The sequence below is a fragment of the Jiella sp. M17.18 genome (assembly GCF_041027365.1).
Classification (GTDB): domain Bacteria; phylum Pseudomonadota; class Alphaproteobacteria; order Rhizobiales; family Rhizobiaceae; genus VKMB-3413.
The window spans coordinates 56,132-100,093 of sequence record NZ_JBFTEH010000014.1; the positions used below are offsets into that span (position 1 = coordinate 56,132).

General features: G+C 67.6%; 44 protein-coding genes, 1 tRNA gene and 3 pseudogenes (1 of these 48 running past the window's edge). 17 read left to right on the top strand and 31 right to left on the bottom strand.

Annotated features, from left to right (window positions below; translation table 11 throughout):
- From AB5S17_RS20770 to AB5S17_RS20815, 10 genes are all read left to right on the top strand, one after another.
- Positions 1-1,030, top strand: partial view of an ABC transporter ATP-binding protein gene (locus AB5S17_RS20770; RefSeq protein WP_369243007.1) — the 3' portion only. The gene continues 635 nt to the left of window position 1, outside the view; 1,030 of the gene's 1,665 nt are visible here — the last part of the coding sequence; its start codon lies beyond the left edge, outside the window; the stop codon is at positions 1,028-1,030.
- Positions 1,027-1,692 (top strand): NUDIX domain-containing protein, encoded by a 666-nt coding sequence (locus tag AB5S17_RS20775; protein ID WP_369243009.1) that lies wholly within the window; start codon positions 1,027-1,029, stop codon positions 1,690-1,692. Before AB5S17_RS20770 ends, AB5S17_RS20775 begins: the two co-directional genes overlap by 4 nt.
- Positions 1,689-2,630, top strand: coding sequence for a 2-hydroxyacid dehydrogenase (locus AB5S17_RS20780; protein ID WP_369243011.1), 942 nt, complete (start codon positions 1,689-1,691; stop codon positions 2,628-2,630). Before AB5S17_RS20775 ends, AB5S17_RS20780 begins: the two co-directional genes overlap by 4 nt.
- Positions 2,631-2,687: 57 nt before the next feature.
- The gene (locus AB5S17_RS20785) at positions 2,688-3,080 is read left to right on the top strand and encodes a DUF4345 domain-containing protein (RefSeq protein WP_369243013.1); all 393 of its coding nucleotides are present in this window, start codon (positions 2,688-2,690) and stop codon (positions 3,078-3,080) included.
- A 247-nt stretch (positions 3,081-3,327) separates the two neighbouring features.
- Positions 3,328-3,888: a F0F1 ATP synthase subunit delta gene (locus AB5S17_RS20790; RefSeq protein ID WP_369243015.1), complete on the top strand. Its 561-nt coding sequence runs from the start codon at positions 3,328-3,330 to the stop codon at positions 3,886-3,888.
- Entirely contained in the window at positions 3,888-5,417 is a 1,530-nt protein-coding gene (gene atpA, locus AB5S17_RS20795) for a F0F1 ATP synthase subunit alpha (protein ID WP_369243017.1), read from the top strand. Before AB5S17_RS20790 ends, atpA begins: the two co-directional genes overlap by 1 nt.
- Positions 5,418-5,488: 71 nt before the next feature.
- The gene (locus tag AB5S17_RS20800; RefSeq protein ID WP_369243019.1) at positions 5,489-6,370 is read left to right on the top strand and encodes a F0F1 ATP synthase subunit gamma; all 882 of its coding nucleotides are present in this window, start codon (positions 5,489-5,491) and stop codon (positions 6,368-6,370) included.
- A 25-nt stretch (positions 6,371-6,395) separates the two neighbouring features.
- Complete coding sequence (gene atpD, locus AB5S17_RS20805; RefSeq protein ID WP_369243021.1) at positions 6,396-7,850, top strand: F0F1 ATP synthase subunit beta; 1,455 nt, start codon at positions 6,396-6,398, stop codon at positions 7,848-7,850.
- Between the two features lie 90 nt (positions 7,851-7,940).
- Positions 7,941-8,345, top strand: coding sequence for a F0F1 ATP synthase subunit epsilon (locus AB5S17_RS20810; protein ID WP_369243023.1), 405 nt, complete (start codon positions 7,941-7,943; stop codon positions 8,343-8,345).
- 164 nt (positions 8,346-8,509) lie between these two features.
- The gene (locus tag AB5S17_RS20815) at positions 8,510-9,190 is read left to right on the top strand and encodes a haloacid dehalogenase type II (RefSeq protein WP_369243025.1); all 681 of its coding nucleotides are present in this window, start codon (positions 8,510-8,512) and stop codon (positions 9,188-9,190) included.
- A 115-nt stretch (positions 9,191-9,305) separates the two neighbouring features.
- On the opposite strand, the gene AB5S17_RS20820 is transcribed toward AB5S17_RS20815, so the two are convergent.
- From AB5S17_RS20820 to AB5S17_RS20895, 16 genes are all read right to left on the bottom strand, one after another.
- Positions 9,306-9,818 (bottom strand): RNA pyrophosphohydrolase, encoded by a 513-nt coding sequence (locus AB5S17_RS20820; protein ID WP_369243027.1) that lies wholly within the window; start codon positions 9,816-9,818, stop codon positions 9,306-9,308.
- 84 nt (positions 9,819-9,902) lie between these two features.
- Positions 9,903-11,051, bottom strand: a complete 1,149-nt coding sequence (locus AB5S17_RS20825) for a divergent polysaccharide deacetylase family protein (protein ID WP_369243029.1) — start codon at positions 11,049-11,051, stop codon at positions 9,903-9,905.
- 134 nt (positions 11,052-11,185) lie between these two features.
- Positions 11,186-12,580, bottom strand: coding sequence for a S41 family peptidase (locus AB5S17_RS20830; protein WP_369243031.1), 1,395 nt, complete (start codon positions 12,578-12,580; stop codon positions 11,186-11,188).
- The gene (locus AB5S17_RS20835; protein ID WP_369243033.1) at positions 12,570-14,324 is read right to left on the bottom strand and encodes a murein hydrolase activator EnvC; all 1,755 of its coding nucleotides are present in this window, start codon (positions 14,322-14,324) and stop codon (positions 12,570-12,572) included. Before AB5S17_RS20835 ends, AB5S17_RS20830 begins: the two co-directional genes overlap by 11 nt.
- A gap of 349 nt (positions 14,325-14,673) precedes the next feature.
- Entirely contained in the window at positions 14,674-15,156 is a 483-nt protein-coding gene (gene rlmH / locus AB5S17_RS20840) for a 23S rRNA (pseudouridine(1915)-N(3))-methyltransferase RlmH (protein ID WP_369243035.1), read from the bottom strand.
- Between the two features lie 51 nt (positions 15,157-15,207).
- The gene (gene rsfS, locus AB5S17_RS20845; protein ID WP_369243037.1) at positions 15,208-15,558 is read right to left on the bottom strand and encodes a ribosome silencing factor; all 351 of its coding nucleotides are present in this window, start codon (positions 15,556-15,558) and stop codon (positions 15,208-15,210) included.
- A 150-nt stretch (positions 15,559-15,708) separates the two neighbouring features.
- Complete coding sequence (locus tag AB5S17_RS20850) at positions 15,709-16,359, bottom strand: nicotinate-nucleotide adenylyltransferase (RefSeq protein ID WP_369243039.1); 651 nt, start codon at positions 16,357-16,359, stop codon at positions 15,709-15,711.
- Positions 16,356-17,642 (bottom strand): glutamate-5-semialdehyde dehydrogenase, encoded by a 1,287-nt coding sequence (locus AB5S17_RS20855; RefSeq protein WP_369243041.1) that lies wholly within the window; start codon positions 17,640-17,642, stop codon positions 16,356-16,358. The genes AB5S17_RS20850 and AB5S17_RS20855 overlap by 4 nt, the downstream gene beginning before the upstream one ends.
- 16 nt (positions 17,643-17,658) lie before the next feature.
- Positions 17,659-18,813, bottom strand: coding sequence for a glutamate 5-kinase (gene proB, locus AB5S17_RS20860; protein WP_369243044.1), 1,155 nt, complete (start codon positions 18,811-18,813; stop codon positions 17,659-17,661).
- Positions 18,810-19,865 (bottom strand): GTPase ObgE, encoded by a 1,056-nt coding sequence (obgE, locus tag AB5S17_RS20865; RefSeq protein ID WP_369243046.1) that lies wholly within the window; start codon positions 19,863-19,865, stop codon positions 18,810-18,812. The genes proB and obgE overlap by 4 nt, the downstream gene beginning before the upstream one ends.
- Positions 19,866-19,943: 78 nt before the next feature.
- A complete protein-coding gene (locus AB5S17_RS20870) occupies positions 19,944-20,540 on the bottom strand; it encodes a DUF3833 family protein (protein ID WP_369243048.1) in 597 nt (198 codons plus the stop codon).
- A complete protein-coding gene (locus AB5S17_RS20875) occupies positions 20,537-21,103 on the bottom strand; it encodes a GNAT family N-acetyltransferase (RefSeq protein ID WP_369243050.1) in 567 nt (188 codons plus the stop codon). Before AB5S17_RS20875 ends, AB5S17_RS20870 begins: the two co-directional genes overlap by 4 nt.
- A gap of 131 nt (positions 21,104-21,234) precedes the next feature.
- Positions 21,235-21,504 carry a 50S ribosomal protein L27 gene (gene rpmA, locus AB5S17_RS20880; protein ID WP_229151435.1) on the bottom strand — a complete coding sequence of 90 codons (270 nt, stop codon included), beginning with the start codon at positions 21,502-21,504 and terminating at the stop codon, positions 21,235-21,237.
- 78 nt (positions 21,505-21,582) lie between these two features.
- Positions 21,583-21,993 (bottom strand): 50S ribosomal protein L21, encoded by a 411-nt coding sequence (gene rplU / locus AB5S17_RS20885; protein ID WP_369243053.1) that lies wholly within the window; start codon positions 21,991-21,993, stop codon positions 21,583-21,585.
- A gap of 261 nt (positions 21,994-22,254) precedes the next feature.
- Positions 22,255-22,974, bottom strand: a complete 720-nt coding sequence (locus AB5S17_RS20890) for a DUF1013 domain-containing protein (RefSeq protein WP_369243055.1) — start codon at positions 22,972-22,974, stop codon at positions 22,255-22,257.
- A gap of 239 nt (positions 22,975-23,213) precedes the next feature.
- Complete coding sequence (locus AB5S17_RS20895) at positions 23,214-24,221, bottom strand: NAD(P)H-quinone oxidoreductase (RefSeq protein WP_369243057.1); 1,008 nt, start codon at positions 24,219-24,221, stop codon at positions 23,214-23,216.
- Between the two features lie 351 nt (positions 24,222-24,572).
- Here AB5S17_RS20895 and AB5S17_RS20900 point away from each other — a divergent pair, with 351 nt between their 5' ends.
- Positions 24,573-25,103, top strand: coding sequence for a DUF1465 family protein (locus AB5S17_RS20900; protein WP_369243059.1), 531 nt, complete (start codon positions 24,573-24,575; stop codon positions 25,101-25,103).
- Between the two features lie 71 nt (positions 25,104-25,174).
- Here AB5S17_RS20900 and AB5S17_RS20905 read toward each other — a convergent pair whose 3' ends face one another.
- From AB5S17_RS20905 to rpmE, 3 genes are all read right to left on the bottom strand, one after another.
- Positions 25,175-25,792 carry a hypothetical protein gene (locus AB5S17_RS20905; protein WP_369243061.1) on the bottom strand — a complete coding sequence of 206 codons (618 nt, stop codon included), beginning with the start codon at positions 25,790-25,792 and terminating at the stop codon, positions 25,175-25,177.
- Positions 25,789-26,280, bottom strand: a complete 492-nt coding sequence (locus AB5S17_RS20910; protein WP_369243063.1) for a hypothetical protein — start codon at positions 26,278-26,280, stop codon at positions 25,789-25,791. The genes AB5S17_RS20905 and AB5S17_RS20910 overlap by 4 nt, the downstream gene beginning before the upstream one ends.
- Positions 26,281-26,487: 207 nt before the next feature.
- On the bottom strand, positions 26,488-26,709 hold the full coding sequence (gene rpmE / locus AB5S17_RS20915; RefSeq protein ID WP_369243065.1) for a 50S ribosomal protein L31: 222 nt from the start codon (positions 26,707-26,709) through the stop codon (positions 26,488-26,490).
- 188 nt (positions 26,710-26,897) lie between these two features.
- On the opposite strand from rpmE, the gene AB5S17_RS20920 reads away from it, so the two are divergent.
- Positions 26,898-28,715: an ABC transporter transmembrane domain-containing protein gene (locus AB5S17_RS20920; protein ID WP_369243067.1), complete on the top strand. Its 1,818-nt coding sequence runs from the start codon at positions 26,898-26,900 to the stop codon at positions 28,713-28,715.
- Positions 28,716-28,749: 34 nt separating this feature from the next.
- On the opposite strand, the gene AB5S17_RS20925 is transcribed toward AB5S17_RS20920, so the two are convergent.
- The 9 genes and pseudogenes from AB5S17_RS20925 to efp all read right to left on the bottom strand — a co-directional run bounded on the left by AB5S17_RS20925 (position 28,750) and on the right by efp (position 36,572).
- On the bottom strand, positions 28,750-29,094 hold the full coding sequence (locus AB5S17_RS20925) for a cytochrome c (RefSeq protein WP_369243069.1): 345 nt from the start codon (positions 29,092-29,094) through the stop codon (positions 28,750-28,752).
- A gap of 148 nt (positions 29,095-29,242) precedes the next feature.
- The gene (locus AB5S17_RS20930; RefSeq protein WP_369243071.1) at positions 29,243-30,496 is read right to left on the bottom strand and encodes a sorbosone dehydrogenase family protein; all 1,254 of its coding nucleotides are present in this window, start codon (positions 30,494-30,496) and stop codon (positions 29,243-29,245) included.
- Positions 30,497-30,700: 204 nt separating this feature from the next.
- Positions 30,701-31,120 (bottom strand): VOC family protein, encoded by a 420-nt coding sequence (locus AB5S17_RS20935; RefSeq protein ID WP_369243097.1) that lies wholly within the window; start codon positions 31,118-31,120, stop codon positions 30,701-30,703.
- A 16-nt stretch (positions 31,121-31,136) separates the two neighbouring features.
- Positions 31,137-31,841: a helix-turn-helix transcriptional regulator gene (locus AB5S17_RS20940; protein WP_369243073.1), complete on the bottom strand. Its 705-nt coding sequence runs from the start codon at positions 31,839-31,841 to the stop codon at positions 31,137-31,139.
- Positions 31,842-31,975: 134 nt separating this feature from the next.
- Complete coding sequence (locus AB5S17_RS20945; protein WP_369243099.1) at positions 31,976-32,743, bottom strand: DUF805 domain-containing protein; 768 nt, start codon at positions 32,741-32,743, stop codon at positions 31,976-31,978.
- Positions 32,744-32,831: 88 nt separating this feature from the next.
- Complete coding sequence (locus AB5S17_RS20950) at positions 32,832-33,860, bottom strand: peptidoglycan -binding protein (protein WP_369243075.1); 1,029 nt, start codon at positions 33,858-33,860, stop codon at positions 32,832-32,834.
- A 4-nt stretch (positions 33,861-33,864) separates the two neighbouring features.
- Positions 33,865-34,874, bottom strand: a pseudogene (locus AB5S17_RS20955) (flagellar motor protein MotA); the annotation flags it as partial.
- 244 nt (positions 34,875-35,118) lie between these two features.
- Positions 35,119-35,961 carry an inositol monophosphatase family protein gene (locus tag AB5S17_RS20960; RefSeq protein WP_369243077.1) on the bottom strand — a complete coding sequence of 281 codons (843 nt, stop codon included), beginning with the start codon at positions 35,959-35,961 and terminating at the stop codon, positions 35,119-35,121.
- A 47-nt stretch (positions 35,962-36,008) separates the two neighbouring features.
- Complete coding sequence (gene efp, locus AB5S17_RS20965) at positions 36,009-36,572, bottom strand: elongation factor P (protein WP_369243079.1); 564 nt, start codon at positions 36,570-36,572, stop codon at positions 36,009-36,011.
- Between the two features lie 400 nt (positions 36,573-36,972).
- On the opposite strand from efp, the gene gshB reads away from it, so the two are divergent.
- From gshB to AB5S17_RS20985, 4 genes and pseudogenes are all read left to right on the top strand, one after another.
- Complete coding sequence (gshB, locus tag AB5S17_RS20970) at positions 36,973-37,911, top strand: glutathione synthase (protein ID WP_369243081.1); 939 nt, start codon at positions 36,973-36,975, stop codon at positions 37,909-37,911.
- A gap of 245 nt (positions 37,912-38,156) precedes the next feature.
- Positions 38,157-38,393 (top strand): annotated as a pseudogene (locus AB5S17_RS20975) (SH3 domain-containing protein); the annotation flags it as partial.
- A gap of 655 nt (positions 38,394-39,048) precedes the next feature.
- Positions 39,049-39,138 (top strand) — tRNA-Ser (locus AB5S17_RS20980).
- Positions 39,139-39,288: 150 nt separating this feature from the next.
- Positions 39,289-40,938, top strand: coding sequence for a hypothetical protein (locus AB5S17_RS20985; RefSeq protein WP_369243083.1), 1,650 nt, complete (start codon positions 39,289-39,291; stop codon positions 40,936-40,938).
- A 269-nt stretch (positions 40,939-41,207) separates the two neighbouring features.
- Here the strand turns inward: AB5S17_RS20985 and AB5S17_RS20990 are convergent, their stop codons facing one another.
- The 3 genes from AB5S17_RS20990 to AB5S17_RS21000 are packed head-to-tail and all read right to left on the bottom strand — an operon-like array spanning position 41,208 to position 43,343.
- Complete coding sequence (locus AB5S17_RS20990; protein WP_369243085.1) at positions 41,208-42,044, bottom strand: DUF2182 domain-containing protein; 837 nt, start codon at positions 42,042-42,044, stop codon at positions 41,208-41,210.
- Position 42,045: 1 nt separating this feature from the next.
- Positions 42,046-42,678, bottom strand: a complete 633-nt coding sequence (locus AB5S17_RS20995) for a DUF1326 domain-containing protein (RefSeq protein ID WP_369243087.1) — start codon at positions 42,676-42,678, stop codon at positions 42,046-42,048.
- Complete coding sequence (locus AB5S17_RS21000) at positions 42,675-43,343, bottom strand: DUF1326 domain-containing protein (RefSeq protein ID WP_369243089.1); 669 nt, start codon at positions 43,341-43,343, stop codon at positions 42,675-42,677. The genes AB5S17_RS20995 and AB5S17_RS21000 overlap by 4 nt, the downstream gene beginning before the upstream one ends.
- A gap of 286 nt (positions 43,344-43,629) precedes the next feature.
- On the opposite strand from AB5S17_RS21000, the pseudogene AB5S17_RS21005 reads away from it, so the two are divergent.
- A pseudogene (locus tag AB5S17_RS21005) lies at positions 43,630-43,962 on the top strand (sorbosone dehydrogenase family protein); the annotation flags it as partial.

The window sequence follows — 43,962 nt, forward strand, 5'->3', positions numbered from 1 at the left end:
GACGCTCCAGGCCGCCCACGGCATGGCGATGCTGTTCATTACCCATGATCTCGGCATCGTGCGGCGGATCGCCGACCGCGTCTGCGTGATGTATCGCGGCAAGATCGTCGAGGAGGGCGCGACCGCCCGCATCTTCGCCGATCCCCAGCACGCCTATACCAGGCACCTGCTCGCGGCCGAGCCCAAGGGGCGGCCGCCCGCCGCCAACACCAATGCCCCGGTCGTGGTGGAGGCGAAGGACCTGAAGGTCTGGTTCCCGATCAAGACCGGCTTCTTCCGCAAGACCACCGGCTACGTCAAAGCCGTTGACGGCATCGACCTCACCGTGCGCGCCGGCCAGACCGTCGGCGTCGTCGGCGAATCGGGCTCCGGCAAGACGACGCTCGGCCTCGCGCTCTGCCGGATGATCTCGTCCAAGGGGGAGATCGCCTTCGACGGCGCCCGCATCGACGACCGTTCGTTCAAGAAGATGCGGCCCCTGCGCGACCGGATGCAGATCGTCTTCCAGGACCCCTACGGCTCGCTCTCGCCGCGCATGCCGATCGCCGACATCGTTGCCGAGGGGCTGACGATCCACGAGCGCGGGCTGTCCGCCGCAGAGCGCGACGCGCGGGTCGTCGCGGCGCTGAACGAGGTGGGGCTCGACCCCGCGGCGCGGTTCCGGTTTCCGCACGAGTTCTCCGGCGGCCAGCGCCAGCGCATCGCGATCGCGCGCGCGATGGTGCTGAACCCGCGATTCGTCATGCTGGACGAGCCGACCTCGGCGCTCGACATGAGCGTCCAGGCGCAGGTCGTCGACCTCCTGCGCGACCTGCAGAAGCGGCATGATCTCGCCTATCTCTTCATATCTCACGACCTGAAGGTCGTCCGGGCGCTGGCCAACGAGGTCATCGTCATGCGAAACGGCGTCGTCATGGAGCGCGGTCCGGCGGAGGAGATCTTCGAGCGGCCGCAGACCGACTACACCAAGGCGCTGATGGCGGCGGCCTTCGACATCGAAGCCGCACCGACGGGGATCGTTTCGCAATGAGCACCGGCCACTACCGGGACCAGCTTTCCGACCAGCCGATGGACTTCACCATCGACAACGAAGAGCTTCTTCACGACGGCTTTCGCAACCTGCGCGGCGTGACCGTCCGCCACGACGCGATGGACGACGGCGGCTCGATCGGGCCGCTCCACCGCGAGTTTCTCGACACCGGCCCCGTCGCGGTGATCGTGCCCTACGACCCGGAGCGCGACGCGATCGTCGTCATCCGCCAGTTCCGGGTCACGGCGGCGCTGAAGACGCCCAACGGAGCGATTCTGGAACTCCCCGCCGGCATGGTCGACCCGGGCGAATCGGTCCAAGACGCCGCGGCGCGTGAACTGACGGAGGAGACCGGCCTTTCCTGCAGGGCGATCGAGACCTGCTTCAAGATGATGCCGACGCCGGGACTGACCAGCGAGCAGGCGACGATCTTCCTCGCCATCGTCGACGCCTCCGGACTGGCGGAAGCCGCCGGCAAGCCGGACGAGCATGAGGATATCCGCCCGATCCTCGCCAAGGTGGACGATCTCGTCGCCGCCGTCGACGACGGTCGCATCGAGAACGGCTATCTCCTCGCCTGCACCCACTGGTTCGCGCGCAAGGGGCGCCCCATGGCGCAGGCGCTGGTCGGATCGATCGACGACGCGGAAAGCGCGCAATGAGCATCCTCCTCTCCGTCACAGGCTTCGACCCGCAGCGCTGGTACGAGGCGCTGAAGGCGGCCGATCCGAGCCACACCATCGTGCTTCAGCCCGGCCGCGCCGACGACCCGTCGATCGACTACGCCGTCGTCTGGAAACAGCCGCCCGGCATCCTTTCGGCGCTGCCGAACCTCAAGGCGATCTTCTCACTCGGTGCCGGCGTCGATCACATCCTCGCCGACCGCTCGCTTCCGGACGTGCCGATCGCCCGCATCGTCGCCGACGACCTCACTGCGCGGATGAGCGAATACGTCGTCTGGCGCGTGCTCGACCATTTCCGCCGCGGGCGCGCCTACCGCCAGCAGCAGGCGCAGAGGATCTGGCACGAGCGCATGCAGCCGGCGGCGCGCGAGGTGACGGTCGGCATCATGGGCTTCGGCGCCCTCGGCCAGGATGCCGCCGAAAAGCTGCGGACGCTCGGCTTCCAGGTCGCCGGCTGGAGCCGCAGCGGGCGAACCGCGCCGGGCGTCGCGACCTATTCCGGCTCGGACGGCCTTTCGCCCTTCCTCGCCGCAAGCGACATCCTCGTCGTGCTCCTGCCGCTGACGGCGGAGACGCGCGGCATCATCGACGCCGACCTCCTGTCGAAGCTGAAGCGCCAGACGCCGCTCGGCGGCCCGGTGCTGATCAATGCCGGGCGCGGAGCCCTGCAGGACGAAGTGGCGATTCTCGACGCGCTCGACCGCGACATCCTGATGGAAGCTTCGCTCGACGTCTTCACGGTCGAGCCGCTGCCCGCCGCCTCCCCGCTGTGGGCGCATCCGAAGGTGTTCGTCACCCCGCACGCCGCCGCGGTTTCGGATCCCGAGCAGCTCGCCCCCCTCGTCATGCAGCAGATCGCCGCCCACCAGCGCGGCGAACCGCTCAAGCATCTCGTCGACCGCGCCAGCGGCTATTGACCGCAGCGCCGCCCGCCGTTCCACTTCCGCCATCCAACCCGAGCTTCGAAGGACCCAATGGATTTCGCCCTGCCGACGACCAATGCCGGCTGGCTGCCGTTCGGCGCCGCCTGTCTGACCATCCTGTTCGGCCTCGCCGCGCTGTTCGCGCCCGGCACGACCATGCGGACCCTGGGAATCGCCCCGAGCGTCGGGCGCGCCGACGCCTATGCGGGCGGGCGCGCCAGCCTTGCCGGCTTCTGGCTCGGCGTCGGCATCGTCGCGGCGGCGCTCTACGATCAGCCTTTCGTCCAACTCGCGCTCGGCGCCGGCTGGCTGTTCACGGCCTTCGGACGGTTCGTCTCGATGCTGTCCGACGGCCGCTCGGCCGTCGGCTTTCTCGCCTTCGTCGTCGAGCTCTGCCTTGCCGCGGCGGCGCTCGCACCCGCCTTCGGCTTCATCTCCTCCTGAGCTTCGATCGTCTTGGCGTTGCAGGCGACGGCCAAGCGGAACGCCGGGGAAAGGGCGCAAATTGCCCGCGCCAAGCGTGTTGTCGGCAAGAAAGCCCTATGCTAGACGGTCGCTGTCTCGGGAGGTGGCACGGCGACGCTGTCGCTGCCTTCTTACCTTTTACCTGTCGGTTTCAAGGAATTGGAGCGGTCTTGCTTCGGCAGCGCGACGGGGCCTTGAACGGAACGCGAAAGAGAAACGGTCGTCCGTGGCACAATCATCCTCTCCCGTCTCGGGAGTCGCAGACCGCTACGCTCAATCCCTGTTCGATCTCGCCCTGGACGAGGGGGCGGTGGAAATGGTGGAGTCCGAACTCTCGGCATTCCAGACCCTGATCGATGAGAACGGCGACTTCCGGCGCCTCGTCGAGAGCCCGGCCTTCACCTCCGACGATCAGCTTCGCGCGATCGACGCGATCGTGAAGGACGTGAAGCCGAGCGCCCTGACCGGCAACTTCCTGCGGGTCGTCGCCTCCAACCGGCGGCTGTTCGTCCTGCCCGGCATGATCCGGCGCTTCCACCAGATCGCGGCCGATCATCGCGGCGAGGTCGAGGCCGAGGTGGTGAGCGCCTACCCGCTGACCGACGAGCAGCGCCGGGAACTGGCCGAGACCCTCGGCTCCTACGCCGGCAAGACCGTCAACATGCGCGAGAGCGTCGATCAAGCGATCCTCGGCGGCCTGATCGTCAAGATCGGCTCGCGGCAGATCGACACCTCGCTGCGCACCAAATTGAATTCGCTCAAGCTCGCATTGAAAGAGGTCGGCTGATGGATATCCGCGCCGCGGAAATTTCCGCAATCCTCAAGAACCAGATCAAGAATTTCGGCAACGAGGCGGAAGTCTCGGAAGTCGGCCAGGTTCTGTCTGTCGGCGACGGCATCGCGCGCGTCTACGGCCTCGACAACTGCCAGGCCGGCGAGATGCTGGAGTTCCCCGGCGGCATCCAGGGCATGGCGCTGAACCTCGAAGCCGACAATGTCGGCGTCGTGATCTTCGGCTCCGACCGCGACATCAAGGAAGGCGACACGGTCAAGCGCACCGGCGCGATCGTGGAAGTGCCGGTCGGCAAGGGCCTGCTCGGCCGCGTCGTCGACGGTCTCGGCAACCCGATCGACGGCAAGGGCCCGATCGATGGCGCCGAGATGCGCCGCGTCGACGTCAAGGCGCCGGGCATCATCCCGCGCAAGTCCGTGCACGAGCCGATGTCGACGGGCCTGAAGGCCATCGACGCGCTGATCCCGATCGGCCGCGGCCAGCGCGAGCTGGTCATCGGCGACCGCCAGACCGGCAAGACCGCGATCCTTCTCGACACCTTCCTCAACCAGAAGCCGGCGCACGACGAGAACCGCGAGAACGACAAGCTCTACTGCATCTACGTCGCCGTCGGTCAGAAGCGCTCCACCGTCGCGCAGTTCGTGCGCACGCTGGAGGAGCGCGGCGCGATGGAATATTCCATCGTCATCGCCGCGACCGCCTCGGAGCCGGCGCCGATGCAGTACATCGCGCCCTTCACCGGCTGCGCGATGGGCGAGTATTTCCGCGACAACGGCATGCATGCCGTGATCGCCTATGACGACCTGTCGAAGCAGGCCGTATCCTACCGCCAGATGTCGCTGCTGCTGCGCCGTCCGCCGGGCCGCGAGGCTTATCCGGGCGACGTCTTCTACCTGCACTCCCGCCTGCTGGAGCGCGCCGCGAAGATGAGCGACGCGCACGGCGCCGGCTCGCTCACCGCCCTGCCGGTCATCGAGACCCAGGCGGGCGACGTCTCGGCCTACATCCCGACCAACGTGATCTCGATCACCGACGGCCAGATCTTCCTGGAGACGACGCTGTTCTACCAGGGCGTCCGCCCGGCAGTGAACGTCGGTCTCTCGGTGTCTCGCGTCGGCTCCTCGGCCCAGGTCAAGGCGATGAAGCAGGTCGCCGGCTCGATCAAGGGCGAGCTCGCGCAGTATCGCGAAATGGCCGCCTTCGCCCAGTTCGGCTCCGATCTCGACGCATCGACCCAGCGCCTGCTCAACCGCGGCGCCCGGCTCACCGAGCTCCTCAAGCAGCCGCAGTTCTCGCCGCTGAAGACCGAGGAGCAGGTGGTGGTGATCTTCGCCGGCACGCAGGGCTATCTCGACAAGCTGCGGATCGACCAGGTCGGCCCGTTCGAGGACGGACTGCTCACCGCGATGCGCACCGAGCACAAGGAAGTGCTCGACCAGATCGCCAGGGAGAAGGCGCTGTCGGACGAGCTCCGCGGCAAGCTGAAGTCCGCGATCGACAGCTTCGCCAAGAGCTTCGCCTGAGCCCCAACGACGCGCCCTGAGCTTCGCCTCGACCGAGGCGGAGCCGGGCCAGCCGGAGACTGCGCCAGACCATGGCATCACTGAAGGACCTCAGGAACCGCATCGCGTCGGTCAAGTCCACGCAGAAGATCACCAAGGCCATGCAGATGGTCGCGGCGGCGAAGCTGCGTCGGGCCGAGGAAGCCGCTGCGGCCGCGCGGCCCTATGCCGACCGCATGGCCGCCGTGTTGTCCAACATCGCCGGCGCGATGGAGGGCGACGGCCCGCCGCTGATGGTCGGGACCGGTAGGGACGACACCCATCTCCTCGTCGTCTTCACCGCCGAGCGTGGTCTGGCCGGTGCGTTCAACGCCTCGATCGTCAAGCTCGCCCGCCAGCACCAGCGGCGCCTGGAGAGCGAAGGCAAGACGGTGAAGTTTCTCGCCGTCGGCAAGAAGGCGTGGGACATGATGCGCCGCGACCTCGCGCAGAAGGTCGTGCACCGCACCGACTTCCGCGAGGTGAAGAGCGTCGGCTTCGACGAAGCCGATTCGCTCGGCGAGACGATCATCGAGATGTTCGGCAAGGGCGAGTTCGACGTCTGCACCATCTTCTACTCGGCCTTCCAGAACGTGATCACCCAGGTCCCGACGGCCCAGCAAATCATCCCGGCCGTGCTGCCGAAGGATGAGGCCGAAGCGAAGGAGACGGGGGCCGTCGCGTCCTACGAATACGAGCCGGAGCCGGCGGAGATTCTCGAAGCCCTGGTTCCGCGCAACATCAAGGTGCAGATCCTGCATGCCCTGCTCGAGAACGCCGCGTCCGAACAGGGCGCGCGGATGAGCGCGATGGACAATGCGACGCGCAATGCCGGCGACATGATCGACAAGCTGTCGGTCTCCTACAACCGGCAGCGCCAGGCGCAGATCACCACCGAGCTGATCGAAATCATTTCCGGCGCCGAGGCGCTCTGACCGCAATCTGAGAGGAGGCCAATCCATGGCTGACACCGACAATCAGGGCCGCACCGTCGGCCGCATCGCCCAGGTCATCGGCGCCGTCGTCGACGTCGAGTTCGACGATCACCTGCCGGCCATCCTGAACGCCCTCGAATGCGACAACCACGGCAACCGCCTGGTGCTCGAGGTCGCCCAGCATCTCGGCGAGAACACCGTCCGCACCATCGCCATGGACCTCACCGAGGGCCTGGTGCGCGGCCAGGAAGTCGTCGACACCGGCGAGCCGATCCGCGTTCCCGTCGGCGACGGCACGCTCGGCCGCATCATGAACGTCATCGGCGAGCCGATCGACGAGGTCGGGCCGATCCCGTCCGACGAGAAGCGCGCGATCCACCAGCCGGCCCCGCCCTATATCGAGCAGTCGCCGGAGAGCCAGATCCTCGTCACCGGCATCAAGGTCATCGACCTGCTCGCGCCCTATGCGCGCGGCGGCAAGATCGGCCTGTTCGGCGGCGCCGGCGTCGGCAAGACGGTGCTGATCCAGGAGCTGATCAACAACGTTGCGAAGGCGCATGGCGGCTACTCGGTGTTCGCCGGCGTCGGCGAGCGCACCCGCGAGGGCAACGATCTCTACCACGAGATGATCGAGTCCGGCGTGAACAAGGATCCGCACGAGCACGGCGGTTCGGCCGAGGGCTCCAAGGCGGCGCTGGTCTACGGCCAGATGAACGAGCCGCCGGGCGCCCGTGCCCGCGTCGCGCTGACCGGCCTCACCATCGCCGAGCACTTCCGCGACCAGGGCCAGGACGTTCTGTTCTTCGTCGACAACATCTTCCGCTTCACCCAGGCGGGCTCGGAAGTGTCGGCGCTCCTCGGCCGCATCCCCTCGGCGGTGGGCTATCAGCCGACGCTCGCCACCGACATGGGCGCGATGCAGGAGCGCATCACCACGACCACCAAGGGCTCGATCACCTCGGTGCAGGCGATCTACGTGCCCGCCGACGACCTGACCGACCCGGCGCCGGCGACGTCCTTCGCCCATCTGGACGCGACCACGGTTCTCAACCGCGCGATCTCCGAGAAGGGCATCTACCCGGCGGTCGATCCGCTGGACTCCACCTCGCGCATGCTCTCCCCGATGATCATCGGCGAGGAGCACTACAATGTCGCGCGGCAGGTCCAGCAGGTGCTGCAGAAGTACAAGTCGCTGCAGGACATCATCGCCATTCTCGGCATGGACGAGCTGTCGGAAGAGGACAAGCTGACGGTGGCGCGCGCCCGCAAGATCGAGCGCTTCCTGTCGCAGCCCTTCTCGGTCGCGGAGGTGTTCACCAACACGCCCGGCCAGCTGGTTCCGCTGGAAGACACGATCAAGTCCTTCAAGGGCCTGGTCAACGGCGAGTACGACCACCTGCCGGAGGCCGCCTTCTACATGGTCGGCGCGATCGACCAGGCGGTCGAGAAGGCCCAGAAGCTGGCGCAGAACGCGGCGTAAGCCGGAGCGCCTCACGACACCGGCCGGGCGCGCGTCGCCCGGCTCCGATCGCAATGCCGCACGACCCGCGGCCAGACAGACAAGCGACCGATGGCCGATAGCTTCCAGTTCGAACTCGTGTCCCCGGAGAAGCTCCTGTTCTCCGAGGCGGTGACGGCGGTCAACATCCCCGGCAGCGAGGGCTATTTCACCGTCATGGCGCGGCATGCGCCGATGATGACGACGGTGAAGCCAGGCGTCGTCGTGGTGACGCCGGAGAGCGGCGAGGAGCGGCAGATCTTCGTGCGCGGCGGCTTCGCCGACGTCAACGAGAACGGCCTGACGCTGCTTGCCGAACATGCGCAGCCGGTCGACGAGGTCGACCGCGCCGCGCTCGACCAGCAGATCAGGGACGCCGAGGAAGATGTCGCCGACGCCGGAACGCCGGAGGCGCGCGCCAAGGCGCAGGCCGATCTCGACCAGCTGAAGGAGGCCCGCGCCGGTCTGCCCGGCTGAGGCGCCCCGCGGCTCAGCCGCCACCGACCCGATCGCGCGAAGGCCGGCCAATGTGCCGGCCTTTCGCGTTGTGGGGGACATGCGCTTCGCCGGCACCGGAGAGGCAGCGGAACCTCGCCTGGTGGCGGCCGTTCGCCGGGAATACCCGTTCCCAAGGAGCCGCCATGCCCGTTCGCCCCAAGGCCGTCGTCTTCGACATCATCGAAACCGTCTTCGCCCTGGAGCCGATGCGCCGGCGTCTCGCCGGTCTCGGCCTGCCGCCGAACGATCTCGAGACCTGGTTCGCCTTCGGCCTGCGCGATGCCTTCGCCATAGCCGCGACCGGAGCGCCTCCCCCCTTCCCGAAGATCCTTGCGGGCGCCCTCGACGCGCTTCTCGCCGTCCGCGGTCTGTCCGCAAGCGAATCCGAGCGGAACGCCGCCCTCGACGGGATGAAGCAACTGCCGCCGCAACCGCAGGCGGGCGAGGCCTTCGGCCTGCTGCAGCAGGCAGGACTGCCGATCTTTGCGTTGTCGAACGGCACCGAGGCGGCGACGCGCGCGCTACTGGAGACGTCCGGGCTGATCGATCACGTCGAAGCGGTGCTCTCGGTCGAAGCCGTGCACACGTTCAAGCCGCATGCGGAGGTCTATCGCCACGCCGTGGAGCGGGCGGGCGTTGCGCCGCATGAGGCCATGCTGGTCGCGACCCATGCCTGGGACACGCAAGGCGCCAAGGCGGCGGGGCTGCAGGCGGCGTTCGTCGCCCGGGGCCAGGCCTATCCGCCCGAGATGCTCGCGCCCGACGTCACCGGCGAGGACCTCGTCGACGTCGCAAAGGCGATCCTGGCCCTGCCGCAGAGCTGAGAGACGCGGGGCCGCGTCCGATGCGGCGGCTCCGCTTTGCCTGCGGCCCCCGACGCGCCCCCGCGTCCGTTGCGGCGACGCCGCCATACCTCCGGATCCCAAGGTATCCGGCGGATCAGGGCGCGAGGTGGCGAAAGGCCCTGACGACCTCCTCATAGACGCCGCGCTTGAACGGCACGATGAGGTCGAGCAGCTCGTCCATCGGCTTCCACGCCCATTCGTCGAACTCGGCGGCGTGGCCGCCCGGTGGCGGGTCGATCGCGATCTCGCTCTCGTCGCCCTCGAAGCGGAAGGCGAACCAGCGCTGCGTCTGGCCGCGGAAGCGGCCCTTCAGCGCGACGCCGACGAGTTCCGGCGGCAGGTCGTAGTCGATCCAGTGCGGCGCCTCTGCGAGGAGCGAGACGGTGAGCATGCCCGTCTCCTCGTAGAGCTCGCGCCTGGCGGCCTCCAGCGGCTCCTCGCCCTCGTCGATCCCGCCCTGCGGCATCTGCCAGAGCTTGACCGCGCCGGTCATCTCGCCCTTGTCCTCGATCAGCCGCCGGCCGGCCCAGACGCGCCCCTCCCCGTTGAGCACCATGATGCCGACGCAGGGACGGTAGGGCAGGTTTTCGAAGTCGATGGGTTTCACGCGCGTCCCTTCCTCGTCTCGTCCGGGCGAACCCGGTGACCTGGGTTATCGGGCGCAGAGCATGACGGGCAAGGGCGGGGGCTGCTACCGTCCCTCCGGATCGTCGGCGAGCGCCGAGACCGGGACGATCTCGATGCCGCGCTTTTCCGCTTCCGGAATCCAGGCGGCGATGGTCTTGATCGAGGTCCCGAAGGCGGAGGCGACGCCGATCGCGGTCCCCTGGGCGCGGGCGACGCGCTCGAGCACGTCGAGCTGCTTGCGGATCTCCGCCGGATCCTGCTGCTCGTCGAGGAGGACGTTGGCCTCGGCGAAGGGAACCTTCTCCAGCGCCGCCGTATCCCTGGCGACCGACCGGGTGGAGGAGGCATCGTCGAGATACATCAGGCCGCGGCGGCCGAGCTCCGAGATCAGCGGCTCCATCGCCGAGCGTTCGGCGGTGAAGCGGCCGCCCATGTAGTTCATCACGCCGACATAGTTGGTGATCCGCCCCATCGAGGCGTAGAGCGCATCGAAGTTCTGCGCGGCGGCCTCGTCGACGGTGACGGTGTCCTTGCCGGGATCGACGGAGGGATAGCCGACCGGCTCCAGCGGCACCTGCAGCAGCAGTTCGTGGCCGCCGCGCCGCGCCGCTTGCATCCAGCGGTCGAGGCTGTTGCCGGCCGGCGAGAAGCCGAGCGTCACCCCGGCCGGAAGCTCGTCCACCGCCTGCATCGAGCTGGTCTGGCTGATGCCGAGCGCGCCGACGACGATGGCGATTCGCGTCCCGGGCTTGCCGCTCCAGGCGCCGGCATAGACGTCGAAGGGACGCCGCCCGTCGGCACCACGCACCGGCAGCGGCCCATAGCGGCTCTGCTCGATCAGGGCGGCATCCGGGCGATCCGCCATGGACGGCGGCTGGCGCAGGGAGACGGGGTCCTCGACGCGGAAGGTCACGGGTCCGCCGCCGGCGCTCGGGCTGATGATCGTCGGGCCGCTCGCCCTTGCCGGCGGCAGCGGCCTGGCGACGGGAGACGGCGCAGCCACCGCGGCGCTTGCGGCGGGCTTCGGAGGCGCAGCGGCGAGTTCATCGACGACGCGGCGCGGCGGCTGCGCCTGAAGCGCGGCGGCACAGGATCCGGCGAGGACGACGCCGCTCACCGCCCATGCGCGCAGCGCCTGCAACGAGGGAAGCCGCCGCCTGCTGGCGCGAGCGGGACGATCGAGACCGAGAGGACGATAGAGTTCGCCGTGCATGCCCCCTCCTATCCGGCCAAGCTGGCGCGGGCCTCGCGGCAAAGGCCCGCGGCGCAAAAGCGAACGGCCCGGGCATCTGAGATGCCCGGGCCGTTCTCGATCGGATCAGTCACGCGCGCGGTCCGCGCGTTCGCTCAGTTGGTGGTGTGGGCCGGCTCGGCCGACGTCCCGCTCTTGGCCGTATTGCTGGCCGCGGTCGCGGCCGCCTCGGGCTTCGGCGGGAAGGCCGGATCGGTCTTCTTGCCGTCCATCAGGTCGATCGCATACTGCAGCTGCAGGTCGTCCTTCTTCTCCGGCGGCACGTAGTCGAGCGACCCCGAGCCCTGGGCTGTCTCGTCGACGCCCTGGATGTGGCCGCGCAGCGAGGACTCGCCGCGCACCAGATCGGCCGTGGAATCGATGCCCATCTGCTTCTTGATGTCTTCCGGCAGCGGCTGCTTGACGACGATGTCCGGATCGATGCCGTGACCCTGGATCGACTTGCCGGACGGCGTGTAATAGAGCGCCGTCGTCAGGCGCAGGGCGCCGTTCTGGCCGAGCGGGATGATCGTCTGGACGGAGCCCTTGCCGAAGGACCGGGTGCCGAGGATCGTCGCGCGGCGCTGGTCCTGCAGCGCGCCGGCCACGATCTCCGAGGCCGAGGCCGAACCGCCGTTGACGAGGACGATCAGCGGCTTGCCGTCGATGTCGTCGCCCGCGCGGGCGTTGTAGCGGCGGGTCTCGTCCGGGTTGCGGCCGCGGGTCGAGACGACCTCGCCCCCGTTCAGGAAGGCGTCGGACACCGACACCGCCTCGTCGAGCAGGCCGCCCGGATTGCGGCGCAGGTCGACGATGTAGCCCTTCAGCTTGTCCTCGCCGACCTTCTGCTTGATGTCGGCGATCGCCTCTTCCATGCCGACGGTCGTCTGCTCGTTGAACTTCAAGAGCTTGATGTAGCCGACATCGCCCTCGACCGAATGGCGCACGGACGGGACCTTGATCTCGTCGCGGGTCATCGTGACCTTGATCGGCTTGGTCGCGCCCTTGCGGATCAGGGTCAGCGTCACCTTCGAGCCGATGTCGCCCTTCATCTTGTCGACGGCCTGGCTCAGCGTCAGCCCGCGAACGTCCTCGCCGTTGATCTCGGCGATCAGGTCGCCGGACAGGATGCCGGCCTTGTCGGCGGGCGTGCCCTCGAAGGGCGAGACGACCTTGACGAGGTCGTCCTGCATGGTGACCTCGATGCCGAGGCCGCCGAACTCGCCGCGCGTCTCGGTCCGCATCTCTGCGGCTTCCTTGGCGTTCATGTAGCTCGAATGCGGGTCGAGCGAGGTCAGCATGCCGTTGATGGCGTTCTCGACGAGCTGCTGGTCGTCGGGCTTGGTGACGTACTGGTCGCGCACGCGCTCGAAGACGTCACCGAAGATCGCAAGCTGACGATAGGTATCGGACCCTGCTGCATTGGCCACGCCGGGGCTCTGGCTGACGACGGTCATCGCCGTCGCCCCCATCAGGGCCCCCGCAAAAAGAATCGAAAGCTTACGAATCATTCCTCGTCCTTCCAGAGGGTTCATCCATCCACCAGGGGGACGGATCGACCGGTTTCCCGTCTTTTCGAAACTCGACATAGAGAGCGGGCTCGGACGCCCCGAATTCCGCCACCTGCACACTGGCTATTCGCCGGGCTCCCATCAGCGCAACCGGTTCTCCCGCCGACACGAACTGACCGCTCTCGACATCGATCCGTTCCATGCCCGCAAGAACGACATGATAGCCGTCGCCGGCGTCCAGGATCAAGACTTGTCCGTAGGAGCGGAAGGGCCCGGAATACAACACTCTGGCATCGGCCGGAGCGGTCACGACATCCCCCGGCCGCGTCGCATAGGATTCGCCCGTGGTCACCCGGCCGATGTCGTCGGTATCGCCGAAGCCGATGATTTTCTTGCCCGCCACGGGCTTCGACAATCGCCCTTTCATTGTCGAAAATGGGGCAGCCGGTTCGAGCTCCGCCGTCTCACGGCGAAGTGACGCGATATCAAAGGCTTGCTTGGCAGGCGCGGACGCAGTGGGCGGTTCGAGGGCGGCGACTTCGACAGAGCCTTGCGACGGGTTGTCGGGCGTGGCGTCGGCGCCGGCAGCCGCCGGCGCGTCGGCGTGCCGGCCGGCCTTCCCCGGTGCGGTCGTCGGGCCGGACGCTGCCGCATCGGCGGGCGCGGCGTCTGCCGGCGCTGCGCTGCGAGGGTCCGCTGCATCCGCGACGGCTTCCTCGCCCGGCGCAACCGGCTTCTTCGGCCCCCCGGCCGACGTTCCGGACGCCGCCGGTTCGGCTTCGGCGACGGCGACGCTCGTATCCGGCGAACCCTGCGCCGGCTTTCCGCCACCGGGGCTCGCGGCCTGCTCCTTCGCCTTTGCCGCCTGCTCGGCGGCCTGCCGCGCCGCCTCGGCCTGCGCCTGTTCCTCAGCGATCCGCTGCTGCTCGGCCGCCGCCCGCGCCGCCGCTTCGCGCGCACGCGCCGCGTCGAGGTCGGACTGCAGACCGGCGATGAGGTCCTTCAGATTGCTGGCCTTGGAGGCGAGCTCGGCCGCACGCGCGGTCTCGGTGACACGCTCGCCCCGACTGTCCGCCTCCAGCTTCGCCTTCTCCGCGAAGAGCTTGGACAGCCGGGCCTCCTCCTCGCGGTGCCGGGTCAGCTGGTCGGCGAAGGTCGCCTTCTCCTTCAGGATCTGGTCCTTGACGGTCGACAGGCGATCGAGGTCGGCGAGCAGCGTCTCGGTCTCCTTGCGCAGCGAGGGGACGACGGCTCCCAGAAGGATGGCGCTGCGCACCGAGCCGAGCGCGTCCTGCGGCTTGACGAGCAGCGCCGGCGGCGGCGTCCGGCCCATCCGCTCGAGCGCTGCCAGCACCTCCATCAGCACGCCGCGGCGCTTGTGCAGCGACGCCTTGATCTTCCCTTCCTCGACCGCGAGGTCGTCGATGCGCCCTTCCGTCGCGGTGAGCTGCTGGCTGATCGTCTTCTGCTTGTCCGCCGCGTCGATCATCGCCTGCCGCAGCCGGTCGCGATCGGCGGCAATCGACGCGATCTGGGCGTCGAGCGATCGGATCTTCTCCCGGGAAAGGCTGATTCGCGACGAGACGTCCGCAAGATCGGCCTCGGTCTTGGCGCGTTCGCGCTCGATCAGATCGATCGAACCGGGATCCAGCGCACCGACCTTGATCGGGTCGAGCCCCGCGCCGTCCGTCGGGGGTGCCGCCACGGCGGCGGCCTGCACGACGGGCGAGGCGGTGGCCGGCATCGCCAGCGTCACGGCGAGGAGCAGCGCGGCGGCGGCCCGGCCCCGCCTCCCCGATCGTCCCTCGCCTTGCCGCCCTGCGTTCAACGCCCTGCCCCGAAAGCCTCTGCCCGAATCTAGGACGAGGCCGTTAACAACCGATCAACCATTCGCCGCGGCCCTGACACAGGCCGCAAAAGGCGACGCCGCGGCCACGAGAGCCACCGGCGGTCCGGCCGCACGGCCGACCGAGACGTCGCTTCGCCCGGACGCGGCGGACGGGATTCATCTTGAGATTCTACGTCGTTTCGTGGAACGACGAAACGCGCAAAGCCAGGTTGCGCCGCGGCTCACTGTGGGCGGCGAAAGCGGCTCAAGCCCTGTGATACGGGTGTCCCGCGAGGATCGTCGCCGCACGATAGAGTTGTTCGGCAAGCAGAATTCTGGCGATCTGATGCGGAAAGGTCATACGTCCGAGCGACAACAGCAGGTCGGCGCCCTGGACCAGCGCCGGATCGTGCCCGTCCGGGCCGCCGATCAGCAGCGCCAGATCCCGCCGGCCGGCGTCGCGGAACTTCGCCAGCGCCGCCGCAAAATCCTCCGAGGAGAGGCTCTTGCCGGTCTCGTCGAGGACGACGCGCACCGCCCCTTCGGGCACCGCCGCGCCGAGCCGGTCCGCTTCCTCGCGGCACCGTTCGACAGCGGAGCCGAGGCGCGACTCCGGGAATTCCTGCACCGACTGAAAGTCGAGCGCCAGCGGCGCACCGGCCTTCTTCAGCCGGCCCAGATAGCGATCGGCCAGTTCGCGCTCGGGCCCGGATTTCATCCGCCCGATGGCAGCAATCGTCAGTCGCATCGGCCAGCCCCTAGCACCGGCCGAAGCCCCTCATGCCGCAATGGCCGACGGTCAATGGACCGTCGCGTCTCCGATATCGCCGACGGTCCACATCTTCTCGATATTGTAGAAGCTGCGAACTTCCGGGCGGAAGATATGGACGATGATATCGCCCGTATCGATCAGCACCCAGTCGCCGTTCTGAAGGCCCTCGACCTTGCAGGTGCCGAAGCCAGCCTCTTTCAGGTCGCGCAGGAGATGGTCGGCGACGGCGACGACATGGCGATGCGAGCGTCCGGAGACGACCACCATGCAATCGGCGAGAGCCGACTTTCCCTTCATGTCGATGGAGACGATATCTTCGCCCTTCGAATCTTCCAGGCTCGAAATGACGAGATCGAGTGCGGTCCGGCCATCCGACATCTCGGTGGCGGGCGCGTCGGAAGGAGCTGTCTGGAAGACGTCCTTCGCTTCAGCCGCAGGTCTCAGTGTCGTTTTCCCTTTCTTGGGGCAACAGGGCCGACATCCAATCGATGCCGGCAGACCGAATGTAGGCAGTGTTCCATGTCCGTTTCAAGACGTCGCACCGCCATGACTTCGTAGGAGGGTGGAGGATACTGGCGTGCGCGGCCCGTGCAGGAACACCCAGGCGGGCGCTTCGCGGGAGGCGAGCGCCGGCGCGTCGTATTCCGGCAGCCGCCGCGCGCGATAGGTCGACGCCATCGGCGAGGACAGGGCCGACAGCGTCGCGCCGGGCCGGTCGACCACCGCGATCGGGACGTTCTCGACGATCCAGTGCCAGTCCTGCCAGCGATGGAAGGAGGCGAGGCTGTCGGCGCCCATGATCCAGACGAAGCGCACGCCGGGCCGCCGCTGAAGCAGGATCCGCAGCGCATCGGCGGTGAACCGCACGCGGTGCGCCGCCTCGAAGGCGGTGACGGTGTTGAAGGCCGGCGGCACCATCGCCCGCACAGCGGCCACGCGTTCGCCGATCGGCTTCAGCATGCCGTGGTCCTTCAGCGGATTGCCGGGGGTCACCATCCACCAGACCCGGTCGAGGCCGAGCCGCCGGCGCGCCGTTCCGGCGACCAGCCGGTGGCCGGAATGCGGCGGATTGAACGACCCGCCGAACAGGCCGATCGCCATCCCGCTCTCGGTGTGCGGGATGGTCAGATCGGCGGGATCAAGCCCCCTCGTGTCGGGGTTCGGGCTCGGCGGCGTCACGATCGGGTCTGGCCGGTCCCGTGGACGCGATAGTTGAAGCTCGTCAACTGCTCGACGCCGACAGGCCCGCGCGCATGCATCTTGCCGGTGGCGATGCCGATCTCGGCACCCATGCCGAACTCGCCGCCGTCGGCGAACTGGGTCGAGGCGTTGTGGAGGAGGATCGCCGAGTCGATGCCGTTCAGGAAGGCCGCGACCGCCGCCGCGTCCTCGGCGACGATCGCCTCGGTGTGGTGCGAGGAGTGGCGCTCGATATGGGCGATGGCGCCGGCGACCCCGTCGACGAGGTCGACCGAGATGATGGCGTCGAGATATTCGGTGTCGAAATCCTCCGCACTCGCCGGCACCGCCGCCGGATAGAGCGCGCGCACGGCGTCGCTGCCGCGGATCTCGCAGCCGGCCGCGGCCAGCGCATCGAGGATCGGCGCGAGATGGGTCGCCGCGGCCGCTTCGTCGACGAGCAGCGTCTCGGCGGCCCCGCAGATGCCGGTGCGGCGCATCTTCGAGTTCACCACCAGCCGCACCGCCATGTCGCGGTCGGCGGAGCGGTCGACATAGACGTGGCAGAGCCCTTCCAGATGGGCGAAGACCGGCACGCGCGCCTCGTCCTGCACGCGGGCGACCAGCGAGCGGCCGCCGCGCGGCACGATGACGTCGATATTGCCCGAGAGGCCCTTTAGCATCTCGCCGACGGCGGCACGGTCGGTGGAGGGCACGATCTGGATCGCGTCCTCCGGCAGCCCGGCCTTGGCAAGACCGGCGGCCATCGCGGCGTGAATCGCGGCGGAGGAGCGCGCCGAGTCCGAGCCGCCGCGCAGGATCACGGCATTGCCGGACTTCAGGCACAGCGCCCCGGCGTCGGCGGTGACGTTCGGCCGGCTCTCGTAGATCACCCCGACGACGCCGAGCGGCGTCCTGACGCGCTCGATCTTCAGTCCGTTCGGGCGCTCCCAGGCGGCGATCACCGAACCGACGGGATCGGGCAGCGCCGCAACGGCGCGGATGCCCTCGGCGATCGCCGCGATCCGCGCCTCCGTCAGCGTCAGCCGGTCAACGAAGGACGCCGCCATGCCGGCCTCGCGCGCCCGCTCGAGATCCGCGGCGTTCTCGGCGAGGATCGTCGCGGAGGTCGCGAGGATCGTATCAGCCATCGCATGAAGGGCAGCGTTCTTGCTCTCGGTCGGCGCCAGCGCCAGGCGGCGCGAGGCCACGCGCGCCCGCTGGCCGATGTCCTCCATCAGGGCCGCGATCGAGCCGGCCTCCGTCCTCGCCCTGTCGAGCATCGCGTCCCCTCCCCGTTCAGGCCGCCCCGAGCGCCGCTTCGGGGCGCTCGCCGGCGATCCATTCCATCACCATGTCGTCGCGGTGGACCATCGCGCTGCGCCCCTCGTAGCCGAGCGCCGCCGCGATCTCCGAGGAGCGACGGCCGGCGATCCGGCGCGCTTCCTCCGCGTCGTAGGCGACGATGCCGCGCGCGACCTCCAGACCGTCCGGTCCGGCGATCACCAGCGTGTCGCCGCGCTCGAAATCACCCTCGACCGCGACGATCCCGGCCGGCAGGAGGCTCTTGCCGGCGACGAGCGCCTTGACGGCGCCGGCATCCACGACGAGGCGGCCGGCGGTGTTGAGATGTCCGGCGATCCAGCGCTTGCGCGCTGTGACCGGGCTGCCCGAGGCCTTGAACAGCGTCGCGCGCTCGCCACGCTCGATGGCGGACAGCGGAAAGAGCCGGTTGCCGGCGGTGATGATCATCGCCGAGCCGGAGCCGGTGGCGATCTTGCCGGCGTCGATCTTGGTCTTCATGCCGCCACGCGAAAGTTCCGAACCTGCGGCACCGGCCATCGCCTCGATGTCCGGCGTGATGTGCTCGACCACGGGGATGTGGCGTGCCGAGGGGTCCAGCGCCGGCGGCGCGGTATAGAGGCCGTCGACGTCGGAGAGGAGCACCAGGAGATCGGCGTCGACCATGGTCGTCACCCGCGCCGCCAGACGGTCGTTGTCGCCATAGCGAATCTCGGAGGTGGCGACGGTGTCGTTCTCGTTGATGACGGGCACGGCGCCGAGGCCGAGCAGCGTCGCGATCGTCGCGCGGGCGTTGAGATAGCGCCGACGCTCCTCGGTGTCACCGAGCGTCAGCAGGATCTGGCCGGTCTCGATGCCGTGCCGGCCGAAGATCTCGGAATAGGTGCGCGACAGCGCGATCTGCCCGACCGACGCCGCCGCCTGGCTCTCTTCCAGGCGCAGCGGCCCGGTGGGCATCTTCAGGAGCTTGCGGCCGAGCGCGATCGCCCCGGAGGAGACGACGAGGATCTCCCGCCCCTCCTCCCGCAGCCGGGCGATGTCCTCGCCGAAGGATTCCAGCCAGGTTCGCTTCAGGCCGCGGGCGCGGTCGACGAGCAGCGCCGAGCCGACCTTCACGACGATGCGGCGATGGCCCGCGAGGAGGTTGTTCATCGCCCGCCCTCGGTTTCCGCGGCGGGCGCGAAGCGATCGTCCCGTGCCTCGGGTTCTGCCGGGGCGAGCCGCCCGATCGCGTCGCGCAGCGCGCGCAGCGCCTCCGGCATGCCCTCGCGGCTGACCGCAGACAGCGCCAGCGGCCGCGAGCCGCACTCGGCTTCGAGCTCGGCGAGCCGCTCTTCCCGGTCCTCCTCTGTCAGCGTGTCGACCTTCGACAGCGCGACGATCTCCGGCTTCTCGGCGAGCCCGTGCTCATAGGCCTCGAGCTCGTTGCGCACCGTGCGGTAGGCATGTGCGACATCCTCCTCGGTCGCCGAGACGAGGTGCAGGAGCACGCTGGTGCGCTCGACATGGCCGAGGAAGCGGTCGCCGATGCCGACGCCCTCATGAGCGCCCTCGATCAGGCCGGGAATGTCGGCGATGACGAACTCCTGCTCGTCGATCTTGGCGACGCCGAGGCCGGGATGCAGCGTGGTGAAGGGATAGTCCGCGATCTTCGGCCGGGCGCGCGTCACGGTCGCGAGGAAGGTCGACTTGCCGGCATTGGGCAGGCCGACGAGGCCGGCATCGGCGATCAGCTTCAGCCGCAGCCAGATCGTCAGCTCCTCCCCGGGAAGGCCGGGATTGGCGTGGCGCGGCGCCTGGTTCACCGACGACTTGAACTGCGCGTTGCCGAAGCCGCCATTGCCGCCGGCGGCGATCCGGTACCGCTCGCCGACCGTGGTGAGGTCGCAGATCAGCGTCTCGTTGTCCTCGGCGAAGACCTGCGTGCCGGCCGGCACCTTCAGCGTCACGTCGGAGCCCTTGGCGCCGTTGCGGTTGCGGCCCATGCCGTGCATGCCGGTCTTGGCCTTGAAATGCTGCTGGTAGCGGTAGTCGATCAGCGTGTTGAGGCCGGCGACCGCCTCCACCCAGACGTCGCCGCCGCGCCCGCCGTCGCCCCCGTCAGGGCCGCCGAACTCGATGTATTTCTCGCGGCGGAACGACACCGAGCCGGCCCCGCCATCGCCGGAGCGGATGTAGACTTTGGCCTGGTCGAGAAATTTCATGGTTTCGCGCTCTTGTCTTTCCGGAGCCTTCAGGCTGCGGCCCGCCCGTCATAATGGTCCGGACGAAGAATTGAAACGTCACTGCCCGGCAGGCTTCAGCGGACGCTTGGAGAAGATGACATCGGACGTGGCGACGGGAATGCCGAACTTGTAGACCGTCACATGGTTTTCGACCGTGCCGCCGGGCTGCGGCGTCATCACGTGACGAAAGCCGAGCAGCGTCGTGCCGCCGCCGGGCGCATAGCCGTCATAGACCAGCACGACGTGGTCGCCGCGGGTGAAGCCGCGCACCGGCACCGCCGGCGCCATCGCGCCCGTGCCGAGCTCGGTCGTCACCGTGCCGCTGAAGCCGCCGGACGGCGTCTCCGTCAGGTTCCAGCGCTGCAGCCGGGCCCCGTCCGGGAAGCGGAAGTGCTCGTCGAGACGGAGGTGGCTGCCGCTGCGCACTCCTTTGAAGCGCGCCGTGAAGGCGTCGGTGAAGAACAACGCCGTCCGCGTCACGCCGGCCGAATAGCTCGTGCCGTCGAAGAAGGCCGGCAGCGAGAACGCCGCCGACTGCGCCTGTGCCGACCCCGCATCGACCGCGGCAAAAGCGAAAGCGAGGCACGCAGCGACGGCGAGGCCGACCGGGCTGCGTGTCCGGCGCGGCGAGAGCCTGGGCGAAGCGGCCGTCATTTGCCGCCCCACGCCTTCAGCGACGTCCAGCAACTGCGGTCCATGGTGAACTGCTCGCTCGCGACCCGGCCCGAGACGACGGTGTCGGTCATTCCGTTGCCGCAGAAGCGGAAGCCGCACTTCCAGATGACCTTTCGCGAGGCCTCGTTGATCACCCGGCAACTGGCGTCGATCGCCTGGAGATCCAGCGCGGTGAAGCCGTAGTCGATCACCGCCTGCGCGGCCTCGGTGGCGTATCCGTTGCCCCAGAACGGGCGCCCGACCCAGTAGCCGATCTCCGCCCGGCGCCGGTCGGTCGTCGGCTTCAGCGAACAGATGCCGGTGAGGTCGCCGCTCGCCTTCAGGCAGATCGCGAACACGATCTCCTCGCCATGGTCGGCGATGAAGGCCTCGGCGTCTTCGAACCGGTAGGGCCAGGGCACGCGGGCGAGCATCCTGGCGAGGTCACGGTCGTTGATCAGCGTCGCGATCGCGCCCGCATCGCCGGCCTGCACCGGCCGCAGGCGCAGACGCGGGGTCACGAGCGCGCAAGTGAGCAATCTGTCGGTCAGGTCCTCGGTCATCACATCGTCCCTCCAAGGCATGCGAAAAGGGGAGACGGCGGTCCATCTCCCCCTTTCGCTGCCTGAGATCCGATGTGCTTCGGAGGTCTAGAGCGCCGGGTCGGTGGAACGCCGGCGCTCAGAAGCTCCGGTCATTCGGCGGCTTCTGCTTTCGGCATAATGGCTACGTAGGTTCGCCCGTTGGCCTTCTTCTGGAAGGCCACCGTGCCCTCGGCCGTGGCGAAGAGCGTGTGGTCCTTGCCCATGCCGACATTGACGCCCGGATGCCAGCGCGTGCCGCGCTGACGGATGATGATGTTGCCCGGGATGACGGCTTCGCCGCCGAACTTCTTCACGCCGAGGCGCTTCGACTCCGAATCGCGACCGTTGCGCGAGGAACCGCCTGCTTTCTTATGTGCCATGCTTCAATCTCCTTGCCCGTGAAGGCCTGGGAACACCGAGGCGTTCCCGATCAAAACTCAATCGCTCTCGCGGCGCGCCTATTCGGCGCTCGCGCCTTCCGCCTCTGCCCCGGGACCAGCCTCGGCCGCCGTCTTCTTCGGCGCTTCCGGCTTGGCCTTGGCCGCGGACTTCTTCGGCGCGGGCTTGCCGCCGGTCATGATCTCCGAGATGCGGATCAGCGTCAGGTCCTGGCGATGGCCGCGGGTGCGCTTGGAATTCTGGCGCCGGCGCTTCTTGAAGGAGATGACCTTCTTGCCGCGCGTCTGCTCGACGATCTCGGCGGTGACGCTCGCACCCTCGACGAAGGGCGTGCCGATGGTCGAATCGACCATCAGGACCTCGCCGAAGGTCACGGTGTCGCCAGCCTCGCCCGGCAGGCGCTCGATGGTGAACTCGTCATTGGCGGCGACGCGATACTGCTTACCGCCGGTCTTGATGACTGCGAACATTTTGTCTCCGTTCGTTCGATCGGCTCTCGTGCCAGATGGCCCGGACCGTCTTCTTGTCAGTCGGTTGATGATCGGGTGAACACGAAAAGCGCAGCTAAGCCACGCCCCACAGTGGCCCCGGCTATAGCGACGCTCTGTCGCAAGGTCAAGGAATTGTGTGTTCCCGCGACATTTCGGCCGGCGCCACGCCGCTTGACGGCGGGCGCCGCGCCCTGCCCCCGGGAGCTCCGCCCGGGGCGCTCAGTCAGGCCGCGCCTTCGCTCAGCCGCGCTCGTCCTCGTCCTCGTCCGGTTCGCTGCGCCGCATGGACGACAGCTTGGCGAAGACCGCCGCCTCGTCGATCTCGTCCTCCTCGCGCTCCCTGTCGCGATAGCCGAGGTCGGACCAGTTCTGCGTCTGCGAGGCGGAGAGCAGGCGCTCCTCCTCGGCCAGTTCCTCGGCCCGCGGCGGCATGTCGCGCGTCGCCTTCTCGACCTCGAGGTCGAGATCGATCTGCGAGCAGAGGCCGAGCGTGACCGGATCCATCGGCGTCAGGTTCGCGGCGTTCCAGTGGGTGCGCTCGCGGATCTGCTGGATGGTGTTCTTGGTCGTGCCGACGAGGCGCGAGACCTGCGCATCCTTCAGCTCCGGATGGTTGCGCACCAGCCACAGGATGGCGTTCGGACGGTCCTGGCGCTTGGAGACCGGCGTGTAGCGCGGGCCCTTGCGCTTGGATTCGGGCACGCGGACCTTCGGCGGGGCCATCTTCAGCCGGTGCTTGGGATCGCGCTCGCCGCGCTCGATCTCCTCGCGCGTCAGCTGGCCGGTCATGATGGGATCGAGGCCCTTGATGCCCTGTGCCGATTCTCCGTCGGCGATCGCCTTCACCTCGAGCGGATGCAGCGTGCACAGTTCGGCGATCTGCTCGAAGGACAGCGAGGTGTTGTCGACGAGCCAGACCGCCGTCGCCTTCGGCATCAAGAGTTGCTGAGCCTGAGCCATAGATAAAATCCTCCTTATCGCCTGCCCCGGGAGACAGGCCGTGGATCGTCGCCACATGTCCGGAAATCAGGTCGCATATAAAGAGATGGGGCTCGCCGCGCAAGAAAATCACGCGGATTTGGAGCAAAAGCCTCCGGTACACCCGGCCCCGGCCGGGAGAACGGACGCCCGGAGGCCGGGCGCGCCGTTCCCTGTCTCACCTTCGCCCCGGCAGAGCGGCAGGCGTCTTTGCGGCCGCGTCAGGCTCCCGGCTTCTGCGTCGTCAGCACGATCTTGCCGATGTGGTCCTCGTCCATGTGCCGATGCGCCTCGGCGGCTTGTGCCAGCGGATAGGTCGCCTCGATCAGCGGCTTGACCGCGCCGCTCTCGAACAGCGGCACCACATGGGTCGTCAGTTCCGCGGCGATCCCCGCCTTGAACGGCACCGGCCGGTTGCGCAGCGTCGAGCCGGTGAACTGCAGCCGCTTGCGCATCAGGAGATTGAGGTCGATCTCGACCTTCGGCCCCTTGAGGAAGGCGATCTGCACGATCCGCCCGTCCTCGGCCGCGACGTCGAGATTGCGGTTGGAATAGTCGCCGCCGACCATGTCGAGCGTCAGGTCGATGCCGCGCCCGCCGGTCGCTTCCTTCAGCGCCGCGACGAAGTCCGCCTCGCGGTAGTTGATGCAGGCGTCGGCGCCGAGCTTTTCGGCGGCCCGGCACTTGTCGGCGCTGCCGGCCGTCGCGAACACCCGCGCGCCGAATTCGCGGGCAAGCTGGATCGCCGTGGTGCCGATGCCGGAGGTGCCGCCATGGACGAGAAAGGTCTCGCCCGCGCGCAGTGCGCCGCGCTGGAAGACGTTGTGCCAGACCGTGAAGAAGGTCTCGGGCACGCCCGCCGCCTCTTCCATCGACAGCGCCTTCGGCACCGGGAGGGCCGTACTCTCGTGCACCGTCGCATATTCGGCATATCCGCCGCCGGGCAGCAGCGCCATCACCCGGTCGCCCACGGAGAACCGGCCGGCGCCCTCGCCGGTCGCGGCGACCGTGCCGGCGATCTCCAGCCCCGGCCAGTCCGGCGCTCCCGGCGGCGGCGGATAGGCGCCCATCCGCTGCAGGACATCGGGGCGGTTCACCCCGCTCGCATGCACCTCGACCAGGATCTCGCCCCTGCCCGGCTGCGGCACCGGCCGCCGCCCCGGCTTCAGCACCTCCGGCCCGCCGGGCTCGGAAATCAGGACCGCCTCCATCTCGCTCGGAATCGCCATGCCGATCGCTCCTTCGCTCGTTCGCACCCTCAAGGTAGAGGAAATCTTGCGAAGGCGAGGCAGCGTTAATCCCCGGGTAAGCTTTCCGGTGTTTAACTCCAATCGGTCCAGTTTTCTGGATAGGCGGCGCGGCTTCCGCGCTGTCTGACGCCTCCCTGTTGAAACTCCTGAGAGCCGCCATCCGCGGCTCTTTTTTTGTCTGAAGCCGGCGTTAACGACGATTAACCAATTCGCGGCGGGCCGGCTTGCCAAGCGCCCCCCTTGGGATCACCTTGCCCCAACCTTTCGCCGGCATCGCGTCGGCGGCAAAGCAATTGAAACCGCAAGGCGCCTCGGGAGTTGTCGCAGACGATGACGACGCAGATGACCGACATACGAGACGACGACCGTACCGTCCGCCTGGCCGAGCACCTGGCCTTTTCGCGCTCGTTCCAGCCGCTGTTCAACGAGGGCATGGCGCTGGTCGACGAGACCGCGGTCTATCTCGACGGCGACGGGCGGCGCGACGCCAAGGGGCTGTCGAAGCCGGCGGCGACCCTCTACGCCGCCGAATCGATGCGGCTGACGACGCGGCTGATGCAGGTCGCGTCCTGGCTGCTGCTGCAGCGGGCCGCCAATCAGGGCGACATGTCGCGGGCGCAGGTCGAGGCCGAGAAGGTCAAGGTCCGGCTCGAAGGCCTCGGCAGCGCCAAGGACTCGCCGCAATATCCGGACCTGCCAGAGGCCTTCCGCAGCCTCGTCGAGCGCGCCCAGAAGCTGGAGCGCCGCATCGCCATGCTCGACCGCGAGATCTACGGACCGCATGCCGTGGAGCCGGCGCCGGACAGCCCCAACCCGGTCGGCGAGCAGATCGACCTGCTCAGGACCGCGTTCCACGGCTGACAAACCAGATCGTACCCTAGAAGGCGCGTGAAACAAGCGGACTTCGATCGTCGCTCGGAAGCTGTATCCCGTCATCCCCCCCGCCCGAGAAAGGTCCAGCGACTGCCGTCGAAATCGAGGCGATAAAGATTCCCAGCGACGAATTGTGATGCCGCCGTGACGCCATTGATGCGGTACTCCACCTGCACAAGGCGCGAATTTCGGACGTTGAAGAAGTTCAGCTCCATTGGCCGCAAGACAACGAGTTGCTTCGCATCGCCGATGTCGACCCTGACAGCGACGCTCGTATCGAGAAGATTCACCAGCCCGACATATTCGGGAGGGACCGACAGATCTTGAACCTGCACGGAACTCGGACTGTCTGAACAAGGGGCGTCGCCGTTTGATTGGGGCGGAGCGAGAGTGGGAACCTGGGCGATGACTGCGCCGCCCGACTTCGGTCCACCGAGCCAAGTTCCCGGCCCGAACTGGAGCAGCCGCCGGAGCGACCACTGCTGCGGGGGAACCCTGAGATTGTTGTTCGGAAGAGCTTCGGTTTCAGGCCCCTCTGCACGAGCGGAAGCAGCCGCAAGCAGTAGTGCTAAGGTCAGAGCAACTTCTCGCCATCTGCTTCTGCCCACCGAAATCGTGCCGCGGCGGAACGCTTCCGCTCTCTCAGACGCACAGCAGATTCGGCGATCGCGGGTCATTCCGTTGCACCGTCCGGTGTTTGCGACTGGTGTTCCGGGGACCCGCGTCGCCCGTCAATCTTCCCGAAAATGTAGCCAAGGATTGTCCCAAGAAGGCCGAACGCAGGCGCTGTCTGGTTCTCGTTATAGCCGGCTGTCATCAGGAACAACGCCGCGATCACGACGATAATGGCGAGATAGTAGCGAGAGAACTCATCGCTCCCGCGCCCCACGAAATACATCGCGACGAACGCAGCAGTCAGCAGCAATGCTGCGATCATTACGATCATGGTCAGATTGTATTCTTTCTGCCGCGACTGCGGACCACTGCCAGGAGTTCCCTTGCCATCGCCTGGGGCGATGTGGTTGTCGGGGAGGTCGCTGGATGGCCCGGTCCCGCTGCCGCCGCCGACGGAGGCGGCAGGAACCTGCTGTGCGGCGGCGACCATGCCCCCGACCAGCGTCCAGCCGAGGCTCAATATGACGGCAAGTAACACCTTTGCGATCATCGACCCCTCGAATAGTGGGACACGCCGCAGTCGAACACGGCAGCGCCCACCATCATAATACCACAAACCCTAACCTAAGGGAAGATAACGGTGGAGGCACTGCTCTCAGCAGATCCGGTCACGACAAAAGCCCGGCCCGCTTCTGCAGCGGCCGGGCCTTAAATTTTGGTCATGAACCGGGGCCGAGACCCGGTCACAGCCGTCGGATCAGATGCCGAAGCCTTCGTAGCGCTTCTTGAAGCGCGACACGCGGCCGCCGCGATCCATCAACTGCTGATTGCCGCCGGTCCAGGCCGGATGGCTGGTCGGGTCGATGTCGAGGTTCATCTTGTCGCCCTCGGAACCCCAGGTAGACCGGGTCTGGTACTGGGTGCCGTTGGTCATCACGACGGTGATCGTGTGGTAGTCCGGATGGATCTTCTCGCGCATCGGGCTCGGGTCCTTGACGTCTGTGCCGGTCGATCTGCGACAAGCGATCACCGCTGCGGGAGACCGCCGGGGTGGTCGGAATGTCCAGGGGATCGAAAAGCTGTATCGCTTCCAAATTCGGGTTCGAGCCTATACATCAGGCCCGGGTTCGGCACAAGGGCCCGGCATCACGAGCATCGGAGGCAGCCTTGCCCGAAACGACAGCGGTCGACCGGACCGCCGAGAAACGGCGCCGCAATCTGAAACCCCTCGCCCGCCTCAATCCCTATCTCTGGCGCTACAAGGGCCTCGCGGCCGGGGCGGTGGTCTTTCTGACGCTCGCCGCGGTCACCACGCTGTCGCTGCCGCTCGCCGTGCGCCGGGTCATCGACCAGGGCTTCGTCGCCGGGCAGCACGGCCTGATCGACGCCTATTTCGCAACCCTGATGGGCCTCGCCGCCCTGCTCGCGATCGCCAGCGCCGGGCGCTACTACTTCGTCGTGACGCTGGGCGAACGCGTCGTCGCCGATCTGCGCAAGGACGTCTTCACCCATGTCAGCCGATTGTCGCCGGCCTTCTTCGACAAGGCCATGTCCGGCGAGATCGTCTCGCGGCTGACGGCCGATGCGACGCAGATCAAGTCGGCGGTCGGCTCGACCGCCTCGGTGGCGCTGCGCAACGCCATCATGTTCTTCGGCGCCGTCGTCATGATGGCGATCACCAGCCCCAGCCTGTCGCTGATCGTCATCGCCGCGATCCCGCTGATCGTCCTGCCGCTGGTCGCCTTCGGCCGCTCCGTGCGGCGGCGCTCGCGCCAGGCGCAGGACACGCTCGCCGACGCCACCGCCTATGCCTCCGAGGCGATCGGCGCGATGCGTACGGTCCAGGCCTTCACCTTCGAGCGCGGCGTCACCCGCCGCTTCTCCCGCGCCGTCGACATCGCCTTCGAGGCCGCCCGCGCCTCGATCAAGGCCCGCGCGGTGCTGACCGCCATCGCCATCTTCCTGATCTTCGCCTCCATCGTCGCGGTCCTGTGGATCGGGTCGCAGCGCGTCGCCTCCGGCGCGATGAGCGGCGGAACGCTGTCGCAGTTCCTGCTCTACGCCGTCTTCGCCGCCGCCGCCCTCGGTCAGCTCTCCGAAGTCTGGGGCGATCTTGCCATCGCCGCCGGCGCCGCCGAGCGGCTGACCGAACTGCTGGCGGAGAAGCCGGCGATCGCCGACCGGGAGCACCCGGTCGCTCTGCCCGCTCCGGCGCAGGGCGCCGTCGGCTTCGAGAAGGTCAGCTTCGCCTATCCCTCGCGGCCGGACGTCTCGGCCGTGCACGAATTGTCCTTCACCGTTCGCCCGGGCGAGACGGTGGCGATCGTCGGCCCGTCCGGCGCCGGCAAGTCGACGCTCTTCGCGCTGTTGGAGCGCTTCTACGACCCCGACGCCGGCCGGGTGACGGTCGACGGCGTCGACATTCGCGACGCCGGCATCGAGGCGGTGCGCCGCCGCATCGCGCTGGTGCCGCAGGACGTCACCATCTTCGCCGCGAGCGCTGCCGAGAACATCGCCTTCGGCGACCCCGACGCCTCGCGCGACCGGATCGAGGCGGCGGCGCGCGCGGCCCTCGCCGACGGCTTCGTGCGGGCGATGGACAAGGGCTACGAGACGGTCGTCGGCGAGCGCGGCATCACCATGTCAGGCGGCCAGCGCCAGCGCATCGCGATCGCCCGTGCGATCCTGCGCGACGCGCCGATCCTGCTCCTCGACGAGGCGACCTCGGCGCTCGACGCCGAAAGCGAGACGGCGGTGCAGAAGGCGCTCGACCGGCTGATGGAGGGCCGCACGACGCTGGTCATCGCGCACCGCCTGGCGACCGTGCTGAAGGCCGACCGCATCCTCGTCATGGACGGCGGCCGCATCGTCGAGGAAGGCACGCACCAGGCGCTGATCGCCAAGGGCGGCCTCTACGCCCGCCTCGCCCGGCTGCAGTTCGACGCAGGCCGCACTGACGAGCTGCTGGCGGGCGCGGCGGAGTAGGCCGCGCCCTCTTCAGACGACGAAGCGGCCGCCGCTACTTGACCGGTGGCAAGGTCGCTTCCACGGTGATTGCCGAGAACCAGGCGGCCAGATTGTCGATATCGCCATCGCTGAGGCTCTGGGCGATCAGCGACATCTGTTCGTGCTGGCGCTTGCCGGATTTGAACGCCTTCAGCTGCGCAGCGAGATAGTAGGCGCTGTCGCCGGCGAGATTCGGTGCGTCCGGCACGACGGCAAGGCCCTTCGGACCGTGGCAGGTGGCGCACATCGCCGCTCGGGCCTTGCCGGCGGCGAGATCGGCGGCACCGGCCGGAAACGGCGCGAGAGCGGGGATGGCCGCCAGAGCGAGCGCGGCCGGGATCATGCAGCTTGTGATCATGGTCCAATGTTCCGGATGACAAGGGCGACAGCACCGCCGGCCCGACAGACGCGCCGCGATAGGTCGGGATCGCCTGCCGTTTCGCGATGCGGTGGACGGCGAAGCGGAGGTGCCGGGAGGCGCAGGACGCACCTCCCGACCTTCCAGCCTACTTCTCGTAGGAGATGCGGTAGAGCGCGCCGGCGAGATCGTCCGAGACGAGCAGCGAGCCGTCCTTCATCATTTCCACGTCGACCGGGCGGCCGATATATTCGCCGCTTGCCGTCAGCCAGCCCTTGGCGAAAACCTCCGGCTCGCCTGCGGTGCCGTCTTCCTTCACCGGGGTGAACATCACCTGCGCCCCGGTCGGTTGCGTCCGGTTCCAGGAGCCGTGCTGGGCGGAGAAGATGCCGCCGCGATACTTCGCGGGGAACATCGTGCCGGTGTAGAAGTCCATGCCGAGGTCGGCGGCGTGAGCAGTCATCGTCACCTGCGGCATGATGGTGCCGGCCGGCGGTTCGGAGTCCTTGTATTCGTTCGTGCGAACGTCTCCGCCGCCGTACCAGGGGAAGCCGAAGTTCTCCCCGGCCTTGGTGGCACGGTTGATCTCGCCCGGCGGGATGTCGTCGCCCATCCCGTCGACCTGGTTGTCCGTGAACCACAGATCGCCGTTCGCCGGGTTGAACTGCATGCCGACGGAATTGCGGACGCCGGTGGCGAAGACCTCGCGGCCGGTGCCGTCGCGGTTCATCCGGATGATCCCGCCCATTCCGACCTTGCCGTAGAGGTCGAGCTTCTCCGGCGGCGGCACGTTGAAGGGCTGGCCCAGCGTGATGTAGAGCTTGTCGTCCGGGCCGACCCGACAGACCCGCGCGGTGTGGTTGAAGCTCTCCTCCGACGGCGGGATCAGCTTGCCCTGGTCGACCACCACGCTGACCGCGACGTCCGGGCTCTCATAGAAGAACTCCGCCGCCGGCAGCGCCAGGACACGGTTCTGTTCAGCGATGAACAGGAAGCCGTCCTTAGAGAAGCAGACGCCGTTCGGGACGGTGAAGGAAATCGACGGCGCGAACTGCTTCACCTCGTCGGCGACGCGGTTCTTGTCGCGATCGGTGACGACCCAGACGTTCTGCTTGCGGGTCCCGACGAAGGTCGCGACACCCTGCGGGCCGATGGCGATGTGGCGCGCATCGGGCACGACCGCATAGAGCGCGATCTTGAAGCCGTCCGGCAGCTTGATCTTCTCGAGGTTCTTTCGAAGCTGGTCGGCATATTCTCCGGTCTGGTCGACGGTCTTGAAGTCCATCGACGTGCCGGTCTTCTTGAAGCCTTCCAGCTTCTTCATGTTGTCGCTCTGCGCAAAGGCAGGCGACGCCGCCAACAGGCTGAGCACGGCAACCGTGCCGAGCAGCACCTTTTTCATCTTTCCTCCCTGCCGCGAACATTGCACGGCTTGCCAAAAGAGCTTGTTGCCCTTGCGGAAGAAATGCTGGCACAGGCAAGACCGGGCCGTCAATCGCGGCAGAAGTGTCCTCCAGGATGCAGCCGGTCGGGCAGCGACGGATCGGCAACGGCGGATGCCGGAGCGGCGGCCGTCCTGCCGCCGCTCCGGCGAACCCCGGCAGCGTCACGCTTCGGTGCGGGCGAAGACGCGGATGCGGTGCCCGTCCGGGGAGCGCGCCGTCGCCGTGTAGCCGAAGTCCATCTGGGTGGGCGCCTGCAGCACGGTGGCCCCGAGCTGCGGCAGTCGCTCCGCGAAGGCGTCGACGGCGGGTCGGTCGCCGAGGCGGAGCGCGAATTCCGAACCGCCGATGCCGGCATCGGCCGCAGGTTCGACGCCGGCGCGCTTCCACAGGCCGAACATCACGCCGTCCAGCGCGAAAAGGGCGAAGGTCGGCGAAAGCTCCATCGGCTCGCGCCGGAAGAGTGGCCCGTAGAAGCGCGCGGACGCTTCCGGATCGGCGACATAGAGGAGATGTAGGGTGTTGCGGTCATGATCGGCTCCCGTTCTGGTGACGGGAGACGCTGTAGCGCGCGGCAGTGTCAGCCTGTGGCAGCAGCCGTCAGCCGCTGATCTCCGGCTCCCGACGGCCGCGCGAGTCCGCCTCGCGCTTCAGCCGCCATTCGGCCAAAAGGATCCGGTGCCGCCGCCCCATGCGCAGGCCGGTGGGGCTCGCAGCCGCGATCCGGTCGAGCCGGAAATGCCGGAAGTCGCCGCGCATCTCGCACCAGGCGGCCAGCATCTCCGCCGCGTCGAAGAAGCCGACGGCGAGCGGCCAGACCCGGCGGGCGGTCTCCTGTCCCTCCCGGTCGCGATAGCGGATGTCGAGCGACTGCTCGCCTCGAATCGCCTCCCGGATCGGCTTCAGGCAGAGGGGCTCGGCGCCCGTCCGCGGCCCCGCCAGCAACTGGACCTCGGCGGCGCTCCGCCCTGCCGGAAGCACGGCCTCGATCTTGGCGAGCGCGCTCTCGGCCTTGGCGCCGAGCAGCTCGGGCAGCCGCCGCCCGACGAAACGCAGGCCGAGCACGAGCGCGTCGACCTCGTCGCCGTCGAACATCAATGGCGGCAGGGTGTGCCCCGGCCGAAGGACGTAGCCGAGGCCCGCCTCGCCTTCGATCGGCACGCCGTCCGCCTGAAGCGTGGCGATGTCGCGGTAGAGCGTGCGCAGGCTGATACCGAGTTCGTTCGCCAGATCCGCCCCGCGCACCGGACGACGGTGGCGGCGCAGCACCTCGATCAGATCCAGAAGACGCGCGGCACGGGACATGAGCGGGACTCATACCACCGGCCGAGACGGACGACGACTCCGACGGCTGCACGGAATCGGCGAGGAGAACAGCCGGCAGGCGCCCTGCCGGACTTGCGGCAGAGGGGCGCCGGCCGCGGCCGGTATGCGTTGGCTCAATAACCGAAGCGGTTGGGACGTTCGTCGCTGCGCTGGCAGAAGAAGACCAGAAGGACGAGGGCACCGACCAGCGGAATGAAGACGAGCAGGTAGTACCAGCCGGATCGGCCGGTGTCGTGAAGCCGCCGGACCGCGATTGACAGCGAAGGGATCAGCGCGGCAAGGGAGTAGAGATCGCCGACGAACAGGCCGGTCCGTGGCGCGAGAAGCTGCTCGGCGAAGCCGATGGCAAAGGCCAGCAGGACGATGCCGAGCTCTGCGTACCAGAATTCCGACCGGCTCGCCCGCCCGCGAAAGTCGGCGTATTTTTTCCAGAATCGCGAAAACGCCTGTCCGAGGCTGGCGCCGGGGAGCGAGGCCTCCAGCCGTTCCTGCGGCGCGGCAAAGGGGCTGCGCGCGGGATCGCCGGTGGGCGACCAGCGCAAAGCGCCGGCGGCGGCTCCTGTGCCGCGCTCCGAACTGGCGTCGGGACGGAGTTCGCTGAAGGCCGGCGGCCCGGGAGTTCGCGGAAACAGCCGCGCGAGCTCGGTCTCGGACGCGAACTGCCAGTCCGCCATGCCATCGCGCCAGACATAGCTGTCCGCCTCAAGAAGTCCGGCCCGCGCGAGGCTCGCAAGCACGTCTTCCTCATAAGGGCCCGCCTGCTGGCCCGCATCCACGACATACCAAAGGCTCGACACATCCCCTCCGCGACGTCGCGGCAGCCACGCTGCTGCCCCGGCCGATCGTCTTTCCCCGCCGCAGGGTACAATATGCAGTTGCACACGCAAGCAGGGAAAGGCCGGGGAAGACCAGCAGGGCTCGCAAAGGGAGCTGACCAGGAGCTTTAGCGCCGACGGCAGCCGGATCCGCCTACCGTTCGGTCAGCTTGAACTCGATGCGGCGGTTCTTGGCGCGGGCCTCGGGCGTGTCGCCCTCCTCCAGCGGCTGGTACTGGCCGAAGCCGGTCGCGGCCAGCCGCTCCGGCGGCACGCCCTGGCTGATCAGGAAGCGCACGACGGCGTCGGCGCGGGCGGTGGCGAGTTCCCAGTTGTCCTTGAAGCGGCTGCCGGAGACCGGAACGTTGTCGGTATGGCCGTCGACGCGGATGATCCAGTTGATGTCGGAGGGGATCTCGCGCACGAGTTCCTTGATGGCGTCTGCGAGCTTGGCCATCTCCTCCTGGCCGGCCGGCTGCAGATCGGCCGAGCCCGAGGCGAACAGCACCTCCGACTGGAAGACGAAGCGGTCGCCGACGACGCGGATGTTCTGCCGGTCGGCGAGGATCTCGCGCAGCCGGCCGAAGAAGTCCGAGCGATAGCGGCTGAGTTCCTGCACGCGCTGCGCCAGGGCGATGTTCAGCCGCTTGCCGAGATCGGCGATCTTGGTCTGGCTCTCCTTGTCGCGGGACTCCGACGCCCCCAGCGCGCTCTCCAAGGCGGCGATCTGCTGGCGCAGCGCCGAGAGCTGCTGGTTGAGCAGCTCGACCTGCGACTGCGCGCGCTGCGAGACCTGCTGCTGCGCGTCGAGCGCGCCCTTCAGGTCGGCGACCTGGGCGTTGGCGGCGGCGGCCGAGCCCGAGCCGGTGTCCAGCGCCTTCTGCAGCCGCGAGCGCTCGTCCTCGGCCGCCGACAGCGACGCCCGCAGCGTGGCGATCTGGTCCTGGTAGTCCTGGCTCGACGAGCGCTCCAGCGCCAGCATCTGGGTCAGCTCGTTGATCTGGCTGTTCAGCCGGTCGAGCACCGCGTCCTTGCCGGAGATCTCGCGGGTGAGGAGAAACTGCGCCAGCACGAAGACCGACAGCAGGAACATGATGGCGAGCAGCAGCGTCGACAGCGCGTCGACGAAACCCGGCCAGTAGTCGATCGTGCGTTCGCTGCGGCGGTTTCTCGACAGCGCCATCGCCTCACTCGTCCTTCGCGGTCTTGCCGATCTGCCCCGCGAGGCGGTCGAGCACGAGGCGCATCTCGCGCTGCTCGCCGGCCTGCGCCTCGACGAAGTCGCGCAGGAGCTGCTGCTCCCCGCGCATGTGCTGGACGAGGCCCTGGATGCTTTCGGCCAAATTCGCCATCGCGGCGCTGGTGCGCGGGCTCGCCGACTGGTCCTGGATCAGCTTGTTCAGCCGTTCGGAGAGAAGCCGCAGCTCGTCCGCGCCGTCCGTGCCGGCCACCGCCGCCCCCGGCGGCAGCACCATGTCCGAGCCGACATCGGTGATCGAGGAGAGCCAGTTCTCGAGCTCGGTGTAGAAGCGGTTCTGCGCCCGGCCGATCTGCAGGTCGAGAAAACCGAGGACCAGCGACCCGGACAGGCCGAAGAGCGATGAGGAGAAGGCCGTGCCCATGCCGGAGAGCGGCGCGGAAAGACCTGCCTTCAATGCGTCGAGGATGCTCGCGGTGTCGCCGCCGCCGGGGTCGAGCCCCTGGATCGTCGCGCCAATCGAGCCGATGGTGCGAAGCAAGCCCCAGAACGTGCCGAGCAGACCGAGAAAGACCAGGAGGCCGATGAGATAGCGGGCGATGTCGCGCGTCTCGTCGAGCCGCGTTGCGATCGAATCGAGGATCGAGCGCATCGACGTCGTCGACAGCGAGATCGACCGCCGCCGACCGATCAGCGCCCGCATCGGCGCGAGCAGGACGGGATCGCGCAGCGTCTCGAAGTCCGATGCGCCGTCGCGATAGGCGTTGACCCAGCGCACCTCGCGCGACAGGCGCAGCACCTGCAGGAGCGCGAGGAAGATGCCGACGGCGAGGACGCCGATGATCAGGCCGTTGAGGCCGGGATTGGTCGAGAAGGCGGTCGAGATCTGGCGGCCGAGAATGGCGGCGACGAAGCCTGCCAGCGCCAGAAAGACCAGCATAGACCACAAGAAGACGAGCGGCGACGACAGCCGCGTCGGATCGTAGTCATCCGGCCTTCCCGTCTTGTCTTTCGGCGCGTTGAAGACCTGCATCGCGACTTTCACTCAATTCTTCGCCCGTTGCAGGGCGACCGACGCCATCTCTTTCTGCGGGCCGAGCCGCGGCTCGTCCTCTCCTCGGCTACATCCGCAGGCAGCGCAAGAGTGCGCAGCCTTAATTGTGGGAAACAATAGGCAAGAATCGTAAGCATTGGAACGGCATCGCCCGTTCGCGGCGCGCCGAACGAGACCCTCCGGCGGGGATCAGTCCGCCGCCGGCGTCTCCGCTGCCGGTGCGCTCGCACGCCGACGCTGGGCGCGCGCCTTCTTCAGCTGGTCGACCAGCGCCTTGTGCATGAACTCGTTGCCGCAGGCGATGTCGCCGCGCATGTGGTCGAACTTCTCGCCGGTCAGGCCGGAGAGGAAGCCGCCGGCCTCGCGCACCAGCACCGCTCCCGCGGCGACGTCCCAGGGCTGCAGCGCCTCTTCCCAGAAGCCGTCGAGCCGGCCCGCCGCGACATAGGCGAGGTCGAGCGCGGCGGCACCCATGCGGCGCACGCCCGAGGTCTCGCCCATGATCTGGCGCAGCTCGTAGAGGAAGCCGGCATGGTCGCCGCGGCCGAGGAAGGGGATGCCCGTGCCGAACAGCGCCTCGGGCAGCGTCTTTCTCGCGGCGACGCGGATGCGCCGGTCGTTCAGGAAGGCGCCGCCGCCCTTCTCGGCCGTGTAGAGCTCGTCCATCGCCGGGTTGAGGATGACGCCGGCGACGAGCTGGCCGTCCCGCTCAAGCGCGATCGACACCGCGAACATCGGGATGCCGTGCAGGAAATTGGTGGTGCCGTCGAGCGGGTCGACGATCCAGCGATGCTGCGGATCGCGGCCCTCGACCGTGCCGCGCTCTTCCATCACGAAGCCCCAGTCGGGGCGAACCCGCGACAGCTCCTGGAAGACGATCTCCTCGGCGCGGCGGTCGGCGTTGGAGACGAAGTCGGCCGGCCCCTTCATCGAGACCTGGAGGTTCTGCACCTCGCCGAAATCGCGGATCAGCGAGCGGCCGGCCTTCATGGCGGCCTGCGTCATGACATTGAGAAGCGCCGAACGGGCCATCGGATTCTTTCTTTAGTCTCGAATGGGAAGGACCACGAGCGAGCCGCTCAGTCGGCCCGCCTCAGATAGGTGATCTCGTTGGTGTCGACCAGAATCTTCTCGCCGGCCTCGATGAAGGGCGGCACCATCACGCGGATGCCGTTCTCCATCACCGCCGGCTTGTAGGACGAGGCGGCCGTCTGCCCCTTCACCACCGGATCGGCCTCGGCGATCGCAAGGACCACCTGGCCGGGCAGCTTGATGCCGATCGGCCGGCCGTCATAGCTCGACACCGTCACCATCATCCCGTCCTGCAGGAAGGCGGCACGGTCGCCGACGAAATCCTTGGCGAGTTCCAGCTGTTCAAAGCTCTCGGTGTCCATGAACACCAGCATCTCGCCCTCCTCGTAGAGAAACTGGTAGTCGGCGAGGTCGAGCCGCACCTCCTCGACCGTCTCCGAGGCGCGGAAACGCTCGTTGAGCTTGGTGCCGTCGAGGAGGTTCTTCAGCTCCACCTGCGCGAAGGCGCCGCCCTTGCCGGGCTTCACGTGCTGGGTCTTCACCGCGACCCAGAGACCGCCATCGTGCTCGAGCACGCTGCCGGGGCGGATTTCATTGCCGTTGATCTTCATCGATACACTCGGAAAACGGATGCTGGACACTTGGTGGAGTTCGCAGGCGGCATCGCGGCGGCTGCGGCATGGCGCCGTCGGCGCACTCGCCCGGCCCTTGCGGAGGCGTCTGCGTCCGTTCGCGGCATTCGCAATGTCGAGCGATGCGCCGCTCAAGACCACAGAATGCCGCCGCGTTCAAGCCGGGACCGGGCGGCGCCCGTCGGCCGGGAGCGGCAGGGGCCGCATCGAGCCTTGGCACGGTGGGCGTTGCCGTGCGCCCTCGCCGTCCGACGCAGGGCGTTCGCGCGGAAGCGACCGCTGTGTCTTCCGCCGCGCCGCTCGCCGCCGTTGCCAGCGGCCCGGCCCGACGCTACCACCATGGCCGACACGCTCTCGCACCCGTCCCGAAGGAGCCCCCATGGCGCTCGATGTCGCGGTCCAGATGGACCATGTCTCCTCGATCTCGATCAGAGGCGATTCCACCTTCGCCCTCGGCCTCGAAGCACAGCGCCGCGGGCACACGCTGTTCCACTACACGCCCGAGCGCCTGTCGATGCGCGACGGCCGCGTCACCGCGCGCGGCGAGCGCCTGGAGCTGCGCGAGGAGGAGGGCAACCATTTCACGCTCGGGCCGTCGGAAAAGGTGGATCTCTCCGGCTTCGACGTGGTGCTCCTGCGCCAGGATCCGCCCTTCGACATGGCCTACATCACCTCGACGCACATCCTGGAGCGGGTGCAGCCGAAGACGCTGGTGGTCAACGACCCGGCCTCGGTGCGCAACGCGCCGGAGAAGATCTTCGTCACCGAGTTCCCGGACCTGATGCCGGAGACGCTGATCACCAAGGACATCGCCGAGGTGCAGGCCTTCCGTGCCGAGTTCGGCGAGATCGTGCTGAAGCCGCTCTACGGCAATGGCGGCGCCGGCGTCTTCCACATCACGAAGGAGGATCGCAACCTCACCTCCTTCATGGAGACCTTCGCGCTCCTGTTCCGCGAACCCTTCATCGTCCAGCGCTACCTCAAGGACGTGCGCCAGGGCGACAAGCGGATCATCCTCGTCGACGGGCAAGTCGCCGGCGCGATCAACCGCGTCCCGGCCGAGACCGACGCGCGCTCCAACATGCATGTCGGCGGCAAGGCGGTCGCGACCGAACTGACGGCGCGCGAGCGCGAGATCTGCGAGCGGATCGGCCCGGCCCTGAAGGCGCGCGGCCTGATCTTCGTCGGCATCGACGTCATCGGCGACTACCTGACCGAGATCAACGTGACGTCCCCGACGGGCATCCGCGAGGTCAAGCGCTTCGGCGGCAACGACATCGCCGCGATGATCTGGGACGCGATCGAAGCGCGGCTCTGATCCGCCGCGCCGGAAGGGGCGCGAGCGCAGTCGCCCGCACCCCATGGCCGACGGCGCGACGCCGCCTCCCCCCGGCGGGGACGAGCGCGCTGCCCTCCCCCGACCTGCGCCGCGGCTGCCGCAGAACCGTTACAGGCCGCAACGAACATGAACCGGAGATGACCGCGCTGTTCCGGAACGGTTCGGCGTCGCCGTGGCTTAATCCCCCAACAGATCAAACTCCGACGAGGGGAAGGAACAGAACCATGAAGCTCAAGCTTTTCGCCGCGACCGCCGTCCTCGGCACGCTCGCCCTGGCCGGCACGAGCCTTGCCGCCGAGCGGGCCATCGCCACGACCGACGTGAACCTCAGGGCCGGCCCGTCGACCGACTATCCCGCCGTCAACGTCGTCGGCGAGGGCGACGCCGTGCGCGTCTTCGGCTGCCTGCAGACGCGGTCCTGGTGCGACGTCGCCTATGACGGCCAGCGCGGCTGGATGTCGTCGAATTATCTCGCCTATGCCGGGCATCGCGAGTTCGACGCCTATTCGGCGCCGGTGATCACCTTCTCGATCGACAGCTACTGGAACAATCACTATCGCGGCCGCGACTTCTACCGCGAGCGGGGCCGCTACGAGGGCCCGCGCTTCCATCCGCGCCCCGATCACTGGCAGGACCGCGCCGACCGGCGCGACCGGTGGCGCGACCATGGCCGCGATGGGCACGACGACCGCTGGGACCGTGGCGATCATCGTGGCGACCGCCACGACTTCGGGCGGCACGACCGCGGCGATCACCGGGATTTCGACGGCGACCACCGCNCCGCGCCGACCGGCGCGACCGGTGGCGCGACCATGGCCGCGATGGGCACGACGACCGCTGGGACCGTGGCGATCATCGTGGCGACCGCCACGACTTCGGGCGGCACGACCGCGGCGATCACCGGGATTTCGACGGCGACCACCGCGGCCCGCAGCCGCCCGTGCCGCTCTACCGCGTGCAGTGAGGCAGGCGCGCAAGAGCGCGCTGCCGCAGGCCTTTCATCGCGGCGCGGGTCTCTCCCGCGCCGCGATCGTTTTCGCCGCCGAACTCCGGGATTCGACGAAACCGCGCATCGGCGGGTTGCGAAGCCCCCGAAATATGGTATCCGGACGGCGTGGAGAGGTGGCCGAGTGGTCGAAGGCGCTCCCCTGCTAAGGGAGTATACGGGAGACCGTATCGAGGGTTCGAATCCCTTCCTCTCCGCCACGCCAGATTCGGCGGCCGGCCTTCCTAAGACATTGAGAGTGCAGGCGTTTTTAAGCCGATCCCAGGTCATGGGATCGAGTCGTGTCGAATGTTCCAGCCAATGTTCCAGTTCGGGCCGGTCCGAGGGACCCGTCGCGAAGGGTTCGCTACATGTCCCCGGTCGGCTCCGGTTGGCGCTTCACGATGCGCCTTCCGAGCCAGCTTCGTGGTATCCTTGCAAGTGATTCGGCTGCCGTCAGCGGTGGCGAGTTCCTGCGCGCCAGTTTCGGGCCGCTGACCCGTCAGCAGGCCCGGGCCGTCGGCGAGCAGGCGGCAGCGCAATGCCGGCTTCTATGGGGGGACGGGCTGCGGAGGCTCCACGCATTGACCGAAGACAGCGAAACCACGTCACTCTCTTATCAGGATCTTCCAGCAGCCAAGCGCGCCGTCGTCGACGAAGTGGTCGCGGCGGCGAACACCATGCTCGCACAGATGAAGACGGGGCGGTTGTCCCGCGCGTCCCCCCATCTTGCCATGCTCCCCTTCATGGATCAGCTCCGAGCTCTGGAAGCGACCGCCCGGACGCAGCCCCACATCGCTGGACTCCTGGAGAAGCCAGCTCGGGAGACGGTGAAGTCGATGCTGAGCGCCTTCGGGCGAGACGAGACGTGCGTTGACCATGTCGATCAGGTCCTCGACGTCCGGGTCCCGGAACCACCGGCCGCCACAGCCACAGGTATCAAGTTTTCAGCTGCAAGCGAGGCGTATGTCGACGAGTTGAAGGGGCGACGGACAATGTCCGAGAAGGACGTTGTCCGATACGACAGGATGCTTTGGTTCTTCCGCCACGTGACAGGCGATCGGACGATCGCAGACTACCGCCAGAGCGACATCCGGACGTATGTGGGAATTCTCCGCAGGCTGCCCGCCCGCTTCTCGCCTGAAGAGGTTCGCATCGACGACGGCGGCAATCTGATTGCGCCAGCGCTCAACGGCTCCTCGGCGCTATCTGCCGGGACGATCGCGTCCTACCTAGCTCCCGTCCGAGCGGTCTTCGCGCGCGAATGTGGAAACGTGAAGATCAGCAATCCCTGTGACGGAATCCGCCTGGAAAAGCCGCGCAAGAACCGTCCGTCGCGGTCTCGGCCGCTGCCGCTCGACATCTTCAACAAGGCGATCGTCGAAGGCGCACGCGACGGATCGCTCGTCGCCCTTCTGCTTCCTGTCGTTGGCCTTCTGACCGCGCGCCGCATCGGTTTGTTCACGTTTTTGAACAGAGACTGGCTCGAGAAGGTCAATAGTCACTACATCGTCAGACCGACCGAAAGCGTCGTCCTTCCCGGTCGTAGGGCCCGCACGCCGATCAAGACCGACGAATCCATGGTTCCGTTCGTCCTTCACGAGGAACTCGTGAGGCTCGGGGTCGTGGAACTGATGGATGAGCGAGGCTTCTTGTTCGCCGAGGCCATGTCCGCGGACGATCCGGCCGCAGCTCTGTCGAAGCGTGGGAACCTGCTATTGAAACGAGCGGGGGCAAGAGGACGCGCGCACGGACAGACGTTCCATGGAATCAGAGCTCGCGGCATCACCCATTATCGTGCTCACGTCCCGCAAGCCGTCCGGCTCCAGGCCGGTCATGCCGCCGCCGACGAACACGAAGGATACGACTGGGCGGAGATCGAGCCTGAGCTCATCCCCGCGGTTGCAACCGTTCCCTTGCCCTCAGGTGTCAATCTCTCCCCGCTCTACAGCGCCGACATCCGGCGGGCTATCGCTCTTGAAGAGAGGCTGGCACGCGCTCGCGCGAAAAAATCCGGTTAGCATCAGAGGGTCGATCCGCAACACCGACCGCTGTCGCAGTCTGCCGCCCAAGCCAGTGCCCGAGATCGTATCTGGCGGCGGCGTCAGCGCAACGTTCTCCATGCCGCTCTCGCCGCCCTCACCCATGTCATTCGGCTCCGCGCGATGACCCCACCGCTCGAACATGATCAGTGGCTTACCGCGCCGATCGGCGTCGGGACCCCACGCCGATGCACAAGGAAGCCGCCATACAATTGATAGCCCCACGCTCGAGCAGAGTATTCGCCTGATCAGACGGCCCTTATCGCGATCCAAGTCCCCGCCGCCACGAACATCAGACCGAACGCCAGCGCGAATTTGTCTCCGCGAGGCAGCAACTTCTCGAGCAGGACGACGATAGCCAGCCCCGCGATCCAGTAGACATTCATGATGCCGCCTACGAACAGCAGCGACATCAGGGCCCAGCAGCAGCCTAAGCAGTAGGCGCCGTGTTCCACACCCATGCGGAATGCCCCCGAGCGGCCTTTCCTCCAGTGCCGCGACAGGAACTCGGCAGGCGAGCGGCAGTGTTCCAGGCACACTTGCTTGAACGATGACAACTGATAGAGGCCGGCGGCGACGAGCAACGCCGCCGTCAGCCACATACTCACCGACCACATCATCGGTTGGGACAGTAGACCGAGCTGTTCGCAGGCGAACTGAAGAGTGGTGGCGACCAGCGAAAAGGCAAGCCAGACGACGAGATAACCGCCGAGAAAGAAGCCGGATGGAATCGCGCCGACGGCCATCTGTCCCCTACTCTGTGCATGGCGACTGACGCGGGCGTGGAGCAGCACTATCGGGGCAACGCTTGGGATCATCATGGCGATCATCATGATCCACCACATGCCGACAATGACGAACCAGGTCGCAGGGGACCACGCCGCCGCCGGCATCGTCATCCCTGCCTCCCCGCCCGGAAAGATCGCGGGACGGCTCATCATCCAGATGTTCATGCCGGTGCCGGCCCCGACCAGCAGCCACGCCCAGGCTAGCATGGCGAGTGCGACGAGGCCGATCAGCATGACAAGGCGGTCGCGCCGGATGATTAGCTCCACCGTCGATGTCTGCGGGGTCGCCTCGGCCATGTCAGACCCTGATCGGCCCCTGCCCGTTCATATGCAGGCGGGCGAACTGGCCGTAGGAGTTCTCGAGATCGAAAGCGATCGGCCCCCGCGTCTTTGAGGAGGCGCTGCCAACTTCCGCAAGCATGTACTCGAACCCGTCGGGCAGGTCGATCCGTGCCCTATGTTCCAGTCCAGTCACGACATTGCGGATGGGCTCGCCCACCGTGTCGATGAAGCCGTCGACATGGATCTTGCCGCGGCGCGCATCAACATCGACGTCCATGTCGATTTTACGGAAAGCGGGCTCGAAGACCTCGCTCACCGTCGATGCGAAAACGTTGAACATCGTCCTGCCGGGCTCGGAGTCCTCCCCCGACATGATCTTCAGAAGCGCCTGACGCTGGTTATCGTCGGCGCGCTCGTCGATGATCGGCTGGCACTTGCCGCCACCTTCGTGGATGGCGCCAGGCCACTGGAAGATGAACGCTATGCGCATCCCGTCGAGACTGACCCTCCCATGGTGCCCCCGCCGGATTTCGATTGCACCGTTCGCCTGGCAGTATCCGTGCGTTGGCAGGGCATTGAACTGGCAGGGGCATCCATAGGCGCAGTTGCAATTGACCAACTCGACCCCTTCGATTTCCCATGGCGTCATGGCATCATCCTTTCAGGTTCGGCCAGGCCTTTAGGGTCGATGATGCCGTGTGGCCCGTACGCGGCATTCCAGAGCGCGCCGTAGCGGCTCTGCCTATGCATGCGGATCTCGCCACCGCTGGTGAACGTGCCGCTTGCGACCTCAGCTTCACGAAATTCGAAACCCTCGGGCAGTACGATGCGAGCCCGGTGGGCTAGTCCCGTCACGGGATTGCGGATGGGCTCCCGTTCGAGGGCGAGTTGATCCTCGATCCGAAACCAGCCGGTTCGCGCCTCGATGTCGCTGCCGAAGTCGATTGGAGCGAAGATCGGGGGCAGTTCCTTGGCGATCGTCGCGCCATAGATATTGAAGACAGTGGTCGGCTCCTGCTCGCCGCCCCCGAGGATGGTACCCAGCGCCTCGACCTGGGTCGGAGTGGCCGCGCTGTCGATGAACCCCTGAACGACGCCCCCGCCCTCATGCACGGGGCCGGGCCAACGGTAGGCCGCCGCGACCTCGAGGCCGTCCAGCCGCAGATCACCGAACCAGCCATCATTAATCCGCATGCATTCGAGCCCCTCGCAGAGGCCCTCCGACGGCTTGCCGTTGAATTCGCAGGGACATCCGTAATCGCAACTGCACGCCGCGATCTTGGGTCCCTTTATTGCCCAATCCACGTAGGGCATTACAGTTCTCCGAAGAAAGACCGCATTTTAACAGTATCGGATGCGGAGGGAAAGGCGCGGGTCGGCGGCCCAAGGCCGAAGGCGGACCGTCCGGTTTGGAGTACAGCAGGCGGAAAACTGCCAAGAGCTTCGACCGGTGGCTCGATGGCAAGATGACTGGGAACCGATGCAAGAGCTTGAGATGCCTTGACGTAGCCTCATGTCACGATGAAAACCGCTTATCGGTGCCAAACCCCTGCAGGTGTTGGTAATCTCCCAAATGCTCTTCAGAACAAGGCGGTCGACTATGGGAATTGTCGCGAAGGCAACTGAAGTCGTGGGTGGCGCTGTCGCGCTCGTCAGGCGCTTTGGTTCTCCGTCGCATCAAGCCGTCGGGCTGACACCCCAGATTCCGGATGCGCGAAAACAAGGAATCATGACTTTGAAGCTTCCCGCCGCAGAGGGCTAGAAGAACGGGCGTCTGCCCACCCCTGCGCCGGGGCTTCAGGTCAATGCCTTCGCGTCGAACCTCGATCATCCCCGCTGGATCGAGGTCCTTCCCAATGGCGACGTCCTCGTGGCGGAATCGAAGGAACAGCCGGAGACGCCGCGCAGCCTCATGGACCACGCGCAGCAGGCC

Bases quoted from the DNA above. Each gene is read 5' to 3' on its own strand.
- AB5S17_RS20775 (WP_369243009.1), top strand. From the start codon at position 1,027: ATGAGCACCGGCCACTACCGGGACCAGCTTTCCGACCAGCCGATGGAC.
- AB5S17_RS20780 (WP_369243011.1), top strand. From the start codon at position 1,689: ATGAGCATCCTCCTCTCCGTCACAGGCTTCGACCCGCAGCGCTGGTAC.
- AB5S17_RS20785 (WP_369243013.1), top strand. From the start codon at position 2,688: ATGGATTTCGCCCTGCCGACGACCAATGCCGGCTGGCTGCCGTTCGGC.
- atpA (WP_369243017.1), top strand. From the start codon at position 3,888: ATGGATATCCGCGCCGCGGAAATTTCCGCAATCCTCAAGAACCAGATC.
- AB5S17_RS20800 (WP_369243019.1), top strand. From the start codon at position 5,489: ATGGCATCACTGAAGGACCTCAGGAACCGCATCGCGTCGGTCAAGTCC.
- atpD (WP_369243021.1), top strand. From the start codon at position 6,396: ATGGCTGACACCGACAATCAGGGCCGCACCGTCGGCCGCATCGCCCAG.
- AB5S17_RS20810 (WP_369243023.1), top strand. From the start codon at position 7,941: ATGGCCGATAGCTTCCAGTTCGAACTCGTGTCCCCGGAGAAGCTCCTG.
- AB5S17_RS20815 (WP_369243025.1), top strand. From the start codon at position 8,510: ATGCCCGTTCGCCCCAAGGCCGTCGTCTTCGACATCATCGAAACCGTC.
- AB5S17_RS20825 (WP_369243029.1), bottom strand. From the start codon at position 11,051: ATGCACGGCGAACTCTATCGTCCTCTCGGTCTCGATCGTCCCGCTCGC.
- AB5S17_RS20830 (WP_369243031.1), bottom strand. From the start codon at position 12,580: ATGATTCGTAAGCTTTCGATTCTTTTTGCGGGGGCCCTGATGGGGGCG.
- AB5S17_RS20835 (WP_369243033.1), bottom strand. From the start codon at position 14,324: ATGCCGGCCACCGCCTCGCCCGTCGTGCAGGCCGCCGCCGTGGCGGCA.
- rlmH (WP_369243035.1), bottom strand. From the start codon at position 15,156: ATGCGACTGACGATTGCTGCCATCGGGCGGATGAAATCCGGGCCCGAG.
- rsfS (WP_369243037.1), bottom strand. From the start codon at position 15,558: ATGTCGGATGGCCGGACCGCACTCGATCTCGTCATTTCGAGCCTGGAA.
- AB5S17_RS20855 (WP_369243041.1), bottom strand. From the start codon at position 17,642: ATGCTCGACAGGGCGAGGACGGAGGCCGGCTCGATCGCGGCCCTGATG.
- proB (WP_369243044.1), bottom strand. From the start codon at position 18,813: ATGAACAACCTCCTCGCGGGCCATCGCCGCATCGTCGTGAAGGTCGGC.
- obgE (WP_369243046.1), bottom strand. From the start codon at position 19,865: ATGAAATTTCTCGACCAGGCCAAAGTCTACATCCGCTCCGGCGATGGC.
- AB5S17_RS20870 (WP_369243048.1), bottom strand. From the start codon at position 20,540: ATGACGGCCGCTTCGCCCAGGCTCTCGCCGCGCCGGACACGCAGCCCG.
- AB5S17_RS20875 (WP_369243050.1), bottom strand. From the start codon at position 21,103: ATGACCGAGGACCTGACCGACAGATTGCTCACTTGCGCGCTCGTGACC.
- rpmA (WP_229151435.1), bottom strand. From the start codon at position 21,504: ATGGCACATAAGAAAGCAGGCGGTTCCTCGCGCAACGGTCGCGATTCG.
- rplU (WP_369243053.1), bottom strand. From the start codon at position 21,993: ATGTTCGCAGTCATCAAGACCGGCGGTAAGCAGTATCGCGTCGCCGCC.
- AB5S17_RS20890 (WP_369243055.1), bottom strand. From the start codon at position 22,974: ATGGCTCAGGCTCAGCAACTCTTGATGCCGAAGGCGACGGCGGTCTGG.
- AB5S17_RS20895 (WP_369243057.1), bottom strand. From the start codon at position 24,221: ATGGCGATTCCGAGCGAGATGGAGGCGGTCCTGATTTCCGAGCCCGGC.
- AB5S17_RS20900 (WP_369243059.1), top strand. From the start codon at position 24,573: ATGACGACGCAGATGACCGACATACGAGACGACGACCGTACCGTCCGC.
- AB5S17_RS20905 (WP_369243061.1), bottom strand. From the start codon at position 25,792: ATGACCCGCGATCGCCGAATCTGCTGTGCGTCTGAGAGAGCGGAAGCG.
- AB5S17_RS20910 (WP_369243063.1), bottom strand. From the start codon at position 26,280: ATGATCGCAAAGGTGTTACTTGCCGTCATATTGAGCCTCGGCTGGACG.
- rpmE (WP_369243065.1), bottom strand. From the start codon at position 26,709: ATGCGCGAGAAGATCCATCCGGACTACCACACGATCACCGTCGTGATG.
- AB5S17_RS20925 (WP_369243069.1), bottom strand. From the start codon at position 29,094: ATGATCACAAGCTGCATGATCCCGGCCGCGCTCGCTCTGGCGGCCATC.
- AB5S17_RS20930 (WP_369243071.1), bottom strand. From the start codon at position 30,496: ATGAAAAAGGTGCTGCTCGGCACGGTTGCCGTGCTCAGCCTGTTGGCG.
- AB5S17_RS20940 (WP_369243073.1), bottom strand. From the start codon at position 31,841: ATGTCCCGTGCCGCGCGTCTTCTGGATCTGATCGAGGTGCTGCGCCGC.
- AB5S17_RS20950 (WP_369243075.1), bottom strand. From the start codon at position 33,860: ATGGCGCTGTCGAGAAACCGCCGCAGCGAACGCACGATCGACTACTGG.
- AB5S17_RS20960 (WP_369243077.1), bottom strand. From the start codon at position 35,961: ATGGCCCGTTCGGCGCTTCTCAATGTCATGACGCAGGCCGCCATGAAG.
- efp (WP_369243079.1), bottom strand. From the start codon at position 36,572: ATGAAGATCAACGGCAATGAAATCCGCCCCGGCAGCGTGCTCGAGCAC.
- gshB (WP_369243081.1), top strand. From the start codon at position 36,973: ATGGCGCTCGATGTCGCGGTCCAGATGGACCATGTCTCCTCGATCTCG.
- AB5S17_RS20985 (WP_369243083.1), top strand. From the start codon at position 39,289: ATGTCCCCGGTCGGCTCCGGTTGGCGCTTCACGATGCGCCTTCCGAGC.
- AB5S17_RS20990 (WP_369243085.1), bottom strand. From the start codon at position 42,044: ATGGCCGAGGCGACCCCGCAGACATCGACGGTGGAGCTAATCATCCGG.
- AB5S17_RS20995 (WP_369243087.1), bottom strand. From the start codon at position 42,678: ATGACGCCATGGGAAATCGAAGGGGTCGAGTTGGTCAATTGCAACTGC.
- AB5S17_RS21000 (WP_369243089.1), bottom strand. From the start codon at position 43,343: ATGCCCTACGTGGATTGGGCAATAAAGGGACCCAAGATCGCGGCGTGC.